General features: G+C 38.5%; 51 protein-coding genes, 3 tRNA genes and 1 rRNA gene. 23 read left to right on the plus strand and 32 right to left on the minus strand.

Annotated elements, in window-relative coordinates; genetic code table 11:
• The first annotated feature begins 241 nt into the window (after positions 1-241).
• Together LS67_RS08525 and LS67_RS08530 are read left to right on the plus strand one after the other, a co-directional pair.
• Entirely contained in the window at positions 242-1363 is a 1122-nt protein-coding gene (locus LS67_RS08525) for an ImmA/IrrE family metallo-endopeptidase (protein ID WP_034327646.1), read from the plus strand.
• Entirely contained in the window at positions 1360-1878 is a 519-nt protein-coding gene (locus tag LS67_RS08530; protein WP_034327649.1) for a DUF4411 family protein, read from the plus strand. Before LS67_RS08525 ends, LS67_RS08530 begins: the two co-directional genes overlap by 4 nt.
• Here the strand turns inward: LS67_RS08530 and LS67_RS09675 are convergent.
• From LS67_RS09675 to lolA, 13 genes are all read right to left on the minus strand, one after another.
• Entirely contained in the window at positions 1849-2019 is a 171-nt protein-coding gene (locus LS67_RS09675) for a hypothetical protein (protein WP_161594492.1), read from the minus strand. The two genes, LS67_RS08530 and LS67_RS09675, sit on opposite strands and share 30 nt — an antisense overlap.
• 9 nt (positions 2020-2028) lie before the next feature.
• On the minus strand, positions 2029-2304 hold the full coding sequence (locus tag LS67_RS08535; RefSeq protein ID WP_034327651.1) for a type II toxin-antitoxin system YafQ family toxin: 276 nt from the start codon (positions 2302-2304) through the stop codon (positions 2029-2031).
• A complete protein-coding gene (locus LS67_RS08540) occupies positions 2288-2518 on the minus strand; it encodes a hypothetical protein (protein WP_034327653.1) in 231 nt (76 codons plus the stop codon). Before LS67_RS08540 ends, LS67_RS08535 begins: the two co-directional genes overlap by 17 nt.
• Before the next feature lie 101 nt (positions 2519-2619).
• Positions 2620-4017 (minus strand): DUF2971 domain-containing protein, encoded by a 1398-nt coding sequence (locus tag LS67_RS08545; protein ID WP_034327655.1) that lies wholly within the window; start codon positions 4015-4017, stop codon positions 2620-2622.
• A gap of 2 nt (positions 4018-4019) precedes the next feature.
• On the minus strand, positions 4020-5126 hold the full coding sequence (locus LS67_RS08550; RefSeq protein ID WP_034327657.1) for a restriction endonuclease subunit S: 1107 nt from the start codon (positions 5124-5126) through the stop codon (positions 4020-4022).
• A 50-nt stretch (positions 5127-5176) separates the two neighbouring features.
• Positions 5177-5446, minus strand: a complete 270-nt coding sequence (locus LS67_RS08555; RefSeq protein ID WP_034327659.1) for a type II toxin-antitoxin system RelE/ParE family toxin — start codon at positions 5444-5446, stop codon at positions 5177-5179.
• Positions 5436-5657 (minus strand): hypothetical protein, encoded by a 222-nt coding sequence (locus tag LS67_RS08560; protein WP_034327661.1) that lies wholly within the window; start codon positions 5655-5657, stop codon positions 5436-5438. The genes LS67_RS08555 and LS67_RS08560 overlap by 11 nt, the downstream gene beginning before the upstream one ends.
• Positions 5658-5776: 119 nt before the next feature.
• Positions 5777-5935, minus strand: a complete 159-nt coding sequence (locus LS67_RS09680) for a hypothetical protein (protein WP_156407277.1) — start codon at positions 5933-5935, stop codon at positions 5777-5779.
• A 128-nt stretch (positions 5936-6063) separates the two neighbouring features.
• Positions 6064-6846, minus strand: coding sequence for an Abi family protein (locus LS67_RS08565; RefSeq protein ID WP_052099893.1), 783 nt, complete (start codon positions 6844-6846; stop codon positions 6064-6066).
• Positions 6847-7019: 173 nt separating this feature from the next.
• Positions 7020-8552: a type I restriction-modification system subunit M gene (locus tag LS67_RS08570; protein ID WP_034327664.1), complete on the minus strand. Its 1533-nt coding sequence runs from the start codon at positions 8550-8552 to the stop codon at positions 7020-7022.
• 16 nt (positions 8553-8568) lie between these two features.
• Positions 8569-10173 carry a bifunctional anthranilate synthase component II/anthranilate phosphoribosyltransferase gene (locus tag LS67_RS08575; protein ID WP_034327667.1) on the minus strand — a complete coding sequence of 535 codons (1605 nt, stop codon included), beginning with the start codon at positions 10171-10173 and terminating at the stop codon, positions 8569-8571.
• A gap of 23 nt (positions 10174-10196) precedes the next feature.
• Positions 10197-11801 carry an anthranilate synthase component I family protein gene (locus tag LS67_RS08580; protein ID WP_034327669.1) on the minus strand — a complete coding sequence of 535 codons (1605 nt, stop codon included), beginning with the start codon at positions 11799-11801 and terminating at the stop codon, positions 10197-10199.
• Positions 11802-11831: 30 nt separating this feature from the next.
• Complete coding sequence (gene lolA / locus LS67_RS08585) at positions 11832-12371, minus strand: LolA-like outer membrane lipoprotein chaperone (RefSeq protein WP_034327671.1); 540 nt, start codon at positions 12369-12371, stop codon at positions 11832-11834.
• 106 nt (positions 12372-12477) lie between these two features.
• Here lolA and secA point away from each other — a divergent pair, with 106 nt between their 5' ends.
• The 3 genes from secA to LS67_RS08600 all read left to right on the plus strand — a co-directional run bounded on the left by secA (position 12478) and on the right by LS67_RS08600 (position 16682).
• Complete coding sequence (gene secA / locus LS67_RS08590; protein ID WP_034327674.1) at positions 12478-15033, plus strand: preprotein translocase subunit SecA; 2556 nt, start codon at positions 12478-12480, stop codon at positions 15031-15033.
• Positions 15033-16340 (plus strand): ABC transporter permease, encoded by a 1308-nt coding sequence (locus tag LS67_RS08595; protein WP_034327677.1) that lies wholly within the window; start codon positions 15033-15035, stop codon positions 16338-16340. The genes secA and LS67_RS08595 overlap by 1 nt, the downstream gene beginning before the upstream one ends.
• A 96-nt stretch (positions 16341-16436) precedes the next feature.
• Positions 16437-16682, plus strand: coding sequence for an RNA recognition motif domain-containing protein (locus LS67_RS08600; RefSeq protein WP_034327678.1), 246 nt, complete (start codon positions 16437-16439; stop codon positions 16680-16682).
• Between the two features lie 65 nt (positions 16683-16747).
• On the opposite strand, the gene hypE is transcribed toward LS67_RS08600, so the two are convergent.
• Genes hypE through LS67_RS08635 form a run of 7 tightly spaced genes read right to left on the minus strand, consistent with a single transcriptional unit; the run spans position 16748 to position 24784 of the window.
• Positions 16748-17758, minus strand: coding sequence for a hydrogenase expression/formation protein HypE (hypE, locus tag LS67_RS08605; protein ID WP_034327680.1), 1011 nt, complete (start codon positions 17756-17758; stop codon positions 16748-16750).
• Complete coding sequence (locus tag LS67_RS08610; RefSeq protein ID WP_138109696.1) at positions 17759-19447, minus strand: AAA domain-containing protein; 1689 nt, start codon at positions 19445-19447, stop codon at positions 17759-17761.
• The gene (hypD, locus tag LS67_RS08615; RefSeq protein WP_034328353.1) at positions 19447-20574 is read right to left on the minus strand and encodes a hydrogenase formation protein HypD; all 1128 of its coding nucleotides are present in this window, start codon (positions 20572-20574) and stop codon (positions 19447-19449) included. Before hypD ends, LS67_RS08610 begins: the two co-directional genes overlap by 1 nt.
• Entirely contained in the window at positions 20574-21338 is a 765-nt protein-coding gene (locus LS67_RS08620) for a glycosyltransferase family 25 protein (RefSeq protein ID WP_064504552.1), read from the minus strand. The genes hypD and LS67_RS08620 overlap by 1 nt, the downstream gene beginning before the upstream one ends.
• A 28-nt stretch (positions 21339-21366) precedes the next feature.
• Entirely contained in the window at positions 21367-21627 is a 261-nt protein-coding gene (locus LS67_RS08625; protein ID WP_034328351.1) for a HypC/HybG/HupF family hydrogenase formation chaperone, read from the minus strand.
• A 9-nt stretch (positions 21628-21636) separates the two neighbouring features.
• A complete protein-coding gene (gene hypB / locus LS67_RS08630) occupies positions 21637-22377 on the minus strand; it encodes a hydrogenase nickel incorporation protein HypB (RefSeq protein ID WP_034328350.1) in 741 nt (246 codons plus the stop codon).
• Positions 22364-24784, minus strand: a complete 2421-nt coding sequence (locus LS67_RS08635; protein ID WP_052099916.1) for a carbamoyltransferase HypF — start codon at positions 24782-24784, stop codon at positions 22364-22366. Before LS67_RS08635 ends, hypB begins: the two co-directional genes overlap by 14 nt.
• Before the next feature lie 144 nt (positions 24785-24928).
• On the opposite strand from LS67_RS08635, the gene LS67_RS08640 reads away from it, so the two are divergent.
• The 8 genes from LS67_RS08640 (at position 24929) to LS67_RS08675 (ending at position 32322) form a co-directional block, all read left to right on the plus strand.
• Positions 24929-25180: a hypothetical protein gene (locus tag LS67_RS08640; RefSeq protein WP_138109698.1), complete on the plus strand. Its 252-nt coding sequence runs from the start codon at positions 24929-24931 to the stop codon at positions 25178-25180.
• Positions 25119-26030 (plus strand): hypothetical protein, encoded by a 912-nt coding sequence (locus LS67_RS08645; RefSeq protein ID WP_236096380.1) that lies wholly within the window; start codon positions 25119-25121, stop codon positions 26028-26030. The genes LS67_RS08640 and LS67_RS08645 overlap by 62 nt, the downstream gene beginning before the upstream one ends.
• Entirely contained in the window at positions 26031-26804 is a 774-nt protein-coding gene (locus LS67_RS08650) for a glycosyltransferase (protein ID WP_081953953.1), read from the plus strand.
• Between the two features lie 2 nt (positions 26805-26806).
• On the plus strand, positions 26807-27694 hold the full coding sequence (locus tag LS67_RS08655; protein ID WP_034328423.1) for a Gfo/Idh/MocA family protein: 888 nt from the start codon (positions 26807-26809) through the stop codon (positions 27692-27694).
• A gap of 10 nt (positions 27695-27704) precedes the next feature.
• Positions 27705-28868: an FAD-dependent oxidoreductase gene (locus tag LS67_RS08660; protein WP_034328424.1), complete on the plus strand. Its 1164-nt coding sequence runs from the start codon at positions 27705-27707 to the stop codon at positions 28866-28868.
• 57 nt (positions 28869-28925) lie between these two features.
• A complete protein-coding gene (locus LS67_RS08665) occupies positions 28926-30134 on the plus strand; it encodes a phosphoglycerate kinase (protein ID WP_034342458.1) in 1209 nt (402 codons plus the stop codon).
• 105 nt (positions 30135-30239) lie between these two features.
• The gene (locus tag LS67_RS08670; RefSeq protein WP_034327429.1) at positions 30240-31388 is read left to right on the plus strand and encodes an MFS transporter; all 1149 of its coding nucleotides are present in this window, start codon (positions 30240-30242) and stop codon (positions 31386-31388) included.
• Positions 31378-32322 carry a ferritin-like domain-containing protein gene (locus tag LS67_RS08675; protein WP_236096381.1) on the plus strand — a complete coding sequence of 315 codons (945 nt, stop codon included), beginning with the start codon at positions 31378-31380 and terminating at the stop codon, positions 32320-32322. The genes LS67_RS08670 and LS67_RS08675 overlap by 11 nt, the downstream gene beginning before the upstream one ends.
• A gap of 47 nt (positions 32323-32369) precedes the next feature.
• On the opposite strand, the gene glf is transcribed toward LS67_RS08675, so the two are convergent.
• The 9 genes from glf to LS67_RS08720 form a co-directional block, all read right to left on the minus strand.
• Positions 32370-33473 carry a UDP-galactopyranose mutase gene (gene glf, locus LS67_RS08680; protein WP_034327431.1) on the minus strand — a complete coding sequence of 368 codons (1104 nt, stop codon included), beginning with the start codon at positions 33471-33473 and terminating at the stop codon, positions 32370-32372.
• A gap of 11 nt (positions 33474-33484) precedes the next feature.
• Positions 33485-34573, minus strand: a complete 1089-nt coding sequence (locus tag LS67_RS08685; protein ID WP_052099882.1) for a glycosyltransferase family 2 protein — start codon at positions 34571-34573, stop codon at positions 33485-33487.
• A 69-nt stretch (positions 34574-34642) separates the two neighbouring features.
• Positions 34643-35791: a glycosyltransferase family 2 protein gene (locus LS67_RS08690; protein WP_052099883.1), complete on the minus strand. Its 1149-nt coding sequence runs from the start codon at positions 35789-35791 to the stop codon at positions 34643-34645.
• Positions 35778-37319, minus strand: coding sequence for an O-antigen ligase family protein (locus tag LS67_RS08695; protein ID WP_052099884.1), 1542 nt, complete (start codon positions 37317-37319; stop codon positions 35778-35780). Before LS67_RS08695 ends, LS67_RS08690 begins: the two co-directional genes overlap by 14 nt.
• A gap of 37 nt (positions 37320-37356) precedes the next feature.
• Positions 37357-38304 carry a DUF4422 domain-containing protein gene (locus tag LS67_RS08700; protein ID WP_034327433.1) on the minus strand — a complete coding sequence of 316 codons (948 nt, stop codon included), beginning with the start codon at positions 38302-38304 and terminating at the stop codon, positions 37357-37359.
• Positions 38301-39137, minus strand: a complete 837-nt coding sequence (locus tag LS67_RS08705) for a DUF4422 domain-containing protein (RefSeq protein ID WP_081953930.1) — start codon at positions 39135-39137, stop codon at positions 38301-38303. Before LS67_RS08705 ends, LS67_RS08700 begins: the two co-directional genes overlap by 4 nt.
• Positions 39104-39310 (minus strand): hypothetical protein, encoded by a 207-nt coding sequence (locus LS67_RS08710; RefSeq protein ID WP_052099885.1) that lies wholly within the window; start codon positions 39308-39310, stop codon positions 39104-39106. Before LS67_RS08710 ends, LS67_RS08705 begins: the two co-directional genes overlap by 34 nt.
• A 64-nt stretch (positions 39311-39374) precedes the next feature.
• Positions 39375-40430, minus strand: coding sequence for a bifunctional 3,4-dihydroxy-2-butanone 4-phosphate synthase/GTP cyclohydrolase II (locus LS67_RS08715; protein ID WP_034327435.1), 1056 nt, complete (start codon positions 40428-40430; stop codon positions 39375-39377).
• Positions 40431-40589: 159 nt separating this feature from the next.
• The gene (locus tag LS67_RS08720; protein ID WP_034327437.1) at positions 40590-41027 is read right to left on the minus strand and encodes a Dps family protein; all 438 of its coding nucleotides are present in this window, start codon (positions 41025-41027) and stop codon (positions 40590-40592) included.
• A 195-nt stretch (positions 41028-41222) separates the two neighbouring features.
• Between LS67_RS08720 and LS67_RS08725 the strand changes: the two genes are divergently transcribed.
• The 3 genes from LS67_RS08725 to LS67_RS08735 all read left to right on the plus strand — a co-directional run bounded on the left by LS67_RS08725 (position 41223) and on the right by LS67_RS08735 (position 41538).
• Positions 41223-41297, plus strand: a tRNA-Gln gene (locus LS67_RS08725).
• A gap of 58 nt (positions 41298-41355) precedes the next feature.
• Positions 41356-41432: transfer RNA gene (locus LS67_RS08730), tRNA-Met, on the plus strand.
• Between the two features lie 29 nt (positions 41433-41461).
• Positions 41462-41538, plus strand: a tRNA-Arg gene (locus LS67_RS08735).
• A gap of 218 nt (positions 41539-41756) precedes the next feature.
• Here LS67_RS08735 and nadB read toward each other — a convergent pair.
• Together nadB and LS67_RS08745 are read right to left on the minus strand one after the other, a co-directional pair.
• Positions 41757-43196 carry an L-aspartate oxidase gene (nadB, locus tag LS67_RS08740; RefSeq protein ID WP_034327439.1) on the minus strand — a complete coding sequence of 480 codons (1440 nt, stop codon included), beginning with the start codon at positions 43194-43196 and terminating at the stop codon, positions 41757-41759.
• 2 nt (positions 43197-43198) lie between these two features.
• Positions 43199-43453: a hypothetical protein gene (locus LS67_RS08745; RefSeq protein WP_162500780.1), complete on the minus strand. Its 255-nt coding sequence runs from the start codon at positions 43451-43453 to the stop codon at positions 43199-43201.
• Positions 43454-43477: 24 nt separating this feature from the next.
• Between LS67_RS08745 and LS67_RS08750 the strand changes: the two genes are divergently transcribed.
• The 7 genes from LS67_RS08750 (at position 43478) to murI (ending at position 51641) form a co-directional block, all read left to right on the plus strand.
• Complete coding sequence (locus LS67_RS08750) at positions 43478-43879, plus strand: hypothetical protein (protein ID WP_231944838.1); 402 nt, start codon at positions 43478-43480, stop codon at positions 43877-43879.
• On the plus strand, positions 43869-45833 hold the full coding sequence (uvrC, locus tag LS67_RS08755; RefSeq protein WP_236096382.1) for an excinuclease ABC subunit UvrC: 1965 nt from the start codon (positions 43869-43871) through the stop codon (positions 45831-45833). The genes LS67_RS08750 and uvrC overlap by 11 nt, the downstream gene beginning before the upstream one ends.
• Positions 45834-45840: 7 nt before the next feature.
• The gene (locus tag LS67_RS08760; protein WP_034327466.1) at positions 45841-47292 is read left to right on the plus strand and encodes a hypothetical protein; all 1452 of its coding nucleotides are present in this window, start codon (positions 45841-45843) and stop codon (positions 47290-47292) included.
• Positions 47289-48740: a sensor histidine kinase gene (locus tag LS67_RS08765; RefSeq protein ID WP_034327446.1), complete on the plus strand. Its 1452-nt coding sequence runs from the start codon at positions 47289-47291 to the stop codon at positions 48738-48740. The genes LS67_RS08760 and LS67_RS08765 overlap by 4 nt, the downstream gene beginning before the upstream one ends.
• The gene (locus LS67_RS08770; protein ID WP_034327448.1) at positions 48737-49411 is read left to right on the plus strand and encodes a response regulator; all 675 of its coding nucleotides are present in this window, start codon (positions 48737-48739) and stop codon (positions 49409-49411) included. Before LS67_RS08765 ends, LS67_RS08770 begins: the two co-directional genes overlap by 4 nt.
• A 148-nt stretch (positions 49412-49559) precedes the next feature.
• Entirely contained in the window at positions 49560-50852 is a 1293-nt protein-coding gene (gene rho, locus LS67_RS08775) for a transcription termination factor Rho (RefSeq protein ID WP_034327450.1), read from the plus strand.
• A 45-nt stretch (positions 50853-50897) separates the two neighbouring features.
• Positions 50898-51641 (plus strand): glutamate racemase, encoded by a 744-nt coding sequence (murI, locus tag LS67_RS08780; RefSeq protein WP_034327452.1) that lies wholly within the window; start codon positions 50898-50900, stop codon positions 51639-51641.
• A gap of 216 nt (positions 51642-51857) precedes the next feature.
• Here the strand turns inward: murI and rrf are convergent.
• Positions 51858-51949, minus strand: a 5S ribosomal RNA gene (gene rrf / locus LS67_RS08785); the annotation flags it as partial.

The following is a 51949-nucleotide window of genomic DNA, read 5'->3' on the forward strand; positions in this document are numbered from 1 at the left end:
TCTAATTCCTTGCCGCTTTTGTAGTCATATCCTGCGTTTTCTAAATGTTGCAGGAGCAAGGATTCTATGGCGTTTTCATCAAGCTTTTGAGGTTCTTGCATTGTTGATTCCTTAAAATTTGTTTAAAACCTGCATAAAAATTTAAAGTATTGTAGCGAAATATTAAATAGAAATTAAGGATACACGACATAATCTTTAGTTATAATAATTGATTAATAACACAGCTTTTAGAGGATATATTGTGATTTTGAATTACGAAAATAGCAAAATTATAAGAAATATTCCATATCAAGAAAGCGATATTGCAAAAATTTTTGGCAAGAAAAAAGGCAAAGAATTCCAAGACTTTATCAATCAAATCTCCAAAACCTTTGAAATTACAACAGAAAAACTCATAAATTTTGCAAATGCCTTTGATATTCCTTTTGCTTACCTATTTTTAGATGAGATACCACAAGCGGAGGAATCTTTGCCAGATTTTAGAAGCAATGGTGCAGAATTTAGCCAAAACCTCAAATCTTGCATTGCTTCAAGCAAGAAAAAGCAAGAATGGTTTAGAAATTATCTTATAAGAAATGGACACAGCAAGTTCTTAGCAAATCAAAATTTAACTTTAGACAAAGACATTATCCAAGCTATCAAGCAAATGACACAATTTAATAAAGCAAAAAAATACTCAAAAGGGAAGAGGTTTAACTTTCTTAAAAATAATATTGAGCAATATAATATTATCGTGCAACAAAGCGGAATCTCACAAAACCAAACACGTAAAGCCATTAGCTTTAATGAATGCAGGGGTTATGCCATTTATGATGAATACGCACCCCTTATATTTATAAATTCTAAAGATACAAGCGAAAATGGAAAAATTTTTACTCTCTTGCACGAATTAGCGCATATTTTATTAAAACACAGCGGCGTAAGCTCTTATGATTTTGATTTACAAGAAGAATATCGTTGCAATAACATTGCAGGAGAGATTCTAATGCCAAGCGAAGCCCTTAAATCAAAATGGAAACGACAAATTCCTATTCAAGCAAATATAGAAAAATTGAAAAATGATTTTGAAATGGCAAGTCCTCTAGCACTTGCTACTAAAGCACTTTTGCTTAAATTAACAGATAATGAAAACTATCAGGAGTTTAAAAATGCAGAGCTAGAACAATTTTCAAAAAATAAAGATACCAAAGGGGGTAATTATTACTCTAATATTATTGCCTCCAATAGCAAAAACTTTACTCAAAGTGTGATTATTGATACACTCAATGGCTATGAAACCTATAAAGAAGCACTTAATTTGCTTAGCATTAAGGGATTTGATAAGTTTGATAAACTTGCCAAAGAACTAAAGGCAATTCAATGAATAAATATTTGATTGATACAAACATTTTTATAGAATCCGCTTACAGATTTTATGCCTTTGATATATGCCCGGGATTTTGGGAGTTTTTAAATAAATGCGCTAGATTAGATTCTGTAAAATCCATTGACAAAGTTTATAAAGAAATAACTTCTGATAATCCCAAGTTGCAAGATTTTAAAGAGCAGTTAAACAATAGGAGATTTTTCCTATCCATAGAAAACATTAGCCTAGAATCCTATGCAGAAGTTTCCCAAGCATTACAAACAATGCAATACACAGATATAGCAATCAAAGATTTTTCTAAAGGAGCAGATTATTTTCTCGTAGCACTTGCTTATCAAGAATCCTACACTATCGTAACGCACGAAGCCAAAAGCGGCAATAATGCTAAAAACACGATAAAGATTCCTAATGTCTGCGAAAGCTTAAAGATTGATTGTATAGATATAGCAGAATTTCTAAGACGCGAACAAGCAAGGTTTATCTTAGAGAATACAACACAACAAGAATCTTAAAGCCTTTACAGCTCTATTTCTTAACTCCTTGCTGACGCGTTCTAATTCCTTGCCGCTTTTGTAGTCATATCCTGCGTTTTCTAAATGTTGCAGGAGCAAGGATTCTATGGCGTTTTCATCAAGCTTTTGAGGTTCTTGCATTGTTTTTCCTTAGGATTTAAAAAGTGTGCTATGGCTACCCACAGAGATACAAGTAAGAATCAAAATATCCTCTTGCTTTTGGTAGATTAGCAGCAAGTCTGGCTTAATATGGCATTCGCGAAAATCCTCAAGATTCCCCTTAAGCTTATGGTCTTTATATTTGGAATCCAAAGGCTCATCATTGGCAAGCTTGCCAACAATATGCAAAACAAGTTTCACATCATCAAGACAAAGTTTTTTGAGTGCCTTTTTGAATCGTTTGGAATGTTCAATGCGATACTTCATCTAGCATTGCCTTTTTGAAATCCTCAAAGCTTTCATATCGCTCTACTTCCCCATTTCGCACTTCTCTAATAGCTTCCAAAAGCTCATCGCTTGGCTGCTTTTCTAAGGAAGTTTCGTTTTGTTCTATGATTTTTATCTTGGAATCACACGCCTTTGCCATACTCTTTACCGCTTTTGCAAATTGTTTATTTGCGTTTGTAATAATTAAGGTCATTCTTGCTCCTTCCCTTGTTGTATCTGCCTTTAGGATTCCACATTTTGCGGGATATTATAGCAAAAGTTGAGCAAAGGTGGAAGCGCAATAGATACGCTTATCTAAATATCCAACAAAAGTTCATATTGAATATTTTTATTTTTCTGGCAATAATACGCCTGATAAAATTCAAAGTCTTCTCTATTTTCTATTTTACATTTTTCATCTATAATTTTTTTAATTTTTATTTTGTCTTTCATAGAGGTTCTCATTCCGAAAATAATTCCACATAAATCTTTAAAATGATATTTAAATTTTCTATTTTCTTTATCTATTTCATCATCTAAAAAGCTATCCATTACAATGCGATATTCTTTTTCATAATCCCAATCTTTCGTTTTAATGAGAATCTCTTTATAAACATTATTCCAATATTGATTTAGTCGTTTATTTCTATTGCTAGAAAGCATATCTAGTATCGGGCTTTTATTGCCGCTTTCATCTACATACCAAGTAGAAATTAATGCTGGGATAGGCAGTCTCCCAATCGTTTCAAAAAAATTTATTTCGTTATACGAATCCTCATAATTTATTTTTTCAAAATTATATTTATGCCACTCTCCTTTGTCTTCATTGTGTCTTTTGCCATACAATTCCAACGAATTATTTTCTGATTTAAATATCAAACAAATGCCTTTATGTCCATCTCCATAATGCCCCCAAATAGAAGAGTTATGAGCCTCTTCCATAAAACAAGCTATATAACATTCTGGATACATTAGTTTTTCTAAATTTTGCACATAAAAATCCATAAATTCAAAAAGGATAAAATTTCTATTTGATGATACTTCAGTATCTTGCAGCTTACCTAGATAAACAGAGTGCATAATATTTTTATATACATCAAACAAATCTCTTAAAATATCTTTATTCTGCTCTTCATTTTCATTAATCAGTTTTTCAATATTATCAACCATAGTGATGACCATAGCAAGAGGTTGGGTATTTTTTGGATAGTCAAATCCTCTATATTCTATGAAACCTTGCTCAATATAATACCTTTGTATAATTCCAAGTGCAATGTAATGGATTGTGCTCAGGTAAAACAACAGCTCTTTTCTACTTACCGCAGTGGTTCGCCTAGAGATTGCTTTAATTGTCTTACCACATACTTGTATAAATTCTTGATAGATTTTGTCAAAGGATTCTCTATACATTGGTGTAGGAAAATCTCTAGCTTCAGCATATAAAGGTATAAAATCTGAAATCTTACATTCAAATTTTTCTCCACCTAAAGCATAAGCTCTGCAAATCCATTCTAAACACTTAAAATAATGCCTAAAAAGATTTTGCCAAACAATCTTATCCCCCTTAAATACAATATTTCTAAAACCTTCCATAGGGTCGTTTAACTCATCAAGAGAGGCAAAATAAATCTCTTGATTCTCTAACTCTTTATATTTAAAAATACTTTTTAAACTCCGCAAACGATAGAATATTTTGTTATTTTGCTCACTCATTTTCACACTTCCATTTCCCCGCTTAAGAGTTTTGGTAGCATTATATCACGCAGAGATTCTAAACTTTGAATTTCTTTCATATTATGGGATATTTTATTGAAAATATTAATACATATATTTTCAAACATTAAAACCAAATTACTATCTGGAATTAAAATTTCTATGTTTGCTATATCACTTTGTCTAATAAGTGGTTGTGTGCTACCAACATTAAAATTCTCTAACTTTAGTTCTTTCAATAGAAAATATATAAAGTAAAAATGCTTTTTAGGTTTTACAATTAGCGTATTATCAGATAACCAAACTTTTTGGGGAGAATTAATTAGAAAAATTTTGCCTAATGTTCCTACTCTACCTGTATATATTAATCTTTCATCACATAAAAATTGATTTGTTCTCCCTATAATTCCGTTTGCACCCAAAATTTCATACGCCCCATTTTCTACAAAAAATTCTCTCTTTAGCGGTTTTCCACTTTTTATTTCTATATAATCCCCCAACTTACCGATTTGCCACTCGTTGCGGTTGGGATTGTCTATAAAGGTATGGCGGAAGAGAGTGAGGCTTAAGGATTCTAGAGTTTTGTTTTGGCGATGAAGCAAATCTATCTTATCGTCCAAACTACTTAGAATCTCCGCGATTTTACGCTGTGTCTCAAGGGGCGGAAGCAAAAACTCATAATCCCTTATAACCTCTATTTGCACTCTTTCTCTGCCTGAACTTCCTGTCATTGATTTGATAGCAGTTTCTCTAAAATTTTCACTTCTTGCCAAATAATACAAAAAGTGCTTGTCGCTTATATTTTCTTTTTCTCTTAAAATAATAAATTCGGTAGAGCCAAAAGCAATTTCATTGTTTTCTAAAAAATCAACAAAAGCAGTTTTGCCATTTTCTAAACAAGGTGTAATCCTTGCTAATAGTGTATCACCATTTTTAAATTTGCTTCCACCTTTAAAAGATTCCATACTAAAAGAATAAATTTTTTTATTAAATGGTTCTAAATTGTCCATAGAAACTTTTTTGGCAAGTGTATTTTTCTTGATAGATTCTAGCGGATTTATCTCCGCTACCTCCCCCAACTTCACCCTTTTCCAAGTGGTTTTATTCATTGCTTGCCTTTGTGAGATTCTATGCTTTGCTTATACTTTGAGAGATTGACTTAAAACACTTCACTATGAGAGCCAACATTAATTGCCTTTAGAATGAGTAAATCTTCTATTTTGTCATATATCAAAACTAAATTTGGTTTAATATGACATTCCCTTAAGCCTTTTAAACTACCTTTTAATTTGTGGTCTTTGTATTTTGGCTCTAAAGTTTCATCATTTGCAAGGCGGTTTAAGAGATTTTCAACAAGGCTTAAATCTTCTTTGTTAAGTTTTTTTACTGCGTTTTTATATTGTTTTGAATAAGCGATTTTATATTTCATTCAAAATATCTTTGTGCATTTTTTTAGCATTTGAATAGGTTTTTAATTTGCCTTGTTTGTAGAGTTTATCCATTTCCTCACTCTCTTTTTCCATTTGGGCAATAGCTTCTGCTCTTGATTTTTGTGTTCTTATCTTTGCCTTAATTCCCTTAGCCAACCCCTTAAAAGCTGGCAAAAACTCTTCTTTGACATTTTCAATGATAAGTGTCATTGTGTATCCTTTGGCTTGAAGTTTTTTAATTATAGCAAATTTTATAATCTTTATTTTATTTCACTTGCATTAAGTTTTGCCTTTTTTGCTAAATCCTCAATGCCAATCAAAGAGTGCCGCTAAGTAGTCGCCTCTGCTTCTTGCGCACTTTTATAATCCTCCAAATCCTCTAAATAATTTGCCAATGCCTTTGTGATAATCGCTTCTATTGGCTGTTTCGTATTCTCTTGTGCGAGATGAAGCAAGTTTTGTGCTTCTTTGGATAAGGCGATATTCATTATTTTTCCTTTGCTTCCTTTATTTATTTTCTAGGCATTATAGCAGATTACGATGAAACTTTTACATAAATCATCACGGCTTGCGTGTTAATATTAAATCCCCCAACTTCACCCTTTTCCAAGTGGTTTTATTCATTGCTTGCCTTTGGAGTCTCGTATTGATATTGGAGTTTGATTACACTTTGAATCTCTCCCACAGCGATAGCATCTTTGAGATTATAACCCAAATGTAAAAGCAAGATTTCCAAATCTTTTTGGAATTTTATTTTTGTGGGTTTATTATGAAAAATCTCATTTCTTGCATTGCGGATTTTGTTAATTTTAGTCAGCAAGGATTCTTTTGTGCCATAGGTTGGGAGCATTTGGTTTTTATATTCCTTTGGATTTTTAAACAATGGGGCAAGTTCGCTCGAATGATTGTCTAAAATTTGTTGCAAATCCCCTAGAGAAAAAATATCAAAAACTTCAAAGGTGTTTTTAAAGCTAGAGATTTGTAAATGTCTTTTATCTGTAATGTTTGCGATTTGCCTTAAAAGCTTATTTTCTTTGGCGTTTTGACTTTGGGGTTTTAAAAACCAATCATCTTTATCTTGGTTATATAAGTTTGCGATTTCAACTGCTAATGTGCTACGCAAGGCATTTTCAAAACAATGCAAAAGTAAAAAATGGGCTTGATGAGTTTTGCGCCTTTTGTTGTAGAAACTCATAATAAAATCAAAAAGATTATCTGTATGAAATTTAGGTAAAACAATCTGTGCTTCCCTGCACACTCCCCATAAATAGCGAAAATGTAAAACTCTTATGCTTTGCGTAATGCGTTTGTCAAAATCAGATGTCAGTAAATGGGGATATTGCGTAAATAAGTCTTTTATTTTGTTTAAATTCTCAATCTCTAGGTTAAAATGTCCCATTTATCCCCTTTGTTAAACTTGTGTTTAGGATAATTATACTATAATCCTTGCAATTCAGAGAGCTTACCGCGATGAATCGTGGGTGCTTGTTGGCTTAGCTGATGAGAGGTTACTCTGAATTTTGTATTTTTATGCTTTTTGCGATTCTTATCACTCTATAATCTTCTACTCTTTCATTTTTCTATCAACGCAAGGTTGGCTAGAATCCTTTTATTTAATGCCTCTTCCTCTTGCATTTGAGATTGCAACTCCTCTTTTAAGCGTGTAAATTCTGTCTCAAAGTCAAAATCTTCCTCACTTTCTTCTAAGCCTACAAATCTGCCCGGTGTCAAAGTGTAGCCGAGTGCGGCGACTTCTTGTAGGGAAGCGGATTTGCAAAAGCCCTTGATGTCAGCATAAGGTGGGGTGGATTCTTTAGAATCTGCAAAATCTGTGCCTTGTGGATTCTGTGCTTTTTGCCACGCGTGGTAAGTTTGGCTTATCCTTTGAATATCCTCTTGCGTGAGAATACGATTTTTGCGATTAATCAACTCGCCACAATTTCTTGCGTCTATAAAAAGGATTTCTTTATTTGTCTTGGAGCGGCGCATAAACCACAGACAAGCGGGGATTTGCGTGTTTAAGAAAAGCTTAGCGGGGAGATTGACAATACAATCAATGAGATTAGATTCTATCAAGTTTTTGCGTATCTCGCCCTCACCGCCGGTGTTGCTTGTGAGGCTGCCTTTGGCAAGTACAAATCCCGCCACGCCTTTAGGGGCAAGATGATAGAGGAAGTGCTGAATCCACGCATAGTTTGCGTTTGTAGTAGGGGGAGTGCCAAACTTCCAACGTCCATCAAGCTTTAAGAGTTCGCCGCTATAATCGGAATCGTTAAAGGGCGGGTTGGCGATGACAAAATCCGCTTTTAAGTCCTTATGCGCGTCATTTAAGAAGCTACCCTCGCTATTCCATTTAACTTGTGAGGAGTCAATTTGTCTTATGGCAAGATTCATCTTCGCTAGTCGCCAAGTCGTTTGGTTGCTCTCTTGTCCATAAATAGAAATATCATCAATGCTGCCTTGATGGCTTTGCACGAAAAGTTCGCTTTGCACAAACATTCCCCCACTGCCACAACAAGGGTCAAATACGCGTCCTTTGTAAGGCTCTAGCATCGCAATAAGAAGTTCTACAACGCTTTTTGGTGTGTAAAACTGCCCGCCCTTTTTGCCCTCACTTAGCGCAAACTCACCTAAGAAATATTCAAAAATATGTCCCAAAATATCGCTACTTTGGGTTGAATCTCCTTGCAAAGAGAGATTAGAGAGTAAATCAATCAACCCACCTAAGCAAATAGAATCTAGATTTTCTTTGGCATAGACTTTGGGCAAAACGCCTTTAAGGCTTGGGTTTTCTTGCTCTATGGTTTGCATTGCATTATCTAAAAGGCTGCCGATATTGCTTTGTTTGGCGTTTTCCATAATGTAGCCCCACCGCGCCTTTGTCGGCACGAAAAACGCATTGTAGGCAAGGTATTCGTCTTTATCCTCCGTATCTCCACCTTCGCTTTGCACTCTTTCAAAAGTAGCTTGAAAGCTATCGGAGATGTATTTTAAGAAAACTAAGCCCAAAACGATATGCTTGTATTCGGCGGCGTCAATGTTTTTGCGGAGTTTATCGGCGGATTTAAAAAGTGTTTGCGCCAAAGTTTTATAAGAATGTGCCATAAAAACCTCTATACTTTCATTGATTTGATAATCTCACAAAATCCTCTAGCACATCAAAAACGCGTTTAGATTCTATAATGTCTCTTGCTAAAAAATATCCCTCTTTGATACTCTGCGCTTTACCTGCAAGGCATAACGCTGCACCGGTATTAAGTGCAACAAGCTGCGTTTTAGGAGAGCGTAATGACTGGGGTGAAGCAGAAAAAATATCAAGGCTAATGCGCTTATTTTCCTGCACATCTCCTCCACAAAGCTCTGTATAAGGGACAAAATCAAGCCCTATCTCACTTGGATTAAACACATAACTTTTAATCACACCATTATTAAGCTCTGTAATTTGTGTGGGTGCGCAAAGTGAAATTTCATCATAATAATCAAATCCGCTTACAACCATTGCCCTTTTTATACCCAAAATATCAAGTGCGCGCGCCATAATCTCGGTATATGCCTTATCAAATACACCAATAAATTGATGTGTAACATTGGCAGGATTTGCTAGAGGACCGATAAGATTAAAAGCTGTCTTAAAGCCTAGTGTTGCCCTTGCAGGAGCAGCAAATCGCATAGCAGCGTGAAACTTTTGAGCAAACAAAAATGTAATACCAATATTTTTATAAACATCAATACAAGTTTGCACCTCCATATTGATATTTACGCCAAGTGCGCTTAGCAAATCTGCCGAACCAGACTTTGAAGTAATCGCCCTGTTGCCGTGTTTGATAATCTTTACTCCAGCAGCTGCAAGAAGCAATGCACTTGTGGTAGATACATTAAAGGTTTTATGAGGAGAGCCTCCTGTGCCTACCATATCAAGACGCACCTCATTGCTTAGTGGTAAAGGAAAGGCAATGGCTTTTTTCTTCAATACACTTGCAAATCCCGCTAACTCCTCCGCATTCACACCTTTAATCTCAAGGCTTGTCAAAATACTGCCAATTTGCGCATCACTCATATTGCCTTCTGTAATTTCGTCCATTACATCATAGGCTTGTTTAAAGCTAAGATTTTCACCCTTTAGAGTGCTTTTGAGATATTGCTTGATAGGAATAATCTCACGCGTATAGTGCAAGAAATTTAAAAGCATTTTCTCACCCTCTGTTGTGCCAATAGATTCAGGGTGAAACTGCACACCCATTAGCTGATGACTTTTATGCTCAATCGCCATAATTTCTCCATCTTCACTCCACGCGCTCACTTCAAAACATTCGGGCAGCTCGTGTGCTTTACCTACAAGCGAGTGATAGCGCACAATAGGCGTGAGCGGACTAATATGCCTAAAAAGCCCCTTGCCATTATGATGTAGCGGCTCAACCTTGCCGTGTGCGATATTTTTTGCATTGACAATCTCCATTCCAAAAGCCGCCATAATCGCTTGATGTCCTAGACAAATTCCTAAAATGGGATACACACCTTGAAACTCCTGCACGATTTGGATAGAAATCCCTGCTTCTTTTGGTGTTTTTGGACCAGGACCAATAATGATATATTGAGGATTTAGCTCTCTTATCTCTTCAATACTTATCTTATCACTGCGCACTACCTTTATAGGAAAGCCAAAGCGATAAAATGCTTGATAAATATTATAAGTAAAAGAATCATAATTATCAATGAGCAAAATCATTTTTGTTCCTTTAGTTTTTTACTCTAGTCTTTAGGAGCGAGCATATCAAGCATTGATTGGACTTTATTTTGTGTTTCAATAAATTCACTTTTGGGAATAGAATCTTGCACCACACCCGCACCGGAGCGCACATAATACACGCCATTTTGATACACTGCACTGCGTATGGCAATGGCAAAATCCATATCTTCATTATACGTGAAATAGCCTATCGCACCGCCATATATGCCTCTAGCACTTGATTCTAGCCGCTCTATATTTTTTATCGCTTCAATCTTTGGCGCACCGCTTAATGTCCCCGCAGGAAAGGTAGCCTTAAACGCATCTCGTTTAGCAAAACGTTTAGAATCTAGCTCACCTTGGACTTGGGAAACGATGTGCATTACACGCGAATAACGTTCAATTTTATTACGATACACAACCTCTACACCCCCGCCTACACTCACCTTACCTGCGTCATTACGCGCCAAATCAAGTAACATTAAATGCTCACTTAGCTCTTTTTCATCACTCAAAAGTTGAGATTCTAGCTGCTTGTCCTCTGCCACACTTTTACCCCTAGGACGTGTCCCAGCAATGGGGCGCAAAATAAAATTACTGCTTTCATTTTGGCTTTTAAGCCGAATCATAATCTCCGGACTCGCACCCAAAATCACGAAATCATCAAAATCATAATAAAACATATATGGACTAGGATTTTGATGTCGCAAATGCCGATATGCCTGTAATGGCGGCATACTTGAGCGAATCTGCATACTTTGGCTTGGCACACATTGAAGCAAATCGCCCGCATAAATACATTTTTTTAAATCCTCTACCATAGATTCATATTCTGTTTGTGAAGTGGCTTTGATAATCGTATAGGGCATAAAATCAGCACTTTTGTTAGATTTGATAGAATCTTGGGCGGTATCTTGAGCAAAATCCTGCAACAAACGAGGGAGGTTTTTCAGATCGTGCATAATGCGCTCTACACGCTCTTTGGGATTTATATGCTCTTTTTCATACGCATAGCCCACACTTACAATATGCAGCCTATCAAACAAATGATCAAAAACCAAAAAATCTCGCCCAAAGATAAAGCCACACTCTGGAATGCTGTATTCAGCGGGATTGTTGAAGTTAAGATTCTCAATTTCGGCAAAAAACTCATAGCCAATATACCCCGCACCACCAAGGGGCAGAGGTAGATCAAGGGGCAAATCAGACACATTAGAGTAAGTGGGGGAATTAGTGTCGCTAGAATCTACTTCTTGTGGCTGTGGGGCGAGTGTTCGCACAATGGCAAGGGATTCTAAGAAACCGTAATCCTCTGCGTTCTGCTTTTTGCCCTTTGTAATCTTTAATTTTTGCAGCAACGCCGCATCATTCATATATGCGCCTAATGCTTCACGCAGCAATATTTTCTTTCCCTCATACATAAGCCAATGTGCGCCCTGCTCCTTGCAGATTCTAAACGCTTCAGCAAGAATCATAATAGAATATCTATCCTTGCCTGTTTCGTTATAGGCTGATTCTAAAAGCACCTTAGCCTTCAGCGCAAAAAGCACGGAAAGAGGGGTAATCTCATCGCATAAGATCTCTTTGTGCGCTACAAGCGCTTTGTGCGTATTCGTAAAATCAAACATCAGTGCTCCATACTTAAAATTTTACAGAATCTATCTACTTTTTATCTCCACGACTTCAACACCCTCTGGCACTTTAAACACAAAGAGTTTATCATTTAATGTGCCATTGAGTTTGACATTGCTAAATTTTAACACACTCTTTGAGCCCATAGAATCTACAAAGCTTATGCTTTTGGGCTTGTCATTTTTATCCACATAAAGCGTGTATTCTACATTATCCACACTCGTGCGGTAGCTGCCATCTGCTTGTTTTATGGCAGACTTCATAATAGAAATAAAATCACTCTTTGTCCTTAGCCTAGAGTAGCTCACTTGCTCTAAGGCTGGTTCATAAATCATCACCTCGCCATTATTCATATAAATTTCTTTTTTAAGCGGCATTTGATATTCCCATTTGGCTTTGTTTGGGGACTTACCAAAAATCTTTCCCTTATAAAACATATCTATTCCGCCCTCATTTTCTATGAGCTGCTCGAAATCCGCTTCCATACTCTGTATGTTTTCCCCCCACGCAAATGCTATCGCGCAAAAGCCAAACACAAGCAAAAAATAATATCTTAGAATATACATTTTTTAGAATCCTTTGAGTGTTTATCTTGTTTAAAGTTGGCGATTTTACCAAAACTCCATAAAAGTGTGCTAAAATTGCACCTAATTCTTAACTAAAAGGCTACATATGCTACACACTCTTGTTTCAAAATTTCTTGGCTCACGCAACAATAAACTCATTAAACATTATCTTAAAGAAGTCCAAGCCATTAATGCTTTAGAATCTACTTACAATACTCTAAGTGATGCACAACTGCAAGAGGCTTTTATGCAATTAAGAAAACTTATCCAAAATGGCGAAACCTCACTTCAATCAATTCTGCATAAAAGCTTTGCAATCACACGCGAAGCAAGCAAAAGAGTGCTAGGTATGCGGCATTTTGATGTGCAACTTATCGGTGGTATGGCACTTAATGATGGACGTATCGCTGAAATGAAAACAGGAGAGGGTAAAACGCTTGTGGCAACTCTTGCAGTATGTCTTAATGCACTCTGTGGCAGGGGTGTGCACGTTGTAACAGTTAATGATTATCTTGCCAATAGAGATGCCAAAGAATTAGAACCACTTTATAATTTTCTGGGCTTTGAAGTAGGTATTATTACAAGTGAAGTCCGCGATGATAATGAACGTTTGCAAGCATATGCGTGTGATATTGTTTATGGCACAAATAATGAATTTGGCTTTGATTATTTGCGAGACAATATGAAATATGACCTTTCTCAAAAAGTGCAAGGAGAGCACTATTTTGCGATTATTGATGAGGTAGATTCTATCCTTATTGATGAAGCACGCACACCTCTTATCATCTCTGGACCTGTTAATCGCACACTTGAACACTACCAGCTCGCCAATAGCGTAGCTCAAAAGCTCAAAAACGAAGAAGATTTTAGCATTGATGAAAAAAATCGCGTTATTCTCCTCAATGAAGAAGGCATTAAAAAGGCTGAGAGTCTTTTTAAAGTAGATAATCTTTATAGTATTGAAAATGCTGCACTCTCTCATCATCTTGACCAAGCACTCAAGGCAAATTATCTTTTTATTAAAGATAAAGACTATGTTGTGCAAAATGATGAAGTAGTCATTGTTGATGAATTCACAGGGCGTTTAAGTGAAGGCAGACGATTTAGTGAGGGATTACATCAAGCAATTGAGGCAAAAGAAAAGGTTGATATTAAAGAGGAAAGTCAAACACTTGCAGATATTACTTTCCAAAATTATTTTCGTCTTTATGAAAAGCTCTCTGGTATGACGGGCACAGCGCAAACAGAAGCAAGTGAATTTTTGCAAATTTACAACCTTGAAGTAGTGAGTATTCCTACAAATGTCCCTGTGCAGCGCAAAGACCTCAATGACCTTATTTATAAAAGTGAGAAAGAGAAATTTAATGCTGTTATTGACAAGATTCAAGAGCTTTACAAAAAAGGTCAGCCTGTCCTTGTAGGAACTGCAAGTATTGAAAAAAGTGAGATTCTCCACGAACTTCTTAAAAAACATAGAATCCCTCACACTGTCTTAAATGCCAAACAGCACACTAAAGAAGCCGAAATTATTAAAGACGCTGGAGTAAAAGGCGCAGTAACAATCGCTACAAATATGGCAGGACGCGGTGTAGATATTAAAATCAATGACGAAATACGCGAACTTGGCGGATTATATATTATTGGGACAGAGCGACACGAAAGCCGCCGCATTGATAACCAATTACGCGGAAGAGCTGGGCGACAAGGCGATCCAGGCATTAGTCAATTCTATTTGAGCCTTGAAGATTCGCTACTTAGAATCTTTGGAAGTGATAAGATTAAGGGCATTATGGAGCGTCTTGGGCTTAAAGAGGGCGAACATATAGAATCTGGACTTGTTACGCGTTCAGTAGAAAGTGCACAAAAAAAGGTAGAAAATCTCCATTTTGAATCACGCAAGCATTTGCTTGAATATGATGATGTTGCTAATGAGCAACGCAAAGCTGTATATAAACTACGTAACGAATTGCTTGATGAAAATTGCTCCCTCACTGAACGCATAGATACAAATCGTGAGCTAAGTGCGCAAATGCTACTCTACAAGGCGCAGATTCTACCCGGCGATGAGAGTGAGCATTTCAACCTTTCGTCTCTTAAAGCACAGGCAAAAGAGGAATTAGGACTGGATATAGGGGATTGCGAGGGTTTAGACTATGATGAACTACTTTCAAAAATTATCACACAAATGAAGCAAGGCTATGAGGAGAAAATGTCTAAGATTCCTAATGAGCAAAGAGCGCAGATTGAGCGCATTATCTACTTGCAAGTGCTTGATAGCTCGTGGCGTGAGCATCTCTATACAATGGATAATCTTAAAACCGGCATAGGATTGCGCGGCTACAATCAAAAAGATCCGCTTGTGGAATACAAAAAAGAGAGTTATAACCTTTTCCTAGAGTTTATAGAGAATCTCAAAATCGAAACGACAAAAATGTTGCATATCATTCAGCTTAAAGAAAAAGAGGAGGAAGAAACCGAGCAAATGCTGCAAAATATGCAAGATGAGCTAGAGGAAAATCTGCAAGATTCACGCATAAGCACGGATTCTACAAATGTAGCAAAACCAAAAATTTCGCGCAATGACCCCTGTCCTTGTGGTAGTGGCAAAAAATACAAACTCTGCCACGGCAAAAGCGGTCCCAAAAAAGGTTTGTTAGCATAATGAAAGCCCTTATTTTCTATCTCTTACCACGTTATTTGCGCTTTGATAAAACACAACCTTTTATTTCTATCACAGCCTTATTGGCGTTTTTTGGTGTAGGCATTGGCGTTATGGTGCTGTGTGTGGCAATGGCGATTATGAATGGTATGTTAAAGGAATTTGAGCGCAAACTCTTTGTGATGAATTACCCTTTAAGCGTGTATTCTACCACGCATTTAGGCGTAGATGATGAGATACTTCAAGCCCTCAAAACGCGCTTTCCGCAGTTTCTTTTTAGCCCCTATTTACGCTATCAGGCAGTAAGCAAGGTAGGCGACACAATGAATGCCACAATGGTTTTTGGTGTGGATATGCACGCAGAATCTAAAATGAATGAAGTCGTAAATAATGCCTTTAAACCTGCTCAATATAGCAATATGAGTGAATCTGCAACAAAAGCCCTCACAAAAGAGAAACAAGATGAAATTGAAAGAATAAAAGAGCAAAATATCACAAGATTCACAGAAAATACATTTTCGATTCTTATGGGGAGGGGTTTTGAGGAGAATTTTGGCTTAGACTTTGGCGATAAGATTGATTTATTTTTTACACAGCTTGAACCAAGTGGCTTTAGCTACACACCTATCAATAAACGCTTTTTGATTGCGGGATTTTTTGAATCTGGGCTAAGGGCATACGATGAGGCTTATACTTATACTAATATTAGTGCATTGCAAAAAATCCGCCGACTAGATTCTGGCATATATGATGGCATACATATTTATACGCCAAGTCCAATGGAGGATATTGATGCAATTAGGCAATTTCTACTTGTCGAGTTTCCAAATCGTGCGGGGGTAGAGGGCTGGTGGCAACAAAATGGCAATTTTTTCTCGGCGTTAGAGCTTGAAAAACGCGCACTTTTTATTGTGCTTATGCTTATCATCGTAATGGCTGCTCTTAATATCATTAGCTCTTTACTTATGGTTGTAATGAATCGCCGCAAAGAAATTGCTCTGCTCCTCTCGCTTGGAGCAAGTAGGCAAGAGATTAAAAGTATATTTTTTTGGGTGGGAAATACTATCGGTTTAAGTGGTATAGCGCTTGGCGTGGTGCTTACAGGCGTGGCAATGTATATGCTCGATACTTTCCCCATTATCTCACTTCCCGCAGATGTATATGGTAGCTCTAAGTTACCGCTAGACTTATCTTTGATTGACTTCTTGCTTGCAATTATAGGGGCAATTTTTATCGTATGCCTTTCCTCTTATTATCCTGCGAGAAAAGCTTCCTTAGTAGATACCTTGCAAGTTTTACGCAATGAATAATGCAATAGTATCTTTTTAAGAAACTTATAAGTAAATAAATCGTAGCATACAAGGACGTCCTTAAAGTTGGGGGTTAGTTATTTTTTAGGAGTTGCTTTGAAAACACTTTATGTAGGAAACTTGGTTTATGCAGTTACACGTGATGAGGTTCAGGATCTTTTCTCCCAATTCGGTGAAGTTTCTTCTGTAAAGCTTATTACTGACAGAGAGAGCGGTAAGCCAAAGGGTTTTGGATTTGTAGAAATGGAAGATGAGGCTGCACTTAAAGCCATTGAAGCACTGAATGAAAAGGATTTTCGCGGTAGAAATATGCGCGTGAATGAAGCACGACCACGCGACTAGCAGGTCTAGCAGATTCTATCTTTAGAATCTCACTTGTCCGCCCTTAATTGGTTCGGGTTCATTTCCTAGCAGATTCTAGGGAGTAGCTCACCTTGCGGATACTCCACATAGCTTTTCCCACCCCACGCATTTATCGACATCACTCGAGATTGTCTCTTATCTTCTACCTTGCGCGATACTCTCCCAATTACACAGGCTTTTTGACCCAATGGGTGTGCATACAAAGATTCTAAAACCTTTTTGCTTTCACTACTTGGCACAGCCATTACGCACACACCCTCATTTGCAAGGCTTAACGCGTCAAACCCGAGTATTTCGCACACGCCACGCACCTGCTCAAGTATTGGAATCGTATCTATTTGCACCTCTATTTCCACCATAGCCGCCCTGCTCCATTCATTCAGCACTGCCGCCAAGCCACCTCGTGTCGCATCACGCATTGTGTGAATCTCGCAACCTTTAAGCTGCTCCACAAGTGGATAGAGCTGCGCACAATCGCTTTGCAAATCACTTTGCAAGGCAATCTCATTGCGCTCACAAAATATCACTGCGCCGTGTGTCCCCACAGGCGCACTCACAATAATATCATCACCCTCTTGTATGCGTCCTATATGCCAATCCACGCCCTGCACTTCCCCAATAGCAGTGGTGTTAATATAGATTCTATCCGCATTACCCTTTGGCACAACCTTTGTATCACCAGATAGAATCTTTAAGCCTCCATTTATCGCTTCTGCGCGTATAGAATAGAGAATCTTCTCCAAATCTGCCACACTCAATCCCTCTTCTAAAATAAGTCCTAAGCTTAAATATCTAGGCTTTGCACCACGCATTGCCACATCATTGCTCGAGCCACACACGCTAAGTTTGCCAATATCGCCTCCGGGGAAAAAAATCGGGCTTACCACATAGCTATCTGTGCTTATAGCATACTGCTTACCCCCGCCAAAAATCCCCGCGTCCTCTCCGCCACACACGATAATTTCACCTAGAATCTTATACATCACCTCTTCGATAAGCGCATTAGATTCTACGCCACCACTGCCGTGAGATAGGCTAATATGCGTATTTTTCATTTATCCTCCTTGTGCTACATCAAAATTTTTGCATTCTTGCAAAAGTGCGTAGAGAAGCTGATTTTTTTGCTTACTCCAAAAGTCATAATCACACACGATAAAAAGTCGTTTTTTTGTGCGTGAAATCGCCACATTGAGCGCGTAAAGGGCGTGGGTTTGTCGTGAATCTGTCAAATAGTAATGCAAACTCACGGGAGAAAAAATCACATCATCAAATTCCTGCCCTTGTGAGCCGTGAATCGTGAAGATTCTATCGCGTGGAATCATTTGAGAGAGGGCTTTTCTCTGCTTTACAAAGGGTGTAATTACCGCATATTCCCGCTCTCCTAGCTGCGCACATAGACGCGCACAGGAGCGCACCTCATTCATACTTATATGTTTATCTACCTCGCTTTTGCTCCCACTATCGCACACAAAAAGTTCGATATGTGAATCTGTCCCCCTAAGCCCTATGTGATAAATATGCTTATCAAGCAAACGCGCGAGATTGTTACCATAGCGATGTGTTTTACTCAATGTGCTTAAAGCCATATCTTGCAAAGGAGGCATTGTGTGTCCCTGCTCGTTAAGCAATATAAGCCGCTCTAGCTGCTCTCCCTTACAAAAGCTCTCCAAAAAAAGCGCGGAGAGATTCCAAGTAGATGCGTTTTTGTTCTCCTCTTTTGCTATCTCACTTAGGGGCATTTCGCATACAGGAAAAAGCTGCTTATGGTCGCCAAAGAGTGCCAAAGGCGTATTATCCACACACAAAGCGCAGGTTTTAATGAGCGGTGCATAGGCACATTCATCTAAAAAAATATGATGGAACTGCAAGGGCAGACTTCCATATCGTTTTATGAAACCATCGAGCGTTACGCCCACCACGAGTGCATTTTTAAGGCGGCTTGTCAGTGAATCTTCAAAATTAAATAAATCCACGCCCTTATTTTGCTTCAAAATATTGGGGTCGCAAGTCTGCGGATAGTCGTTCATATACTGCATTGTGGGCGTTCCTAACCGCAAAATCATACTGCGTTCAAATCCCAGCTCATCAAACTGCCGAATAAGACTCTTTAGCACCTGCTCAAGCGCATTATTTGTTACCGCTACGACTGCCACTTTTTTATCAAGCTTGATATAATGCAAAAGTGCTTCAAAAAGCACTGCTTGAGTTTTACCTGTGCCCGGCGGTCCCCACACATAACTTAAAGGGCTATTTAGCACTTGATTAAGAGCTGCATTTTGCTCCTCACTTAGTCGCTCAATATGAGGAGTGAGGCAAGTTGCGATAGAATTTGGTAAGCCCACGCACTCCCCATTTGTTTCAAAAAAATCAATAATATTTTTTACTAAAAACTTCAAATCGCTAAAAAGTCTCAAGGGCTTTTTTTCTTTCTCTGCTTTTTTTAGAATCTTTGTCATCTTTTCGCTTAGATTCAAATAGAGTATTTTTTGCTTTTTATCATAAGATTCAAGCATTATCTCGCTATCTTCGCCTATCATATATAGATTTTGTTCGCATTCTAAAAGCAAAGCTGCACTAAGCTTCACATCCATATCGCCCACATTATACCTAAGTGTCAAAATAAGCTCACAATCCGTGCATTCATAGTGCCTAATGCTAATCTCGCTTAAACCCAAATCATTCGCACACAAATAATCATAATAAATATGCGCAGCGTTTAGAAGTATGTGCTTAATATCGCTCATTATGACCTTACACCATATTTATAATACGCCGCACACGCCCCCTCGCTACTTACCATACAGCTACCTAGCGGATTGCTTGGCGTGCAGGCTTTGCCAAAGACTTTGCAATCATAGGGTTTTGCTACACCTCGCAAAATATCGCCGCAACGACAGGCTTTATTATCAGGGATTGGCTCTTTACTTAAAATATCGCTAAAAATTCTCTCCGCATCAAATGCAGCATACTCATCTCTAAGCCTCAAAGCCGAGTTTGCAATATTTCCAAGCCCTCGCCATTTAAAACTTTCTCTCGTTTGAAAATACTTCTCCACCATCGCTTGAGCTTTAAGATTCCCCTCCATTGTAACTACGCGCTTATATTGAATCTCAAGCACATTTTGTTTGTTTATGGCTTGATTTGTAAGCATATAAATGCTTTCCATTATATCCACAGGCTCAAAGCCACTCACAACAATGGGTAGATGATAATCGCGCACCAAATCTTCATAGATTTTCGCCCCACTTATCACACTCACGTGCGAAGGCGCGATAAGGGCATTCACGGCACATTGTTTAGAATCAAAAATCGCCCTAAGAGGCGACGGCACAAGCACGTGATTAATATGAAAAAACACATTTGTAAGCCCCAAGTCAAGCACTCTTTCTATGAGTGCGGCAGTCATAGGCGTAGTTGTCTCAAAGCCAATAGCAAAAAACACCACACGCTTTGTGGGATTTTCCTTTGCAATCTCAAGCACCTGCATAGGCGAGTAGAGAAAGCGCACATCAGCTCCCTGCGCCCTTGCATCAGCGAGACTTCCATTGCTGCCGGGCACTTTTATCATATCGCCAAGGGTAAGCAAAATCACATCTTTTTGCATTGCAATTTCATAGGCTTGGTTGATTCTATTTTTTGGCATTACGCACACAGGACAGCCCGGTCCGTGGATAAAGTCAATATTTGGTGGTAACACATTCTCTAGCCCATAACGCATAATGCTATGCGTATGTCCGCCGCATACTTCCATAATATGCAAGGGATATTCTAAAGATGTGGCAAGATTTTTTATCGCTTTTGCATAGGCTAAAATCACCTCTTCATCGCGGAAGTTTTCAATTAAATTGAATGCTTTTTTGCGTTTTAGCATTATATACCCCCCCCCCCCAGAGAATCTAGGGCATTTTGTGGCAACATCAGCCGTTTTTTATGCCAAAGCAAATATATCTTCTTTTTTAGTTGAAAAAGTAGTCTTGAAAATTCCCGCACGATTTTAAAATGAAATGGCACTTTACCCCAACGTTCCCCTATCGTGGTAGGCATAGCCACTTCGCGCAATATAGGCTTGATACACACGATAGGCACATTATGGATATAAAACATATCCATATAATCATCTACTGGGCGATACCAACTTTGTGCTAATTGTATAAAAGCTTGTGCGGCGGTGGGCGTGAGATAGTAGCCCTGCGTCCCCGCAACATTTTCAAAAGTGATATAAAACTCCTTACCCAAAAACATCAAATGCGAATGAGCTTTAGAATACATCAATCGCACATATACATACTCACTCTGTGCCACACGCGTAATTTCGCTAAAAAACTCCTCCTCCAACTCCACATCATCTTCTATTACCACAATAGGTTCATTGAGTTCTACACACTTTTGCCACAGGCTATAATGACTTGCAAAACACGCCCTCTCTCCTGCGCTTAATTCTTTGCCGCGAAAAAGGAGGCTTCTTATTTTAGAGTATTGTTTAAAAGATAAATGCTCGTCTTTTTGTGCGTCAATGGCTTCAAAAAATATCACTTCAAAGCCCTTTTTTGCGCCCTCACTTGCGCTATCAAACTGCCTTTGCATAAACTCCTTGCGCTCTTTAGCGCGTTTAAGATTCACAATAAAAATTTTCATCTAGCACCCTCTGCCTCTTATCAATGCCTTATCCATTTGCGTTTAAAATCTCCTCGTCTTCCTCACGCATAGATTCTAGAATCTGCTCATACAGCTTTAAACTCTCTCTCGCGCTCTCCTCATCAATCTTGCTCATCGCATAGCCGATATGCAGCAGCACCCAATCGCCAATATCTGCCTTTTCATCAAGCAAATCCAAGCTTGCCTCGCGTTTGACACCTAATGTATCTACAACTGCCATATTATTTTCTTTCAACTCTATAACTTTAGAGGGGATAGCCAAACACATAGAATCTCCTTAAAATTGATGTTGTGATTGATAATTTTGTGCGCGTTTTTGCACGATAAAATCCCTTAATACTTCAATACTGCCCTTATCTTTAGAGCTTGTCAAAAATAATGGCATATCTGCCTTAAGACGCGCTAAATCCGCCTTGACACGTTCAATGCTAAATTGAAAATGCTCCATTATATCCGCCTTGCTTATAATCACCGCGTCAGCACACATAAACATAGTAGGATATTTCAGCACTTTATCATCGCCTTCAGGTGTGGAGAGTAGCACGAGATTAAGAGCCGCTCCTAAATCATAACTCGCCGGACACACGAGATTGCCTACATTTTCTATAAAGAGATAATCCATTTGCGTAATGTCGCATTGCTTTTGTAGCTCACAAAGGGCAGATTCTATCATTGAGGCTTCTAAATGACACGCTTCGCCGGTGGTGATTTGATACGCGCTCACGCCTTTATCTTGCAGTCGTGCCGCATCGCGATTAGTCTGCAAATCCCCCTCTAAAACGGCAAATCTAAAATCCCCAAACGCGCTTAAAGATTCTAAAAGTGTGGTTTTGCCACTGCCGGGCGAACTCATTAGATTTATCACATACACGCCCAAATCCGCATATTGTGCGCGTAATTCTGCGGCTTTTTTATCGTTTTTGGAGAGAATCTTTTGCGCGATTTGAACCGATTTTGTATTTAAATTTGGATTATTATGTAGTCGCTCATCACGCGCATATGCGCTATTTTCCTGCATTTTTGCTCCTTTTAGATTCTAATGTCCCAAAGACTGCTTGTCCAAAACTTATATTGCTATCATTGCAAGGCAGCTGTGTGTGCATAAAAAAGGGAATTTTATGCGCATTAAACAAAGTGTGGATTCTATCACAAAGAAACTTATTTTGAAACACACCACCGCTAAAATACACTTGAAGCGGTGCTTGTGCCTCCTCTATACCCTCTTTTGCAAGAGTAAGCGCAATATGGGCTAATGTCTCCAAAAAGCGACAGGCTTTTTTCTCCCGTGCCTCCTTGTCTGTAAGGATAGATTCTATAATGCCTTTCAAGCACACGCACCCATTTTCTAAGGAAAAGGCATAAGGTTTAGGCATTGTTTTGTCCCTAACATACTCTAACGCGCAAGATTCTATTAATGCGCCACTCTGTCCCTCGTAAGTTTGAATCTGCAAAAGCCCGAGCAAAAATCCCACCGCGTCAAATATCCTCCCAACCGAGCTTGTAAGCGGATAAGTCCTACTCCTATACGCGCCCTGCAAAAGCCCTAATTCCTCGCTAGAAAAATGCCTATGCAGTATGTCCTGTGCCTGTGGAGATGTAAATAAATCATAGTGTATAAGCAAACTAAGCGCGATTTTACCAATGTCTTTTATTGCACCCTCGCCGCCCAAAAGCGCGTATTCGTCAAAATGCCATAAGCGGCGCATACTCCCCGCATATGAATCTGCCTCATACAAGAAGCACTCGCCACCCCAAATACGCCTATCCTCGCCAAGCCCTGTGCCGTCCCATATAATGCCAAGCGCGTTTTTATCTAATGCCCGCGCCTCGCCCAAAATCGCGTAAAAATGCGCCTTATGATGTGCCAAAGCATAGCAACTCGCTTTGAGGCTTCGTGCCTTTTGCGTGGAAACATAGTGCGGGTGCAAGTCGCACACAACTATTTGAGGCGTTTGCTTATACAAAGTGTTGAAAAACGCGCTTACAGATTCATAGCGCATAATAGAATCTACACTCTCCAAATCCCCGATATATGGGCTAATATTCGCTCTATGCCTATTAAGGAAGCAAATGCTTGATTTTTGCTGTGCGCCCACGCCTACAACTAAAGTGTGAGATTCTGTAATGTTAGAATCCATATATTTTGTAGAATCCCCCGCCTCGTGCGATTCTAAATCCTGTGCGCCAGAATGTGTGTAGAGTAAATCAAGCGGGGCATAACCTCGCGCTAGACGCAAGATTCTCATCTCTCCCGCCATAAGACGCACGATACTATCATCACTTGGGTTATGTATCGCGCGATTGTAGCTTAGCACCAAATCGGCTATGGCATTGCGTTTGCAAAGCTTCTCTATAAGCTCTCTTGTCTTAGCGATGATTGGCTCACCGGAGAGATTTGCGCTCGTAAAAATAATAGGAGATTCTAACTCATCAAAAAGCAAGTGCATAATGCCATTATAGGGCAAAATCGCCCCCAAAGTCTTAAGATGTGGCGCGATGATATCTAGGGCTCTTTCATCAATAACCCCACCCGCGCGGCAATGTCGCTCAAGTAGCACAATAGGTGCTTGTGGGGAAAGGAGGGATTCTTGCTCTTGGGCTGAAATATCACTCAAAGATTCAATATCGCTTATGCTCTTAAACATCACCGCAAAGGGCTTGTGAGGGCGATTTTTCCTTTTGCGTAAAGTCGCTATCGCCTCTTTATTATTTGCGTCCGTGATGAGATTAAACCCGCCAACACCCTTTATAGCAACGATTTTCCCCGCCTTAATCGCACTTGCCACCGCCCTAATCATCTCATAATCATTTATAGAATCTGCGCTTATTTGCGTACCTTGGCTATCAAAGAGCATAAGTTGTATCGCGCAAGTGTTGCAAGAAATGGGCTGCGCGTGGAATCTACGATTAAGCGAATTGCGATAATCTGCCTCACATTTCGCGCATAGGGCAAAATCACGCATAGTCGTATGAATCCTATCATAAGGTAGGGCGTTAATGATACTATACCGCGCCCCGCAATCTGTGCAAGTTGTGAAAGCATAGCGATAGAATCTCCCCTGTGTGCGTATATCTGCGAGGCAAGATTCACAAATACGCATATCTTGTGGAAGCAGTATAGGCACAAATGTCTTATTGGCGTGAGATTCTCTAATCTCAAAAACATCGCTTAGGCTTTGCTTCTGGCTTATTGGCGTGATGATATGCTTCACAATCCTTGCATTTGGCGGGGGAGAAGAGAGAATATGTGCTACAAAGGCGTCTAGCTGCTCTTTTGTGCCAACTTCAAGTAAAATAAAAAGCCTATCATATTGGTTTTGCACATAGCCCTTTAATCCCATTGTATGCGCGAGGCGATATACAAATGGGCGAAAACCCACGCCTTGTATAATGCCAAAAAGTTCTATTGCGTATGTATTTTTCATATACAAAGTATAGCACCTCTTCTCAAATTAAACATCTAAAAATTGGCAAGGACTTTTATTTATCAATATTCTATGCTACAATAAGCGCAATGCAAATTAAAATCTGCTCTTAGATTCTATTATTTCTTAGCAAGAGAGGCTTTTATGCAAGGGAATCCTGCACCGACACTGGATAAACATCGCGTTATCTCCATAGCACTTTTAAATCAATATATCAACATTGATTCGCTTAAAACTTTAAGTCTGCGCTTGAAGCAAAGATTTGCATATTTTGAGATTCTATTATTAAATCCCCATTTTGAGCCCACAGCACAATCTCCAAAAAATAAAAAATATGCTAAAAAGGAAAATATTATTACCCCCCCCCCCCGAAGCACATACCGCAATTTTAAATAAGGTTGAAGATTCTAAAAATCCCGCAAAAAATAAAAATTCTAGTATAGAGGCACTTCTTAGCTCTGTTGCAAATGTGCGGATTTTAGAGATTGTCTCTCCTGTTGGAAGTTATGAGAATCTAGGCTCATTGCAATATGAGATTTTTTTGCAAAATTGCATTGGCGATTATTTGCTCTTTATGGATTTATCAAGTGATAGTATTGATGACTGCCTTGCTATGCTTACGCTTTCAACGCACTATGATATGGTAATTGCCACAAGAAAAGTCAAGCCTCAAAGCCTTATGCAAAAAATAGGTTCAAAGCTTTTTTACAAAACACTTGCGCTCTTTGGCGAGGGAGCAAGAGAGGATTATAGTGAATTTTGTGTTATTTCACGCAAGGTTATCCACACGCTTTTATCAAATCACCACGATATTAAACTTTTAAGATTATTGCATTTTGATTCAACGCTCAATATTTATGAATATCCCTATACGCCATCATACGCGCCAAAAAGAAAATTTTTAGATTCACTCTTTCTTGGGCTTGATATTATCTTTGGAGAATCTTACAAACTTCTAAGGCTTGGCACTTGTATGTGTCTGCTCCTTGCTTGTGGAAACGCATTCTATGCACTTTATATCTTATGTGCTTATTTCTTTACTCCTACTATTGCAAGTGGCTGGGCTTCTACTTCGCTATATATGGTAACTATGAATATTGGCTTATTTTTAATGCTTTCAATCATTGGCGAATATGTGCGTATTGTACTTTTAAAGCTTAAAAATGCAATGCCTTATGAAATTATAGATGAAAAAAGCTCTGTCGTGCTTGATTTTCAAGAAAAAAACATACAAAAGGTGCTGTAAATGAAAGAATCTCAAAATGCAATTTTAAACATCATCATTCCTGTGTTAAATGAAGAAAAGCGATTGCAAAATGGCATACAAAAAGCCATTTGTTTTTTAAGAGCGGAAAAAATCCCCCATATCCTAAGTATCGTAGATAATGGCTCAACAGATTCTACACCACAACTCGCAAAGACATTATGCGAGAATCTTAACGCCGAGATAAGCCCTGTATTTTCTCACATAGAATATTTGCGCTTAGAGGAAAAAGGCGTTGGTTTAGCTCTAAGATGTGCGATACATCACAATGCTACAAGGAGTGAGCCTTGTGCTTTTATTGGCTATATGGATTTAGATTTATCAACAGATTTATATCATTTAAAAGAAGTGTATGAAAATTTATGCAATGGAGTAGAGATTATTGTCGGCTCTAGGCTTTTGCGAGATTCTCAAGTGATTGGGCGAAGCTTGAGAAGAGAAATACTCTCAAGGGGGCTAAATTTTATTTTAAAAATTACTCTAGAAACAACATTTAGCGATGCAATGTGTGGCTTTAAATTTTATCAATCCTCCATTGCTGAAAAAATCAAAGACTTATGCAGTGATGATAAAAGCTGGTTTTATTGCGCACAAATGCTTATCATCGCACAATATCAAGGTTTGTCAATCACTGAAATTGCAGTGAAATGGGAAGATGAGGTAACAGAATCTAAAGTCAAAATCTTTTCACTCTCACGCATTTATTTAAGAGAAATTTGGCGTTTATATAAACTTTTACGCATAAATAAGGAGTAAGTATGCAAAAGGCAGTATTGATAGGCAGAGGCTATTGGGGCAAAATTTTGCATTCATACATACAAAAACATTATGAAATTTGTGGCATTTTTGGCAGTAATACGAAAAAGCAGATTCTCAAACAAGCATTAGATAATGCAGAATCTGCATTTATTGCTACACCACTTGCTTCACATTTTGCCCTTGCAAAACTCGCCTTAGAACATCACTGCAATGTCTTTGTTGAAAAGCCAAGCTGTGCCACACAAGATGAATTTAACACTTTGCAATCACTCTCACAAGCACATAATAAGATTTTCTTTACAGATTATATTTATACATTTTCACAATCTATCCTCTATGCCTTGCAGATTTTGCAAGATTCCAAAGCCAACATACAATCCATTGAAGCCACAATTACACAATATGGTAATTTCTATGAAAATGAGAGTGTGCTAGAAGTCATCGGCGTGCATTATTTGAGCGTGTTTGCCTTTATGCAAGAGCTTGGTTTATTAGAAAATATTTGTGTGAAAGAGTGCAAGTTTTTAGATTCTAAAAAACAAAGTGCGCTTTTAAAACTTCACGCATTGCAAGAAAATAAGCAGATTCCATTAAGCCTTTATTGCTCATTGCTTTCAAATGAGAAAAAGCGGATTTTAAGCATTCAAACGCAGGATTTTACGCTCCATATTGATATGCTTTCACACAATCCCTTGCAAATACATAGCACAAAACAAACACCTTTGCAGGATACAATATTACCAATTTTTGATGAGGGCAATAATCTTAACTTTGCGCTTAAAAATTTTAAGGACATATGCGAAAAGAGACACGATTATACAAAGCACTTAAATTTCTCTCAAACAACGCTCAATCTACTCACACAAGCCCATAATAAAACTACTTGAAAGCCACACAATGCCAAAACACAATAAGTATGATTGCATTATTATCGGTGGCGGATTCTTTGGTGCATATATTGCGCTCTATCTTAAGCAAAAGTTTCAATCTATTTTAATCCTTGAGCAAGAAAAAGATTTGCTTACACACGCAAGTATCAATAATCAAGCTCGCGTGCATAATGGCTACCACTACCCGCGTAGCCTTAGCACAGCCATAAGCAGTTCGCGCCATTTTCACACTTTTTGCAAGGATTTTAAAGAAGCTATCAAAGATGATTTTCACAAATATTATGCGATTGCAAGTATTGGCTCAAAAACTTCTAGCACACAATTTTATAGACTTTTTAAGCAATTTAATATCTATATACAATCCGCCCCTACGCATATTAAAGCAATGTTTAATCCTAGCCTTATAAGCGATGTATTTTGTGTGCGTGAATACGCTTTTGATGCTGCTATCTTACGCACAATGCTAAGAGATAATCTTAATTGCAAACATATAGAAATAGCCACAAACACTCAATCTCTTTGTGTGAAAGAGGACAAAAAGGGTTTATGCGTTGCTATTGCCCCATATACAGAGCAAAATCAAACACAGCAAACAGATTCTAGAACTTTATACGCGCCTTTGATATTAAACTGCACTTATGCTGGGATAAATAGCTTACTCAAACGCTCACATTTGCCATTATTGCCGCTCAAATACGAAATGACAGAAATGGCTTTGGTGGATATACCTCCTGCGCTTAAAGATATGGCTATAACCACTATGGACGGGGCATTTTTATCTCTTATGCCTTACCCACCAAAGCAATGCTACACCCTAAGCCACGTGCGATATACGCCGCATTTTGCTTGGCAGGATTATAATGTTATGCAGCCTCATAATCCCTATGCAATACTTCATACTTTTAAGCAAAATGCAAGAAGCAATTTTCCGCTTATGTTGGCTGATTGCAAACGCTATATGCCACTCTTAGAATCTTTAGAATACAAAGATTCACTTTATGAGATAAAAACCTTGCAGATTCAAAACGAAATTGATGATGGCAGACCTATTATGTTTGCAAAGGATTATGGGTTAAAAGGCTTTTGCACGATTATGGGCGGTAAGATTGATAATATCTATGAGATTCTTGAGCTACTTGCAGCAGAATTTGGTACTTCAAACATCGCCTAAGCTATCCTATTATTCCTATTCTATGCTAGAATGTTGCCAAAAATATAAGGAGTTATAATGCAAGAAGCCGGAATTGAGCTTATGAAAAATACAAAAAGTGTGCGCGATATTGATGTAGGGGGCAAAAGAGTGCTTGTGCGTGTGGATTTTAATGTGCCAATGGATGAGGATTTTGATATTTCAGATGATACGCGTATCCGCGAGGCACTGCCAACTATCAATTACTGCATTGACAATGGTGCGCAAAATATCGTGCTTGTGAGCCATTTGGGGCGTCCTAAAGGGCGCAGTGCGGAATTTTCACTTAAACACGTGCTTAAACGCGTGGAGCGACTTTTGGGGCGAGACATAGCTTTTGCAGAAACGATAGAAAATGTAGAATCTTTGCAGCAACAAGGCGAAAGTGGTGCGGTAATTTTGCTTGAAAATATTAGATTCTACGAGGGAGAGGAAAAAAATGATGATGAACTCTCTGCGAAACTCGCCTCACTCTGTGATGTATATGTCAATGACGCCTTTGGGACAAGTCATAGGGCGCATTCAAGCACTTGTGGTATTGCTAAATATGCTAAAGAGCGCGTGGCGGGACTGCTGCTTAAAAAAGAAATAGATTCATTTGCTAAAGCTATGGCAAATCCGCTCAAACCCGTGCTACTCATTGTTGGTGGGAGTAAGGTGAGCTCAAAACTTGCTCTTTTGCATAATATTCTCAATGTTGTGGATAAAATCATTATCGGCGGTGCGATGAGTAATACATTCCTCAAAGCACGGGGCTTTGATATGCAAAAATCCCTCGTGGAAGATGATTTGGTAGGCGATGCACGAAAAATACTTGATAAAGCAAAAGAAGGAAAGGTAAAAATCTATCTGCCCGTAGATGTGGTAAGCACCGATGATATAAAAGAACATTGTCATATTAAAATCACTCCCGCACAAGATATTCCGGAGGGCTTTATGGCGGTGGATATGGGACCTGCGACAAGCAAACTCTTTAGCGAAGTGGTGCGGGATTCGCAAACGATTATTTGGAATGGACCTTTAGGAATCTATGAGATTCAAGCTTTCTCGCGTGGGACATTTAACCTCGCTCACGCAGTGAGTGATACTTATGCCTTTAGCCTTATTGGTGGGGGCGATACAGCCGATGCGATAGATAAAGCAGGAGAGCGGGACAATATGAGCTTTATCTCCACAGGTGGTGGGGCGAGTTTGGAGCTACTAGAGGGCAAGATTCTCCCGGCGTTTGAAGTGCTAGAGCGCAAATAATCTCGCGCAAGGCAATATTTTAGATTCTAAATAGGGGCGGAGCGCACAAACTACAAAGCATAAACAATGTATAGGGCATAAAGCAAACACAACAAAAGGCGTGAAATGGATAAAAAAGCTGTCATTAGCATTGTGTATATAGCAATCGCAACGCTTTCAAGTGTGTATATCCCGCAACCGCTTTTGCCCCTTTTAGCAGAGGAATTTCATACTTCTACACAAAGTGCTTCAGCCATTATCTCAATTACGCTTTTGCCTATGGCGTTTGCGCCGCTTTTTTATGGATATTTTTTAGAAAACAATCAGCCTAAACTCATTCTTGCATTGTCTTTGTTTGTCGCGGGAGGGTTTCAAATCCTCCTTGCGTGGTGTGATAATTTGCAGCTTTTTTTATGCTTGCGCTTTATACAATCACTCTTTTTCCCCGCTATCCTTACTACGCTTTTAACCATTCTCACGCGCCTACAAAGCTCCTCCTTGCAATTTAATGTCAGTATTTATATCGCCTCCACAATTGCTGGGGGCTTAGTTGGCAGAATGGGCGGGGCATATCTCACCGAAATATTTTCGTGGCAAATATGCTTTGTCATTCTTGGCATATCTTTGATTTTGGGAGGGTTTTTTACACTCATTTGGATTAGCACAACACAGCAGATTCTTTCAAAAATCTCTTTCAAACAAATGCTTCCTTTTCTCACAAATAAAACTTCGCTTATTATCTTAGGGAGCGTTTTTGTGATGTTTTTTAGCTTTCAGGCTGCGCTCAACACGCTTCCTTTTCACGCTAAAGATATATTTCCACACATTAGCCAAAATGAAATTGGATGCTTGTATTTGGGATATAGCATAGGGATTGTAGTCTCTCTCCTTGCTGGTTTTATCACAAAAATATGCGGTGGCAAGGAAAAAACAATCTTTCTCGCTCTCAATCTTTTTGCATTAGGATTATGTGTATTCCTTATAGATTCTATGATGTGGGTGTATGTAGGAATGTTTGTAATGTGCTTTGGCTCTTTCATCGCGCATTCTGTGCTTAATGCACTTAATAGCTCCCTTAGTCCGCACCACAAAGGCGTTTTAAGCGGCTTGTATTTAAGCTTCTACTACACAGGCGGCGCACTTGGCTCTTATCTTTCATCTTTTATTTTTGAAAAATGTGGTTGGCAGATTCTCATCATATTCCTTGCCCTACTTTTAAGCTTCACTTCAATCATTTTTTACACGCATACAAAAAAGGCAAAATATGTTTTTTGATATGCTTTTTGACGCGCTCAATGCCACCACACCGGAGCAAAAACGCGCACGATTAAACGCATTTGCCACGCGCTACAAAGATACCTTAGAATCTGTGAGCGTTTTAGAATCCGCAAATATTTTAGAATCTAGTCATATCTTAAAACATCATACTGCGCATTCTCATAGCAGCACAAAATCCGCCAAAGAGCTAGATTCTCACATTTTAGAATCTAGCTTAGAATCTTTTGCATTTTTAAATGATACAAACGCCCCTATCTATCCGCTTCAAAGCCCATCTTACGCGGGATTTTGCACCATTACCCACCCTACAAAAATCCGCCGCCCAAAGCATATTAAGAGTGAGCAAAGCCTCGCTAAAGTCCTGCATTCTATCGTGCATATTGAATATAGCGCGATTGATTTAGCCCTTGATGCGATGTATCGCTTTCGGGGATTGCCGCCCTCTTATTATTATGATTGGCTTATGGTGGCACTTGAGGAGGAGCTACACTTCCGCCTACTGCGCGAGTGCCTCAATGGATTAGGTTATGAATATGGCGATTTTGCGGTGCATAGCCAACTTTTTGACGCGCAAAAGGCGACTTTGAGGGTAGATGAGCGAATGGCACTCCTGCATAGAGGGCTAGAGGCAAATGGGCTTGATGCAAATCCTTTTGTCGTCCGCAAAGTGCGCGAGTTTGAGCATACACTCACTGAAAAATTGCTTGAGAGTTTGGATATTATCCTGCACGATGAAATTTCGCACGTCAAAAAGGGCGATAAATGGTGGCGATACACTTCAGATTCTAGCTCGGCACAGGACTTTGCGACACTTTTGAGACGCTTTAAGCAACTAGGCGCAATGCCACGAATGATGAATATCCAAGCACGACTTCAAGCTGGATACACACTTGATGAATTAAAGGCATTGCAAAATATCTTGCCCCAATAAGCGCGAATGCTAAGATTCTAAACTTGCCCTAACTGCGTTATCTTTATCTAAGATTCTAAATCTTTAAAAAAATCTAATGTTCTCCCTATTACCTTATCCATATCATAGTAGCGATATTCTCCCAAACGCCCGATAAAATGCACATTTTTAAGCTCTTTTGCCTTACGCGCGTAGGCTTCATAAAGTGCTTGATTTGCCTCATTTGGCACAGGATAATACCGCTCATCGCCCTTGCTCCACGCCTTAGGGTATTCAAAGCTCACAATACTATGAGGCGTTTTAGAATTTAAAAAGTATTTATATTCGCCAATGCGCGTGTAATCATAATTATTTGGATAATTGATAACTGCCCCACTTTGAAAATGTTTTCTTTCAAAACGCACAAAATCAAAATGCAAGCTCCTATAAGGCAACTCGCCTAATTCATAGCCAAAAAACTCATCAATCGCCCCACTATAAAAAACCCTCTCGCATTCAATACAATCTTTTATATCTTTATAATCACACTCAAGTTTAAGTGTAATAAGCGGGTTTTCAATCATTTTTTCACACATTTTGGTATAACCCTCCATAGGGATTCCTTGAAATGTATCTTGAAAATATCTATTATCGCGACTAATGCTTACAGGCACACGCTCAAACACACTAGGGTCTAGCTCTTTGGGGGTGCATTGCCATTGCTTCAAAGTATAATGCAAAAAGATTTTTTCATAAATAAAATCACTTAAAAACTTCAATTCTGGCACTTTTTGTAGTTCCAAAATAGATACTTTGCTCCCATAGGTAAATTTATCTAAAAGCGTAGATTCTATATCTTGTGCTATTTTTGCAGGAAATGCCATATACAAAGAATTAAGATTAAAAGGCACAGGCACAAACTGCCCATCTACAAAGGCTTTGACTTCGTGCATATAAGGATAGAATCTGCTAAATTTATTTAAATAATGCCATACTTTTTTATCGTTAGTATGAAAAATATGTGTGCCGTATTTATGCACCAAAATGCCCTCCTCATCATAATCATAGACATTTCCACCGATATGATTGCGCCTATCTATAAGTAGCACAGATTCTCCCCTCACATTTGCCAAACGCTCCGCAAGTGTCAGCCCTGCTAATCCCGCTCCCACAATACAATTTTTTACTTTCATTTTCGCTCCTTTTACAAATAATCACTGCCATTGCTATATAAAGTTTTGCCAAAGATTCTAATTACACTCCCTTTTTTACTTAATCTTAGGCGGAAAATACCCCTTATATCACATATCCTCCAAGTATTCAAACGATGAAGCCAAAGTGGGATACATAAGATATAGCGCATTTGCTTATAGTGTGTTTGATTATAAAATGCCGCTTTTGGGTAATGGCTTATACCCAAATCACGCAATGCCCTTTTTAAAGCTACAAATAATTGATAATGCGCCTCTTTAGAATATAAAGTATGCAAATGCCATAAGCAAAAACTTAAAGTCCAATTCATAAAGCTTCTTTGCACTGATGAAAAAATCCCCATTTTTATAAGTGAATCTTGCCATTTTGATACAGAGGATAAAAACAAAGTTGGGTTCTTATCCCTACTGCTTTCTAGAGAAGTGCTATGCTTACGATGAGTGAAAAGCATTTTTTCACACACGCTTATAGAATCTGCTCTTACTAATGAGCTAAAAGTAAAAAGTAAATCATCGCTGGGTGATTTAATAGATTCAAAACGCAAGTTGTGAGATTCTATAAAAGCACGATTATAAAGCTTATCCCACGCCCACCCGACACAAAATCCAAACACATAATCACCCAAATCTTTATAATCAAATCTCTCTTTTTGCGGGAGCAAGTCTAAACGCAAAGCCCAATCCATAGGCACTATATTGCCATCTTGGCTTAACTCCTCGCTTTGAGCTATAACTATTTGCGCTTGTGTCTGTAATGCTCTTTGCACTAAAGATTCTATGGCAAAAGGACGCATATAATCATCGGAATCAAAAATTAAAACCCACTCTCCTTTTGCTCTATCTAATCCTGTATTTCGTGCTGCACCTCCGCCTTGATTCTCTTGCTCTAAATAAATGATTCTGCAATCTCTTTTTGCATACTCTTGCACGATTTGCCCACTTTTATCGGTGCTGCCATCATTCACACAGATGATTTCTAAGTTTGTATAACTTTGATTGATGATAGAATCTAAACACTGCGACACATACGCCTCCACATTATAGATTGGGATTATCACTGATGCTAAGGGCTTATCTTGCATTTACGCCCCCTATCCTCCCGAGTGAGCCACCATTGAGGAAAATATAGAGGGAATAAAGCAAATAAGGAACTACATTATACCCCCCCCCCCGCGAGTGATTTTGGTATCTGCAAATCTCTCAAAAAGCCTGATACCAAAGATTCTAATCACACTATATTCTTTAAAAAGTCGCACACGAAAATAGTATTTGAAATTTTGTTTATAAATTCTAAAAATCAGCGCAAAAAGTTGCAAAGGCGAGGTTAAAAGATAATTAAAATAGCTAAGCCTTTGGTGTATGCGCTCAAATTCTAAAGTGAGAGCTTGAGGCATATCTTTATTTTGCAAGACAAAAATTTCATTATCTTTAGCCGATAAAATCGCATTAAGCATACAAAGAGATTCAATACTGCCTTGTCCCTCACATATACTCTCTGTAAGATTCGTAGCAATAATATGCGCGCGCTCAAGCGTGAGGTTATAAAGTTTATCTAGCCGATGTGTTTGAGCGAGAATAAGCACATCAAGCAAACCTTTGTTTTGGTCTCTCCAATGCGTTTTGCTCCAAGCAAGAAATGACTTTTGATGTCCTATGCGATAGCAGTAAGTAACCTCCGAAAGCGCATAGAATCTTTGTGCGGCTATCATTGCTTTGACAAAAAATACAGGGTCTTCATAGCGTGTGTAATGAGGATAAAAAATATCTGCTTTTAATAAAAATAATCTATTATACAAAAAACGATGAAAGCCAAAATCAAATTGATAATCTTTATATTCTATAAAGCCATTATGTGAAAAAGTATAGCCATACAGAATACTTGGAAAATCTGTGCTTATTTCTCCATTAAAATAATCGCTAAAGCAACCTCCACATATCAATGCTTGATGTTGTTGCGCTGCGTTATAGAGATTCGCAAGTGTTTTATTTGAGGGATAAAAATCATCAGGGTCAATAAAACACACAAACTCACCTTTTGCACGATTGAGAGCCTCATTTCTAGCACTTGCCACACCTGCATTAGCCTTATGAATCGCCACTATACGCGAATCTTCCTTAGCATACCCCTCCAAAATCTCGCCACTTTTATCGGTGCTGCCATCATTTATGCAAATAATTTCTATTTCACGCAAACTTTGATTTATCACAGAATCTAAGCATTCTCTCAAATATTTTTCTACATTATAGATTGGGATTATCACAGATACGAGGGGTTTCTCTTGAGTCTTAACATCTTGCATTACTATCCTTTAAGTTTCTAAAATGAGCCAAAAATACACCAAGTAGCACAAAAAGAAAAAGTTGTCCATCGCGCACAGGAAAACAATCAAAAACATTTGCTACAACCAAGCCCAAAAGAGCCAAGCCTATGCTTCCCATAAAGAGTTGCTGTATATTTACATTGGAGCGAAAATCAATTTTTGCCTTATAAAGTGCGTAGAAAAAATATCCCACAAATAAGCTAAATCCTATAAAGCCTACAAGTCCTAGCTCAAAAAAGATTGATGAAGGGTAGTTATGATTATGCGCGTGAGCGGATATAAAAGTATCCTCATAAGGAGTAAGCGAAAAGGGGTGATTGATAGAATCGAGTGGAAAAATCTGCTGAATATTAAAAGGAAATTGATGAAAATGGTAGCCATTAGGACGCAATGGATTATCAGCTATGGCAAGGAGCGTGGATTTAAGCTTAGAGATTCTATCGAGTGCCGAGTATTCCATTGTGATGTCTGCTTGTTTGTCTAAAGAATGCACAGAACATTGCGTTTGCTTACCTTTTAAGCAATATGTTCCTGCAAATTGCCCCATTTCCGCGGGAGGTGTGTGCCATACCTGCATAAAATTATTGACTATCTTATGAAAATTAAATCTATCCTGCCACGAGGAGCTAAAATGATACAGGGCAAAAGCACTTAAACAAAGCGTAAGCAATAAGCTAAAAAAAGTTATTTTTTTGCGCTTATAGGTAAAAAATACCAAAGGTGCGCACATCATAGTGATAAGTGCCAAAGCCCCAAATCTCCCGCCATTACACACAAAGGCGTAGATTCCTAAAAGTGTAAATATGCCAAAGATGTATTTTGCAAACCCCCTTGTTTTTAAAAAGCCCACATAAGCAAAGCTAAAGGCAAAGAGTAAATAAAAGCTATATCCCGTAGCAGGGATATGATAATGGGGTAATTTCGCACGATAGCCGAGATTCCCACCTCCATTGGCATAAAAATCATAAATTGTAACCAAAGGGTGATAGAAAACAACACAGCAGAGTAAAAGAAAAAATATCCTCTGTTGGCTTTGCTTCAAGGAAAGTGTAAATAAAAAACTCATTATCATAAAAAGACTAGGTTCAAGGAGATACCAACGAATAAGCTTCTTTGTCTCTGACACATTTACCGCAAAAAAAAGCGAGATATATGCCATTATCACAACAATAGCCATAAAGCTAAGAGGCAAGATAAGGGTTTTGATAGATTTCAAATCTCGCCAAAAACAAAGCAGATACATACCAAATGCGACATACAGCAAATTAATGGGGATTTTGATATGTATATAGCTATAAGAAAATGGCACAATAGCTAAAGTAACCACCACAAGTAGCATACACAGCCATAGGACAATTTCACCGAGATGAAAACGCGCTATTTTCACATCTGCAAGATTGCAAAGCTTATGCAAAAAGTGCGTATTTTTCTGTGAAGTATATTGACTTAAAGCATTTTGCTCTAAATTATCTTGTGGAGTATTTTTCTGTGAGATCCTAGAATCCATTTAGCTCTCCCTTGCCTCTTTGAACTCTGTCACACATTTAGGATTTAGCCTCACCTAGATATTTCTTTATCACTCGTAATTTACATACATAAAATCGCTTCACATCGCCATCTTGAGCCCAACCAAACCATCTTTTTTTTGCTCTAAATTTAAAAAAGACTAAGGGTAGTTCTTTTATTTTAAGATTCTCTTGTGTTTTTTTATAAGCAATCCATACATTAAATAATCTCTCCGCTAAAAAGCCAAAAATTCTTGCCTGATAACTATCATAATTTTTATAAGCACTCAAAGGCTCAATAGCAAACAAAACATCAAATAACCATTCGCAATATTCAAAATATAATGCCTTTTTCATAATATACATATTTGCTATATACCAAAACAAAGGCTTTTTGTGGAGTGTATCGAGTGCAATTTGATACATCTGTGGATATTTTGAAGCGATATACTCTAGCGCTAAATCCATATCTTTTATATAATGCACCTCATCATATAATTCATAGAGTGATAAATGTTGTGCTCTTTGCTTATCATCGTGGTCAATAACCAAAGTTGGAAGCACTATATCATAACCCTTTAGAGACTCAATAATATTTTGAGGATTAAGCCCATATTGTTGATAAAAATCACTAAAAAAACCTCTTATGGAATCATAATAATATTTTTGTGTTCTAGGCATATCAAAATGAGTAGAATCTCTAAAATCGAACACTCTACGATAATGAAAAAGTCCATAATAATCTGCTTCAAGATTCTTCCACGCCCAATACATTGCGGTGAGTTCGCAAAAGTAGGGATTAAGGCTGCTGATATGCTCTCCACTATTATCATACAAAAGTGGCACATTTGCCTTATCACACAAAGTTTTCAAACCGCCTATGGTGTATTCACTCGCATTTGCTGCACCGAGCAGAATTGGCTGTAAGACATCATTGCCAATAATAGGGCTTACCTTGTGATAACATACGAGAATCTTTATATTCATACTTCATTCCCTTTATCAAATTCTTGTTTAAACTTTTGAGGCTGTGGAGTAGCAGGGGGGAGGGGCGAAAGAGATTTTTTATATATACGGATAAATAAAAAATAATACCGCTCACAATCTGGCGCACTGACTTTGCCAAAAAACTTACTTTGCTTGTTATAAAGAAGCTTACTTTTTACTTCAAGCACATTCAATTTACGCGTTTTCAACTGATAGGCAAGCCACACGTTAAAAAGCCACTCACTTAAAAATCCAAAGACTCTCGCTTCGTGTGCATCATAAGATTTATAATCAATTTGCTCTTGCAAAGCAAAAAGCACATCAAAGAGCCACTCACAATATTCAAAAAATATCTCTTTACGCCATATTGCCATATTCCAATAGCATATTTTCGCACCATTTGTAAAAAGTGCCTGCGTAATAGAATCTCCCATAAATGGATAAGTTTCTTTAATATAGGCAATCGCTTTATCTAAATCTTTTATGTTATGCCCTCCTTTCGCAAAATTTTCATACGCATTTATATCTTGGTGTAAAGGCAAGGGCTTGGGAATAACTATATCAATATGATGTGTTTGCAAATACGAAGTAATAAAGGTAGATTCAAGATGATATTTAGCGATAACACGACTTTGAGGAATAAAGGCTGATTTAAGGCGAGAAAAAAATGTATTTGGTGCGAAATCAAACACTCTCCGATAATGAAAAAGTCCATAATAATCTGCTTCAAGATTCTTCCACGCCCAATACATTGCGGTGAGTTCGCAAAAGTAAGGGTTGAGTGAGGAGATTTCTTTATTTAAGCTATGAGTGCCCCCCCCCCGATAACACAATCGTCTCTAAGAAGTTCTACGCCCTGCTTAGCACAAGCAGATTCTAAAGATTCTAGTGTGGTTTGGTCTGCTTGTGCCGCACCTACCAAAATTGGTTGCAACACTTCATTTGCAATAATTGGGCTTATCTTATGATAGCAGACAAGAATTTTTACTCTTGGAGATAATGGCATAACTTTCCCTAAAATATGGATTTACAAAAGCTAAGATTATAGACAAATTTGTCTTAATATTATTTTATACCTCAATCTTTTCCACCAAATGCAGATTAAAGCCACTAAGGGCATTATACTCACCTTTGTTTGCACTACAAGAGCTAAGAAGCACAAAATCTTCAATACCTAATCTTTTAAGAATCTGCGCACCAATACCAAAGTCTTTCATATCGCCACAGGCTTTAGATATATGCAGGGAATGAGTATTTAAAACTATCAAATAGCCGCCTTGTTCTTTTAAATATTCAATGCTTTTAAGAAGCGCATTCCATTCTTCTGTATTTTCTAGCAATTCCAAATCACTGCGCATATTATGGAATCTAATAAGCGGCTTTGTCTTATGCGGAGTAGAGGTAGAAAATGCAAAGGCAATATGCTCGCGCTCTAAATGGTCTATAAAGGTGATTTTTTCACACGCTACGCCCATAAATACTGCATTTTTACGAGAAGTCTCACGCAGGAGATTTTCAAAATTAAGGCGATAATGGATAATATCGGATACATAGAGAATCTTAAGATTATGCAAAGAGGCAAAATCAAGCAAAAATTTATCCCCGCGCCCTGCCATTGTGCCGTCTTTTTTCATAATCTCACAAATTACGCTAATGGGTGCAACTCCTGCAAGGCGGCAAATATCTACACTTGCCTCTGTATGTCCTGTGCGCACAAGCACTCCTCCCTCTTTAGCAATAAGCGGAAAAATATGTCCGGGACGCACAAAATCACTTGGTTTTGCGTTACTCTCACACATAAGTCTAATAGTCATATCGCGTTCATAGGCTGAAATACCCGTCTTGGCTTCTTTTGCGTCAATAGAAATCGTAAAAGCTGTTTCGTGATTGCTATCGTTTTTTTGCACCATTGGGGGCAAGTCAAGTTTTTTGGCAAGCCCTTGTGTGATGGATACGCAAATAAGCCCTCGTGCTTCTTGCGCCATAAAGTTGATTTTTTGAGGAGTGGAAAAAATACCTGCCATTACCAAATCGCCCTCATTCTCCCTATCCTCATCGTCCATAATAATAATCATCTCACCTTTTTTAATCGCCTCTATAGCTTCTTTCACGCGTTGTTGATACATTTTTAACCTTTGCATTGCTTTTGGGGCAAATTATATAAAAACAAAATAAATTTCTTTTAGAATCTCTATATTTTAAAAATTGAAGTTAAGGAGATGATGAGAATCTAAAAAGAGATTCTCATCGTTAATATAATATGTGAAACGAAAATGTAAGGAGGCTTAAGCAAGTGTAGCTTTCAGCATCCAAATAGCTTTTTGCAACTCACCTACTTTATCATCAGCATATCCCTGTGTTACATTATCTCCAGCTTTTTCAGCCTCACTTGAAAGATTTTCAAACGCTTTAAGGAAATATTCATAATCAGCAAGGATAGCTTTTAAAACATCTTTTGAAGTAAAACTTGTTTTGCTCTCCTCTTTAATTTTTGCAGCTTTAAGCATATCTGCAAGTGTTACATAGGGCTTTTCACCAATTTGCAATACGCGCTCTGCAACATCATCAAACACATCAGCAAAATTTTCATAAATCTCTTCAGTAGCCTTATGCGTAGGGTGAAAGTCCATACCCTTAACATTCCAATGAAAATTATGCACTTTGACATAAAACACTGCCGCATCAGCTTGAATTTGTTTTAATGTTTCTACAACTTTACTCATAGCTCAATCCTTTATTTTAAAATTTTCCCCGAAGTCTCCAAATATTTTGTATGACTTGTTAAGGAATGTTCGCATTTTAAACCATACAAGTAACTTCTAGGCAAATATTTCATTTTATTTTTCATAAATTATACGCCCCTATCCCTTGACAAATACATACAAAACTCATTATAATTACGCCTCAATTTTTGTTATTGGGGTATCGCCAAGCGGTAAGGCACCTGGTTTTGGTCCAGGCATTCAGAGGTTCGAATCCTTTTACCCCAGCCACTTCTTCAAACTTTAAGTTCTTTCTTGCATTTAGCACTTTAGCGTATTTTGGAAATATCGCGGGATAGAGCAGTCCGGTAGCTCATTGGGCTCATAACCCAAAGGTCGGGGGTTCAAATCCCTCTCCCGCAACCAAACCTTTTTTATTTCTCTAGTGTATATATGCGCTCATAGCTCAGCTGGATAGAGCAACGGCCTTCTAAGCCGTAGGTCAGAGGTTCGAATCCTCTTGGGCGTACCACCCACACTCCACAGACTGCAAAAAAGATAAAAATAAATGAAAATACTTTTTAGATTCTATTCTTAGCCATTTTAGAAACTTATTTACAAAGCTTTAACACTGCTTTTTGCCTACCAAATCTAAGCCAACCCTAAGAATCTCTATTCTACATATCTTAATTTATTGTTGTAATTGACTTGTATTTTTATTGCAGATTCTAAAAAGTGATATAAACTCGCTTAATCCACCCTAAAATGTGCGCCCTTGCTTTCTGTGCGAGTAAGCGCAGATTCTATAATCCTACGCGCCACGAGTAGCCGCAGCCGCAACATACGCCCGATATTAGATTCTAACATCACTTCAATTCCCCCAAGAGCAGAATCTAGCCCACTTTTAGAGCGGATAATTCCCACCTTATCCCACATAATCTCACGCAACACATTCTTAAGCTTCACATCACCTTCTTTCTCTAGCACTTCCTCACACAATGGAAAATGCGCCACCCTCGTGCGTGTAGGATTTTCTACAATATGTTTAGCAACATTTGAGCCAAAGACAAGCCCCTCTAGCAAAGAATTAGACGCGAGGCGATTACCTCCGTGCAGCCCATTGCACGCGCATTCTCCCACTGCATAAAGATTACTCATTCCTTTGACAAGCCCATTTATATCCACAGCAATACCACCCATAGAATAGTGAAACGCCGGTGAAATGGGAATCTTCTCATTAGGAATGTCTAAAAATGTGCTTAAATCACGATAAATATTTGGAAAGCGATTTTTGAATCCTGCCTTATCAAACACGCTCACATCTAAAAACACCTCTTTTTTATGTTTTGTGCAATAGTCCATAATCCCACGCGCCACAATGTCACGCGGTGCTAACTCACCCCGCTCATCATAATCAAACAAAAATCGTTTGCCATCTTCATCGACTATCACACCGCCTTCGCCACGCACTGCCTCGGAGATAAGATATTTACGCGCTTGAGGATTACGCACATAGGCGGTAGGGTGGAATTGGAGCATTTCCATATCCTGCAAGGCGAGATGATGCTCGAGGATAATGCCGTGTATATCGCTACTAATCGTGTAGGCATTTGTATGGTATTTAAACAAACCACCAACGCCACCACTCGCAATAACAATGTGATGTGCGTAGAGATTATGTGTGCCTAGCTTTGTCTGCACACACACGCCATAGCACTTATCCTCTTCGATGAGTAAATCCACCACCTCTGCATTTTTCCACAATGTCGCGCTTAACCTATCGATAAGATGTGTATGGAGATTGCGCCCGGTCGCGTCCCCGCCTGAATGCACGATACGCGCCTTGCTATGTCCTCCCTCCTTAGCATAGAGCAGCGCATTATTACTATCCCTATCAAGCACAAAGCCACTTTCTATAAGCTCATTTAGAATCTTAGGACTCGTGCTTGCGAGCATTTCCACGCATTGCTTATTATTGAGATACCCACCGGCGGAAAGTGTATCTTGCGTGTGCGAAAGCACATCATCATTATCTTTTGCTATGCTTATTCCACCTTGGGCGTAAAAGGTATTGCACTCCCAAGGTTGTGATTTACAGAGGATTAACACCTTAAGATTTTTTGGTAAATGTGCGGCACAATACAGCCCTGCTACTCCTGCACCGATAATAATCGCATCATATTGTTCCATTTTCACTCCTCTTCCTCATAGCTAGGCGTAGGGGTAGAATCTATACTTTGAAAAAGCGTTCGATTTTGTTCCTTTCTTTGTGTTGCCATAGAATCTTGTCCTTGAATCTCTTGCTTCACTTCTTGCGCATCTTTGGTATAAAATGGCTTTGTCTTATAGCCACAGCCACCTAAAAACATAAAAATAAATGTCAAATATGCTAAAATCACCAAATGAAAATAGCCACCATATCTCATATATTCTCCAATCTTGCGCAAGATTTCCCCTCTCTTGCACACAAAATGCGACAGCAAGACGATATTTCGCGCTTCAAAAATACCTTTCTTACGCCACTTGAAAGGGAGCAGATTCTATTTATTATCGTCAAAAACGACACGCTTCTTTTCGCTTTCAAACACAAGGCGTTGTGTGTAGAATTTAATCATTATAAACATAAACACATAATAGAGAGTTTAAAACAGCACAAAGAGCACTTCCCTGCCCTTGCTCATATCCAAAAAATACACGCCTACACGCCAAGCCATATCCTCGCGCCTCCACCTCCACCAAAGCCGCCCGTGCGATACACCGAGCATTCAAATGGGGAGTTTATCAACCACGCGACAGATAAGATTCTCTACGAAAAATTTGAATCTTTGCGATTAAGCATAAAACGACAATGGGATACCCAAAATGGCGCATAAAATAGATTCACAACATAATTTGGATTTAATGCGCAAACTAGATTCAGAATCTAGGGTAGATTCACAACCTAGCTTAACGCACACACAAGCACAGGACAATCGCTCACATTTGCTTTTTACCCTCACGCATTTACCCACGCATTCAGGCATTTATCAATACTTTGACAAAGATGGGAATCTCCTCTATGTCGGCAAGGCAAAGAATCTCAAAAATCGCATTAAAAGCTACTTTAACATTCATAATCAGCATATCGCACCAAAGTCTAATCTTAGCCCAAGAATCACCATTATGGTATCCCAAATCGCCCAGATTCACACGCTTTTAACCGATAGCGAACAAGACGCACTTATCCTTGAAAATTCGCTTATTAAGAGCCTCAAGCCAAAATATAATATTTTACTGCGCGATGACAAGACTTATCCTTACATTTATATCGATAAATCCTCGCCCTTTCCAAGCTTTGATATTACACGCGCCGTGCTTAAATCGCCCAAGATTCAGTATTTTGGTCCATTTGTTAATGGCGCGAGGGAGCTACTTGAAAGCCTCTATGATGTGCTACCTTTGGTGCAGAAAAAATCCTGCGCAAAAGGCAAAAAAGCGTGTTTGTTTTATGAGATACAAAAATGCCTCGCACCTTGTGAGAACAAAATCTCTACGCAAGAATACACAAATATCGTGGAGCAAGGCATTGCACTGCTTGAAAATAAAAAGGAGTTAATAAAGATTTTGGAATCTAAAATGCAAAATCTCTCTGCCTCATTGCAATTTGAAGAAGCGGCAAAAATGCGCGATAAAATCCATAAAATCACACATATGAAAAATCAATCCATTATCGATATGCGGAGCGGGGATTATGACGCATTTGTCCTTGCCACAGACGAGGATTTAGATTCACAAAAAGGGGTAAAAACGCATATTCTAATGAGCCTCTTTATCCGCAATGGACGCATTGTCTCAAGCGATTTTTCACTTCTGCACCAAGATATACAAGAGGACAACCTGCCCGAGCTCTACACACAAGCACTCCTTAATGCCTACAAAACCGCCCTGCCACTTATGCCAAAGGAGATTCTTATCCCCTATTTTCATTTTGCGGATATTTCATCTTTGCAAACACTTTTACAGAATCAAACCCAAAGTAGCGTGAAAATCACCCAACCACAACGAGGTAAGAAAAAAGATGTGCTTTTGCTCGGGCTCAAAAATGCACAAGAAATTTTAAAACTCCATAAACAAGAGCATAACGAAAATAGCACACTCATAGCGTTACAAAATCTCTGCTCCTTGCGACACACGCCACATAGAATCGAGGTTTTTGATACCTCACATCATAGCGGAATGTATAATGTCGGCGGTATGATTGTGTATGAAAATAATCACTTCTGTCCCGCACAATACCGCCGATATGAGCTAAGCACGAGTGATGAATATACACAAATGCGTGAAATGCTCGAGCGGAGGGCAAAAAGATTTGAATCTAATCCACCGCCGGATTTATGGCTCATCGATGGTGGAAGTGCGCAGATTCACATTGCGCTTGAAGTCCTCAAAAGTGTGGGTGCAAATGTCGATGTGATGGCGATTGCAAAGATGAAGCACAATGCCAAAGCCTATCGCGCCAAAGGCAACGCGCTTGATATATTACGCACACAAAAGGCGGAATTTAAACTGAATACAAACGATAAGAGACTACAATTATGCCAAAAGCTACGCGATGAGGCACATCGATACGCAATCACTTATCATCGATACAAAAAAACAAAGGATACAAACAAAGTGCAAAGCATAGGCGATAATCAATACAGCAAGGCACAAATCAAGCGACTTTTAGAATTTTTTGGCACTTTTAGCAATATACAAAATGCCTCAAATGAACAGATTCAAAGTGTGCTTAAATCCCGCACTTCATCTCAAAATAGCGCAAAAATTAATTCTAGAAAAAATAGATGAGAATCCTATGAATATATACGATAATGCCCTACACATTTTGCAAGATTGTTTTAACAACACACATTCAATCATAGAGGCAAAAACACAGAGCGAGGGCGCGTTGCTTGAGCTTTTGCAAAAACACAAAGACGCAGAGAATGATATTCGCCTCGCCATTTTGCATTTTTACGATCAATGCGGTTTGGGCGCGTTCGTGCATTATGATAAAAAAGAATTGCATATCATCACGCGCATTAAAAATCAACAGCATAATATTTATGTGCAAAGAATCTGCGATTTTCTCACAAAGCATAAGGCAAAACTTTACGAAAGAGAGCCTTCAAAGGAGGATTTTGAGGAGTTTTTTCAATATGTGGATTCTATACTTGATGTGCAGTGTGAAAGTACAAAGCGAGATTTAATCAAAATCGCCCTAAGGAATGTCTTTGGCATACAACCGCGTGATGCCCTGTTTTTCAAAGACGGCAGTATTAAGCTCAAAAAATTTGATTATGAAATCGTGCAGATTAATAAGGAGGTTCGTGATATTGATGACAAGGCGCATATGTTTATTTTGAGTAACGAGCACAAAACAAGTATTGATAAGGCATTAGAATCTATCAACATACAATCGCTTATTATGCAAAATACATTGCAAATCTTGCAAAATGATATACATCTCGCACAAATTGATGTGCTAGGATTCAATAAAAAATTTCATTTTTTTGCCATACAAAAAATGCGTATTTTTTTAGAATCCTTGCCATTGGGACACATAGATTCTATGCAAAAAACGATTTATTGCCTCTCCTTAGTGCAAAAATATGCGTGGGTAATGTTTGAAGTAGTAGCAAAGGAGCTTTTAGATTTATGCGCTAAAGACGACCCTAACGCGCTTAATTTTGTGGGATTCTATAATGGTAGCTCAATCGAGTTAAATAAAAAAATTTACACAAAACCGCTCATTGTTGATAAAAACGGCGACCCTTGGACTCTACCCCTCATCAAAGAAACATTACATAATAAGGCAAGTGTAGAATTTGATATACAAAATCTCCAAATGCAAATTAGCAATACGCAAGAGCGCATTTTAAATATCACAAGTAGCCTTGCACAAGAGGAACTCAAACATAAGGTAAATATAGTCAAGGTAGAATCCTGCAACGATACTTTAGAAACCAAAAACAGGGAGTTAAGAATCTTAGTTGATAAGCAAGTGGCAAAAAGCAAGATTGACGCATTGAGCGAGGAGATTAATACAAACATACTCGAAAAATCTAAGGCATTAGGTGAGGTGGAAAATACACAAAAACATATCAACGCACTAAATGAGGAGCATATCGCGCTACTCTCTTTACAAGAAAGACTACAAGGGCAAGTGAGCTATGCGCTCAAAAAAAATAAGGATAAGTTTTTGCGATATGATTTATTACTCCGCGCCCTAGCCAATGCGATAGAAAATGCAAAGAATCTTGTATGAGTATCGTGCATTCTTTAATGAATAAAATCTCGTTTAAGGCAAAAACGACAATTTTAGTGTGGATTATCGTTGTAGGTTTTGTGCTTGTGGCGAGTGTGGCACTCCTCGCACTTCTTGGGCTAAAGAGCGAATTTGACACAAATTCTTTAGGAAATCTCTATACGCCTAATAAAAATGCGCAAGAGCAAAATAAAAATAATCAAGATGATATTGCACACTTGTCATATATGTGGATACTCGAACCAAAAGCTCAAAACAAAATTGACAATATGGATTCTCTTATTTTGCATTTACGCAAACAATACGCGCAAACTTTTATGTCAAAAGAATATGATGCCGTAAAGGAGCTTTTGCAAAAACAACAACAGGTGAGAGAATCTGCCAAAATCGCCATTACCAACAATGATATACCCGCCATTTCTGCATTACTCAAAGAGCAGATTATACTTTCAAGCGATATTACATTTTATAATAAAGCCATAACGGATACACTATACAATCACACCTTTGTATTTTTGGTCATTTTTATGTTTATTGTGATTGCGACTATTATCATTCTCGCCCTTTCTATTCGACATTCTATCAATACAAATCACTTGCTATTAGAACAACTCGTAGATTCTAAAACAAAAGAACTTCAAGCACTTAATGCAAACTTGCAAGAATCTATTCAATATGAGGTCGAACAAAATCGTAAGAAAGATTTAATTATGTATCAACAAGCAAGACTTGCTTCTATGGGAGAAATGATACAAAATATCGCACATCAATGGCGACAGCCACTTAACTCCCTCACTATGCTTATACAAAGCTTCAAAAGTAAGGCTATGCAAAATCGCCTTGATGATGACTTTGTGCTTCAACAAACGCAATATGGTATGAAAATCGCCACGGAGATGTCAAACACGATTGAAAATTTCCGCAATTTCTTTCGCCCGGAGGCAAACACCGAACCTTTTGTATTTATCACAAGCATTGAGGATTCAATAGAACTTTTAAAAGAGCGTTTGAAAGAGAATCTTATAAAAATAAATGTAGTGGCAAAAAAAGAGAATCTTAGCATTGATGGCTATCAAAACTCCTTTATGCAGGTGATTTTAATACTTATCAATAATGCGATTGATGCGCTTAAATTAAGGGCTGAAAATGAAAAAGATTTTACAGATTTGTGTATAGAGATTTTGTTAGACAAGGTAGGATATAATATCGTGCTTTGCGTGAGAGATAATGCAGGTGGAATTCGCCTCGAGGATAAATCAAAGGTATTCGAGCCATACTTTACAACCAAGCATAAATCCGTAGGCACAGGCATAGGCTTATATATGGCAGAGCAAATCATTGAACGACAATTTAATGGCACAATAGATGTATCAAACACACAATGGGGGGAGGCATACTTTGGAGCAGAATTCACTATCCACATACCAACACAAGGGGGTAAAGTATGAAATTTGAGGCATTGAGCAATCTCACTATTTTATATGCTGAAGATGATGTAGATACTGCAAACCTCACAACTATGGTGCTCGAAGACTATGTGGGGCGACTACTTGTGGCAAAAAACGGGCAGGAGGCACTGAATCTTTTTAGGCTACATAAGGTTGATTTGGTGCTGACAGATATTCTTATGCCAAAAATGAATGGCATCGAACTTATTGATAATATAAGAAGCTCAAGCATACACCCAGATGTTCCTGTTGTCATCACCACCGCACACACAGAGACAAAATATCTGCTTGATGCAATTAGGCTACGTGTAGATGGATATATTTTAAAGCCTATCAACATAGAGGAATTACTCCAAGCCATACACAAGGCTATATTGCCATTTTTACAAGCCGATGAAATCGCTTCAAAGAATCTCCTTATTAACGCCATTTCCACCTTTGTGGGTGGCAAAAAAATTGCCATTATTGAATTTTTATTGGCAAATTGCGATGAGGACAATATCTTTTATGGCTCATATGAAAACATTATCGCTCATCTCAATGTCAGCAAACCCACGATTGTAAAGACTTTTAAGCAACTCATTGATACCGGAATTCTCATCAAAATTAAAAACAAAGTCTATAAAATCCATCCAGATTTGGATAAAAATATAAAAAATAATATCTCTTAAAAAGTGCAACCTCTTGACACGCAAGGAAGTTTTATATAGAATCAGCACTCTGTTTTACTCGACAAGAGACTTCTTTAAATGCGAGAATCTCTGCAGATTCTATACCTTAAACTTCTTTTAAGATCTTCATTTTTGACTAAGGAATTTTATGGCAGATAATAAACGAACTCACACACCGGTTGAAGGTTATCAACTCGATGAATTACGCACAAAGGGCATAAAGCAGCTCATCGGCATTGCCGAGGAAGTAGGAGTAGAGAATCCTAGCGACTACCGCAGACAGGATTTGATTTTTGAGATATTAAAAGCTCAAGTCAATCAAGGTGGTTACATACTCTTTTCGGGTATTTTGGAAATCACAAACGAGGGTTATGGATTTTTACGCGCACTGACTGAAAGCTTAGCAGATAGTCAAAATGATACTTATGTGTCACAATCACAAATCCGCCGATTTGCCTTGCGCAATGGCGATATTGTAACCGGGCAGGTGCGCCCACCAAAAGACCAAGAGCGCTATTATGCCCTATTGAGAATCGAGGCAATTAACTATATGTCGCTTGAGGAGATCAAGAATCGTCCGCTTTTTGATAACCTCACTCCGCTTTTTCCGCAAACACAACTTAAGCTTGAATACGAGCAAGGCAAGGTTACCGGCAGAATGCTAGATTTGTTTAGTCCTATCGGCAAAGGACAGCGCGCACTTATTGTTGCTCCTCCGCGTACAGGTAAAACGGAACTGATGAAAGAACTTGCCCACGGCATTGCAAAAAATCACCCAGAAGTGGAACTTATGGTGCTTCTAGTCGATGAGCGTCCAGAGGAAGTTACCGATATGGAACGCAGTGTGAAGGGGCAGGTCTTTAGCTCCACATTTGATATGCCAGCAACAAATCATATTCGTGTAGCTGATCTGGTGATAGAAAGCGCGAAGCGGAAGGTGGAAATGGGTAAAGATGTGGTGATACTCCTTGATTCTATTACACGCCTCGCTCGTGCATATAATGCTGCTACTCCCTCGAGTGGCAAGGTGCTAAGCGGAGGTGTAGATGCAAATGCCTTGCATAAGCCCAAACGTTTTTTTGGTGCGGCGCGTAATATCGAGCAAGGTGGAAGCCTCACAATTATTGCTACTGCACTTATTGAAACGGGCTCGAGAATGGACGAAGTCATTTTTGAGGAGTTTAAGGGCACAGGTAATAGTGAAATTGTCCTTGCGCGTTCAATCGCTGACCGCAGAATCTACCCAGCCTTTGATGTATTAAAGAGTGGCACACGCAAAGATGATTTACTACTTGGCAAAGATAATCTTACAAAAGTGTGGATGCTCCGCAATGTAATGCACACAATGGACGACATAGAAGCCCTCACTTTTATCTACTCCAAAATGAAGCAAACACGCGATAATGAAGAGTTTTTAAATATGATGAATGCACAGGAATAACGAAATCTTGCAAGTTTCTAAAGTTATTTAATAAGGAGAAGTGGAGTGAGAGCAGGGGTTTTTGATAGTGGCGTGGGTGGCTTGAGTGTGTTAAAAAGCCTTATCAACGCGAAATTTTTTGATGAAATTATTTATTATGGCGATACTGCGCGTGTGCCTTATGGTGTGAAAGATAAGCAAACTATCGTGCGCTTTTCACTCGAAGCCCTTGATTTTTTTGCTCCGCATAATATTGATATCCTCATTGTCGCGTGCAACACCGTGAGTGCCTATGCACTCAAAGAAATGCAGGCAAAGAGCAAGATTCCAATTGTTGGCGTGATTGAACCAGGCGTATTAGCCGTGCAAAACAAGCTCACACACACAGATTCACAAATCCTAGTCATTGCCACACGCGCGACAATCAATTCTGGCGAATATGAAGTAAGGCTACGCAAAATTGGGTTTTGGAATCTTAAAAGTTTAGCCACCGGGCTTTTTGTGCCTATGGTGGAGGAGGGAATTTTAGAAGGTGTAGTGCTTGAAAGTGTGTTTGAACATTATTTTAGTCAAATCACAACGCCACCAAAGGCTATTATTCTAGGTTGCACGCACTTTCCCCTTATCGCACCCGCCTTAAGTGCGTATTTCAAGCACCAAAGCATACTTATCCATTCAGGTGAAGCAATTGTAGAATATTTACAATCTCATCTCAACCTTACTTCTCAAGGCGATTTGAAATCCCTGCAATTTTATGCGAGTGAAAACCCCGCTATGCTTACCAAAATTGCACAAAAATGGTTAAATTAACCAAAAAAAGCAAACTTTCTTACATCACGCTTATTATACATTAAAGAATAAAGTATAATTTGTAAATGCTTCTTCTCATAGAGAAAAATTAATGCTGATATTTGCACTTCTCCCCAACACAACCAATTACCAAGCACAACAGAAACATAAAAAATCATAAGCAATAAATGATAATAATAAAAAATACCTAAGAAGTAGTAAAAGCAGATTTCCCTATCCCTGCATCGACCTACATTCCCACACTTGAAAAGTGCAGTATCATCGGCGAAGAGAAGCTTAACTGCCAGGTTCGGAATGGAGCTGGGTGT

The organism is Helicobacter sp. MIT 03-1616, from assembly GCF_000765685.2.
In the GTDB taxonomy this organism is placed as follows: Bacteria; Campylobacterota; Campylobacteria; order Campylobacterales; family Helicobacteraceae; genus Helicobacter_C; species Helicobacter_C typhlonius.

Bases quoted from the DNA above. Each gene is read 5' to 3' on its own strand.
- LS67_RS09680 (WP_156407277.1), bottom strand. From the start codon at position 5,935: ATGAATATCGCCTTATCCAAAGAAGCACAAAACTTGCTTCATCTCGCA.
- hypE (WP_034327680.1), bottom strand. From the start codon at position 17,758: ATGAAAAATACGCATATTAGCCTATCTCACGGCAGTGGTGGCGTAGAA.
- glf (WP_034327431.1), bottom strand. From the start codon at position 33,473: ATGAAAGTAAAAAATTGTATTGTGGGAGCGGGATTAGCAGGGCTGACA.
- uvrC (WP_236096382.1), top strand. From the start codon at position 43,869: ATGGCGCATAAAATAGATTCACAACATAATTTGGATTTAATGCGCAAA.
- LS67_RS08610 (WP_138109696.1), bottom strand. From the start codon at position 19,447: ATGAGCGATATTAAGCACATACTTCTAAACGCTGCGCATATTTATTAT.
- LS67_RS08565 (WP_052099893.1), bottom strand. From the start codon at position 6,846: ATGGGACATTTTAACCTAGAGATTGAGAATTTAAACAAAATAAAAGAC.
- LS67_RS08570 (WP_034327664.1), bottom strand. From the start codon at position 8,552: ATGGCACATTCTTATAAAACTTTGGCGCAAACACTTTTTAAATCCGCC.
- LS67_RS08715 (WP_034327435.1), bottom strand. From the start codon at position 40,430: ATGTATCAACAACGCGTGAAAGAAGCTATAGAGGCGATTAAAAAAGGT.
- LS67_RS08595 (WP_034327677.1), top strand. From the start codon at position 15,033: ATGAAAGCCCTTATTTTCTATCTCTTACCACGTTATTTGCGCTTTGAT.
- LS67_RS08770 (WP_034327448.1), top strand. From the start codon at position 48,737: ATGAAATTTGAGGCATTGAGCAATCTCACTATTTTATATGCTGAAGAT.
- LS67_RS08645 (WP_236096380.1), top strand. From the start codon at position 25,119: ATGCTAAAAAGGAAAATATTATTACCCCCCCCCCCCGAAGCACATACC.
- hypB (WP_034328350.1), bottom strand. From the start codon at position 22,377: ATGCAGGAAAATAGCGCATATGCGCGTGATGAGCGACTACATAATAAT.
- LS67_RS08700 (WP_034327433.1), bottom strand. From the start codon at position 38,304: ATGAATATAAAGATTCTCGTATGTTATCACAAGGTAAGCCCTATTATT.
- rho (WP_034327450.1), top strand. From the start codon at position 49,560: ATGGCAGATAATAAACGAACTCACACACCGGTTGAAGGTTATCAACTC.
- LS67_RS08660 (WP_034328424.1), top strand. From the start codon at position 27,705: ATGCCAAAACACAATAAGTATGATTGCATTATTATCGGTGGCGGATTC.
- LS67_RS08545 (WP_034327655.1), bottom strand. From the start codon at position 4,017: ATGAGTGAGCAAAATAACAAAATATTCTATCGTTTGCGGAGTTTAAAA.
- LS67_RS08555 (WP_034327659.1), bottom strand. From the start codon at position 5,446: ATGAAATATAAAATCGCTTATTCAAAACAATATAAAAACGCAGTAAAA.
- LS67_RS08655 (WP_034328423.1), top strand. From the start codon at position 26,807: ATGCAAAAGGCAGTATTGATAGGCAGAGGCTATTGGGGCAAAATTTTG.
- hypD (WP_034328353.1), bottom strand. From the start codon at position 20,574: ATGCTAAAACGCAAAAAAGCATTCAATTTAATTGAAAACTTCCGCGAT.
- LS67_RS08720 (WP_034327437.1), bottom strand. From the start codon at position 41,027: ATGAGTAAAGTTGTAGAAACATTAAAACAAATTCAAGCTGATGCGGCA.
- LS67_RS08650 (WP_081953953.1), top strand. From the start codon at position 26,031: ATGAAAGAATCTCAAAATGCAATTTTAAACATCATCATTCCTGTGTTA.
- LS67_RS08620 (WP_064504552.1), bottom strand. From the start codon at position 21,338: ATGAAAATTTTTATTGTGAATCTTAAACGCGCTAAAGAGCGCAAGGAG.
- LS67_RS08635 (WP_052099916.1), bottom strand. From the start codon at position 24,784: ATGAAAAATACATACGCAATAGAACTTTTTGGCATTATACAAGGCGTG.
- LS67_RS08765 (WP_034327446.1), top strand. From the start codon at position 47,289: ATGAGTATCGTGCATTCTTTAATGAATAAAATCTCGTTTAAGGCAAAA.
- LS67_RS08685 (WP_052099882.1), bottom strand. From the start codon at position 34,573: ATGCAAGATAAGCCCTTAGCATCAGTGATAATCCCAATCTATAATGTG.
- LS67_RS08710 (WP_052099885.1), bottom strand. From the start codon at position 39,310: ATGCCATTATCTCCAAGAGTAAAAATTCTTGTCTGCTATCATAAGATA.
- LS67_RS08540 (WP_034327653.1), bottom strand. From the start codon at position 2,518: ATGACCTTAATTATTACAAACGCAAATAAACAATTTGCAAAAGCGGTA.
- secA (WP_034327674.1), top strand. From the start codon at position 12,478: ATGCTACACACTCTTGTTTCAAAATTTCTTGGCTCACGCAACAATAAA.
- LS67_RS08640 (WP_138109698.1), top strand. From the start codon at position 24,929: ATGCAAGGGAATCCTGCACCGACACTGGATAAACATCGCGTTATCTCC.
- LS67_RS08750 (WP_231944838.1), top strand. From the start codon at position 43,478: ATGCGACAGCAAGACGATATTTCGCGCTTCAAAAATACCTTTCTTACG.
- LS67_RS08560 (WP_034327661.1), bottom strand. From the start codon at position 5,657: ATGACACTTATCATTGAAAATGTCAAAGAAGAGTTTTTGCCAGCTTTT.
- LS67_RS08690 (WP_052099883.1), bottom strand. From the start codon at position 35,791: ATGCAAGATGTTAAGACTCAAGAGAAACCCCTCGTATCTGTGATAATC.
- LS67_RS08535 (WP_034327651.1), bottom strand. From the start codon at position 2,304: ATGAAGTATCGCATTGAACATTCCAAACGATTCAAAAAGGCACTCAAA.
- LS67_RS08665 (WP_034342458.1), top strand. From the start codon at position 28,926: ATGCAAGAAGCCGGAATTGAGCTTATGAAAAATACAAAAAGTGTGCGC.
- LS67_RS08575 (WP_034327667.1), bottom strand. From the start codon at position 10,173: ATGATTTTGCTCATTGATAATTATGATTCTTTTACTTATAATATTTAT.
- LS67_RS08550 (WP_034327657.1), bottom strand. From the start codon at position 5,126: ATGAATAAAACCACTTGGAAAAGGGTGAAGTTGGGGGAGGTAGCGGAG.
- LS67_RS09675 (WP_161594492.1), bottom strand. From the start codon at position 2,019: ATGCAAGAACCTCAAAAGCTTGATGAAAACGCCATAGAATCCTTGCTC.
- LS67_RS08580 (WP_034327669.1), bottom strand. From the start codon at position 11,801: ATGTTTGATTTTACGAATACGCACAAAGCGCTTGTAGCGCACAAAGAG.
- nadB (WP_034327439.1), bottom strand. From the start codon at position 43,196: ATGGAACAATATGATGCGATTATTATCGGTGCAGGAGTAGCAGGGCTG.
- lolA (WP_034327671.1), bottom strand. From the start codon at position 12,371: ATGTATATTCTAAGATATTATTTTTTGCTTGTGTTTGGCTTTTGCGCG.
- LS67_RS08760 (WP_034327466.1), top strand. From the start codon at position 45,841: ATGAATATATACGATAATGCCCTACACATTTTGCAAGATTGTTTTAAC.
- LS67_RS08675 (WP_236096381.1), top strand. From the start codon at position 31,378: ATGTTTTTTGATATGCTTTTTGACGCGCTCAATGCCACCACACCGGAG.
- LS67_RS08670 (WP_034327429.1), top strand. From the start codon at position 30,240: ATGGATAAAAAAGCTGTCATTAGCATTGTGTATATAGCAATCGCAACG.
- LS67_RS08625 (WP_034328351.1), bottom strand. From the start codon at position 21,627: ATGTGTTTGGCTATCCCCTCTAAAGTTATAGAGTTGAAAGAAAATAAT.
- LS67_RS08530 (WP_034327649.1), top strand. From the start codon at position 1,360: ATGAATAAATATTTGATTGATACAAACATTTTTATAGAATCCGCTTAC.
- LS67_RS08695 (WP_052099884.1), bottom strand. From the start codon at position 37,319: ATGGATTCTAGGATCTCACAGAAAAATACTCCACAAGATAATTTAGAG.